At 57.1% G+C, this 56349-nt stretch carries 57 protein-coding genes (1 of these 57 only partly in view); 37 read left to right on the top strand and 20 right to left on the bottom strand.

Annotated elements, in window-relative coordinates:
* The 15 genes from HZS81_RS09850 to mgtE all read left to right on the top strand — a co-directional run.
* Positions 1-632 (top strand): amino acid ABC transporter ATP-binding protein (locus HZS81_RS09850; RefSeq protein ID WP_241697451.1); only part of this gene is annotated, 632 nt, incomplete at its 5' end.
* A gap of 551 nt (positions 633-1183) precedes the next feature.
* Positions 1184-3088 carry a tRNA uridine-5-carboxymethylaminomethyl(34) synthesis enzyme MnmG gene (gene mnmG, locus HZS81_RS09855; protein ID WP_179930392.1) on the top strand — a complete coding sequence of 635 codons (1905 nt, stop codon included), beginning with the start codon at positions 1184-1186 and terminating at the stop codon, positions 3086-3088.
* Positions 3085-3744, top strand: coding sequence for a 16S rRNA (guanine(527)-N(7))-methyltransferase RsmG (gene rsmG / locus HZS81_RS09860; protein WP_179930393.1), 660 nt, complete (start codon positions 3085-3087; stop codon positions 3742-3744). The genes mnmG and rsmG overlap by 4 nt, the downstream gene beginning before the upstream one ends.
* Positions 3745-3778: 34 nt before the next feature.
* Complete coding sequence (locus HZS81_RS09865; RefSeq protein WP_179930394.1) at positions 3779-4546, top strand: AAA family ATPase; 768 nt, start codon at positions 3779-3781, stop codon at positions 4544-4546.
* A gap of 40 nt (positions 4547-4586) precedes the next feature.
* Positions 4587-5528, top strand: coding sequence for a ParB/RepB/Spo0J family partition protein (locus HZS81_RS09870; RefSeq protein WP_179930395.1), 942 nt, complete (start codon positions 4587-4589; stop codon positions 5526-5528).
* A 207-nt stretch (positions 5529-5735) separates the two neighbouring features.
* Positions 5736-6143, top strand: a complete 408-nt coding sequence (locus HZS81_RS09875) for an ATP synthase subunit I (RefSeq protein ID WP_241697452.1) — start codon at positions 5736-5738, stop codon at positions 6141-6143.
* A 12-nt stretch (positions 6144-6155) separates the two neighbouring features.
* The gene (gene atpB / locus HZS81_RS09880) at positions 6156-6983 is read left to right on the top strand and encodes a F0F1 ATP synthase subunit A (RefSeq protein WP_179930396.1); all 828 of its coding nucleotides are present in this window, start codon (positions 6156-6158) and stop codon (positions 6981-6983) included.
* A 58-nt stretch (positions 6984-7041) separates the two neighbouring features.
* Entirely contained in the window at positions 7042-7269 is a 228-nt protein-coding gene (atpE, locus tag HZS81_RS09885) for a F0F1 ATP synthase subunit C (RefSeq protein ID WP_179930397.1), read from the top strand.
* 78 nt (positions 7270-7347) lie between these two features.
* Positions 7348-7818 carry a F0F1 ATP synthase subunit B gene (locus HZS81_RS09890; protein WP_179930398.1) on the top strand — a complete coding sequence of 157 codons (471 nt, stop codon included), beginning with the start codon at positions 7348-7350 and terminating at the stop codon, positions 7816-7818.
* 11 nt (positions 7819-7829) lie between these two features.
* Positions 7830-8366: a F0F1 ATP synthase subunit delta gene (locus HZS81_RS09895; protein WP_179930399.1), complete on the top strand. Its 537-nt coding sequence runs from the start codon at positions 7830-7832 to the stop codon at positions 8364-8366.
* 16 nt (positions 8367-8382) lie between these two features.
* Positions 8383-9927 carry a F0F1 ATP synthase subunit alpha gene (gene atpA, locus HZS81_RS09900; protein WP_179930400.1) on the top strand — a complete coding sequence of 515 codons (1545 nt, stop codon included), beginning with the start codon at positions 8383-8385 and terminating at the stop codon, positions 9925-9927.
* Positions 9928-9995: 68 nt separating this feature from the next.
* On the top strand, positions 9996-10880 hold the full coding sequence (gene atpG / locus HZS81_RS09905; RefSeq protein ID WP_179930401.1) for a F0F1 ATP synthase subunit gamma: 885 nt from the start codon (positions 9996-9998) through the stop codon (positions 10878-10880).
* A gap of 75 nt (positions 10881-10955) precedes the next feature.
* Entirely contained in the window at positions 10956-12335 is a 1380-nt protein-coding gene (atpD, locus tag HZS81_RS09910; protein WP_179930402.1) for a F0F1 ATP synthase subunit beta, read from the top strand.
* Positions 12336-12359: 24 nt separating this feature from the next.
* Positions 12360-12788: a F0F1 ATP synthase subunit epsilon gene (locus tag HZS81_RS09915; protein WP_179930403.1), complete on the top strand. Its 429-nt coding sequence runs from the start codon at positions 12360-12362 to the stop codon at positions 12786-12788.
* A 153-nt stretch (positions 12789-12941) separates the two neighbouring features.
* On the top strand, positions 12942-14324 hold the full coding sequence (mgtE, locus tag HZS81_RS09920; protein WP_179930404.1) for a magnesium transporter: 1383 nt from the start codon (positions 12942-12944) through the stop codon (positions 14322-14324).
* 4 nt (positions 14325-14328) lie between these two features.
* Here the strand turns inward: mgtE and HZS81_RS09925 are convergent, their stop codons facing one another.
* Positions 14329-15525 (bottom strand): cation diffusion facilitator family transporter, encoded by a 1197-nt coding sequence (locus tag HZS81_RS09925; RefSeq protein ID WP_179930405.1) that lies wholly within the window; start codon positions 15523-15525, stop codon positions 14329-14331.
* 186 nt (positions 15526-15711) lie between these two features.
* Here HZS81_RS09925 and HZS81_RS09930 point away from each other — a divergent pair, with 186 nt between their 5' ends.
* The 5 genes from HZS81_RS09930 to HZS81_RS09950 all read left to right on the top strand — a co-directional run bounded on the left by HZS81_RS09930 (position 15712) and on the right by HZS81_RS09950 (position 21975).
* The gene (locus HZS81_RS09930) at positions 15712-16512 is read left to right on the top strand and encodes an undecaprenyl-diphosphate phosphatase (protein WP_179930406.1); all 801 of its coding nucleotides are present in this window, start codon (positions 15712-15714) and stop codon (positions 16510-16512) included.
* A 17-nt stretch (positions 16513-16529) separates the two neighbouring features.
* Positions 16530-17648 carry an FAD:protein FMN transferase gene (locus HZS81_RS09935; protein ID WP_422141584.1) on the top strand — a complete coding sequence of 373 codons (1119 nt, stop codon included), beginning with the start codon at positions 16530-16532 and terminating at the stop codon, positions 17646-17648.
* 4 nt (positions 17649-17652) lie between these two features.
* On the top strand, positions 17653-19038 hold the full coding sequence (gene glmU / locus HZS81_RS09940; protein WP_179930556.1) for a bifunctional UDP-N-acetylglucosamine diphosphorylase/glucosamine-1-phosphate N-acetyltransferase GlmU: 1386 nt from the start codon (positions 17653-17655) through the stop codon (positions 19036-19038).
* A gap of 69 nt (positions 19039-19107) precedes the next feature.
* Positions 19108-20961 (top strand): glutamine--fructose-6-phosphate transaminase (isomerizing), encoded by a 1854-nt coding sequence (gene glmS, locus HZS81_RS09945; RefSeq protein ID WP_179930408.1) that lies wholly within the window; start codon positions 19108-19110, stop codon positions 20959-20961.
* A gap of 174 nt (positions 20962-21135) precedes the next feature.
* The gene (locus tag HZS81_RS09950; protein WP_179930409.1) at positions 21136-21975 is read left to right on the top strand and encodes a c-type cytochrome; all 840 of its coding nucleotides are present in this window, start codon (positions 21136-21138) and stop codon (positions 21973-21975) included.
* Positions 21976-22094: 119 nt separating this feature from the next.
* Here HZS81_RS09950 and rep read toward each other — a convergent pair whose 3' ends face one another.
* On the bottom strand, positions 22095-24152 hold the full coding sequence (rep, locus tag HZS81_RS09955) for a DNA helicase Rep (RefSeq protein WP_179930410.1): 2058 nt from the start codon (positions 24150-24152) through the stop codon (positions 22095-22097).
* Between the two features lie 36 nt (positions 24153-24188).
* Here rep and HZS81_RS09960 point away from each other — a divergent pair, with 36 nt between their 5' ends.
* Complete coding sequence (locus HZS81_RS09960) at positions 24189-24659, top strand: tRNA (cytidine(34)-2'-O)-methyltransferase (protein ID WP_179930411.1); 471 nt, start codon at positions 24189-24191, stop codon at positions 24657-24659.
* A gap of 9 nt (positions 24660-24668) precedes the next feature.
* Here the strand turns inward: HZS81_RS09960 and pyrE are convergent, their stop codons facing one another.
* Positions 24669-25328, bottom strand: coding sequence for an orotate phosphoribosyltransferase (gene pyrE / locus HZS81_RS09965; RefSeq protein WP_179930412.1), 660 nt, complete (start codon positions 25326-25328; stop codon positions 24669-24671).
* Positions 25329-25414: 86 nt separating this feature from the next.
* Between pyrE and HZS81_RS09970 the strand changes: the two genes are divergently transcribed.
* Entirely contained in the window at positions 25415-26182 is a 768-nt protein-coding gene (locus tag HZS81_RS09970) for an exodeoxyribonuclease III (protein WP_179930413.1), read from the top strand.
* Positions 26183-26284: 102 nt separating this feature from the next.
* On the opposite strand, the gene rph is transcribed toward HZS81_RS09970, so the two are convergent.
* Positions 26285-27022 (bottom strand): ribonuclease PH, encoded by a 738-nt coding sequence (gene rph, locus HZS81_RS09975; RefSeq protein WP_179930414.1) that lies wholly within the window; start codon positions 27020-27022, stop codon positions 26285-26287.
* A 122-nt stretch (positions 27023-27144) separates the two neighbouring features.
* Between rph and HZS81_RS09980 the strand changes: the two genes are divergently transcribed.
* Positions 27145-28023, top strand: coding sequence for a YicC/YloC family endoribonuclease (locus HZS81_RS09980; RefSeq protein WP_179930415.1), 879 nt, complete (start codon positions 27145-27147; stop codon positions 28021-28023).
* A 91-nt stretch (positions 28024-28114) separates the two neighbouring features.
* Here HZS81_RS09980 and HZS81_RS09985 read toward each other — a convergent pair whose 3' ends face one another.
* From HZS81_RS09985 to HZS81_RS09995, 3 genes are all read right to left on the bottom strand, one after another.
* A complete protein-coding gene (locus HZS81_RS09985) occupies positions 28115-28603 on the bottom strand; it encodes a PIN domain-containing protein (RefSeq protein ID WP_179930416.1) in 489 nt (162 codons plus the stop codon).
* A complete protein-coding gene (locus tag HZS81_RS09990) occupies positions 28578-29669 on the bottom strand; it encodes a helix-turn-helix domain-containing protein (protein ID WP_179928988.1) in 1092 nt (363 codons plus the stop codon). Before HZS81_RS09990 ends, HZS81_RS09985 begins: the two co-directional genes overlap by 26 nt.
* 305 nt (positions 29670-29974) lie before the next feature.
* Positions 29975-30472: an Lrp/AsnC family transcriptional regulator gene (locus HZS81_RS09995; RefSeq protein ID WP_241697453.1), complete on the bottom strand. Its 498-nt coding sequence runs from the start codon at positions 30470-30472 to the stop codon at positions 29975-29977.
* 120 nt (positions 30473-30592) lie between these two features.
* Here HZS81_RS09995 and HZS81_RS10000 point away from each other — a divergent pair, with 120 nt between their 5' ends.
* Positions 30593-31633 carry a zinc-dependent alcohol dehydrogenase family protein gene (locus HZS81_RS10000; protein ID WP_179930417.1) on the top strand — a complete coding sequence of 347 codons (1041 nt, stop codon included), beginning with the start codon at positions 30593-30595 and terminating at the stop codon, positions 31631-31633.
* 233 nt (positions 31634-31866) lie between these two features.
* Positions 31867-32742 carry a pirin family protein gene (locus HZS81_RS10005; protein WP_179930418.1) on the top strand — a complete coding sequence of 292 codons (876 nt, stop codon included), beginning with the start codon at positions 31867-31869 and terminating at the stop codon, positions 32740-32742.
* Between the two features lie 189 nt (positions 32743-32931).
* Here HZS81_RS10005 and HZS81_RS10010 read toward each other — a convergent pair whose 3' ends face one another.
* Complete coding sequence (locus HZS81_RS10010) at positions 32932-33720, bottom strand: DUF3800 domain-containing protein (RefSeq protein ID WP_179930419.1); 789 nt, start codon at positions 33718-33720, stop codon at positions 32932-32934.
* A gap of 72 nt (positions 33721-33792) precedes the next feature.
* Here HZS81_RS10010 and HZS81_RS10015 point away from each other — a divergent pair, with 72 nt between their 5' ends.
* Entirely contained in the window at positions 33793-33906 is a 114-nt protein-coding gene (locus HZS81_RS10015; protein WP_179930420.1) for a pirin-like C-terminal cupin domain-containing protein, read from the top strand.
* Positions 33907-33924: 18 nt separating this feature from the next.
* On the opposite strand, the gene HZS81_RS10020 is transcribed toward HZS81_RS10015, so the two are convergent.
* Positions 33925-34536: a DNA-3-methyladenine glycosylase family protein gene (locus tag HZS81_RS10020; RefSeq protein ID WP_179930421.1), complete on the bottom strand. Its 612-nt coding sequence runs from the start codon at positions 34534-34536 to the stop codon at positions 33925-33927.
* Positions 34537-34748: 212 nt separating this feature from the next.
* On the opposite strand from HZS81_RS10020, the gene HZS81_RS10025 reads away from it, so the two are divergent.
* Positions 34749-35954, top strand: a complete 1206-nt coding sequence (locus HZS81_RS10025) for an MFS transporter (protein WP_179930422.1) — start codon at positions 34749-34751, stop codon at positions 35952-35954.
* Between the two features lie 26 nt (positions 35955-35980).
* Here HZS81_RS10025 and HZS81_RS10030 read toward each other — a convergent pair whose 3' ends face one another.
* Positions 35981-36676 carry an extensin-like domain-containing protein gene (locus tag HZS81_RS10030; RefSeq protein ID WP_179930423.1) on the bottom strand — a complete coding sequence of 232 codons (696 nt, stop codon included), beginning with the start codon at positions 36674-36676 and terminating at the stop codon, positions 35981-35983.
* Positions 36677-36789: 113 nt separating this feature from the next.
* Here HZS81_RS10030 and gmk point away from each other — a divergent pair, with 113 nt between their 5' ends.
* From gmk to HZS81_RS10050, 4 genes are all read left to right on the top strand, one after another.
* Positions 36790-37422: a guanylate kinase gene (gmk, locus tag HZS81_RS10035; RefSeq protein ID WP_179930424.1), complete on the top strand. Its 633-nt coding sequence runs from the start codon at positions 36790-36792 to the stop codon at positions 37420-37422.
* A gap of 96 nt (positions 37423-37518) precedes the next feature.
* Positions 37519-37776 (top strand): DNA-directed RNA polymerase subunit omega, encoded by a 258-nt coding sequence (rpoZ, locus tag HZS81_RS10040; RefSeq protein ID WP_179930425.1) that lies wholly within the window; start codon positions 37519-37521, stop codon positions 37774-37776.
* A 32-nt stretch (positions 37777-37808) separates the two neighbouring features.
* Complete coding sequence (locus HZS81_RS10045; RefSeq protein WP_179930426.1) at positions 37809-39935, top strand: RelA/SpoT family protein; 2127 nt, start codon at positions 37809-37811, stop codon at positions 39933-39935.
* 51 nt (positions 39936-39986) lie between these two features.
* Positions 39987-40376, top strand: coding sequence for a RidA family protein (locus HZS81_RS10050; protein ID WP_179930427.1), 390 nt, complete (start codon positions 39987-39989; stop codon positions 40374-40376).
* Positions 40377-40423: 47 nt separating this feature from the next.
* Here the strand turns inward: HZS81_RS10050 and HZS81_RS10055 are convergent, their stop codons facing one another.
* The gene (locus HZS81_RS10055) at positions 40424-41305 is read right to left on the bottom strand and encodes an NAD-dependent epimerase/dehydratase family protein (protein ID WP_179930428.1); all 882 of its coding nucleotides are present in this window, start codon (positions 41303-41305) and stop codon (positions 40424-40426) included.
* A gap of 184 nt (positions 41306-41489) precedes the next feature.
* Here HZS81_RS10055 and HZS81_RS10060 point away from each other — a divergent pair, with 184 nt between their 5' ends.
* Together HZS81_RS10060 and recG are read left to right on the top strand one after the other, a co-directional pair.
* On the top strand, positions 41490-42434 hold the full coding sequence (locus HZS81_RS10060; RefSeq protein WP_179930429.1) for a hydrogen peroxide-inducible genes activator: 945 nt from the start codon (positions 41490-41492) through the stop codon (positions 42432-42434).
* Positions 42431-44509: an ATP-dependent DNA helicase RecG gene (gene recG, locus HZS81_RS10065; protein ID WP_179930430.1), complete on the top strand. Its 2079-nt coding sequence runs from the start codon at positions 42431-42433 to the stop codon at positions 44507-44509. The genes HZS81_RS10060 and recG overlap by 4 nt, the downstream gene beginning before the upstream one ends.
* Positions 44510-44513: 4 nt before the next feature.
* On the opposite strand, the gene yccS is transcribed toward recG, so the two are convergent.
* The 4 genes from yccS to HZS81_RS10085 all read right to left on the bottom strand — a co-directional run bounded on the left by yccS (position 44514) and on the right by HZS81_RS10085 (position 48818).
* Positions 44514-46739, bottom strand: coding sequence for a YccS family putative transporter (gene yccS, locus HZS81_RS10070; RefSeq protein WP_179930431.1), 2226 nt, complete (start codon positions 46737-46739; stop codon positions 44514-44516).
* A 146-nt stretch (positions 46740-46885) separates the two neighbouring features.
* Complete coding sequence (locus HZS81_RS10075; protein ID WP_179930432.1) at positions 46886-47242, bottom strand: hypothetical protein; 357 nt, start codon at positions 47240-47242, stop codon at positions 46886-46888.
* Positions 47242-47514 (bottom strand): HU family DNA-binding protein, encoded by a 273-nt coding sequence (locus tag HZS81_RS10080; protein ID WP_179930433.1) that lies wholly within the window; start codon positions 47512-47514, stop codon positions 47242-47244. The genes HZS81_RS10075 and HZS81_RS10080 overlap by 1 nt, the downstream gene beginning before the upstream one ends.
* Positions 47515-47648: 134 nt before the next feature.
* Complete coding sequence (locus HZS81_RS10085; RefSeq protein WP_179930434.1) at positions 47649-48818, bottom strand: NAD(P)/FAD-dependent oxidoreductase; 1170 nt, start codon at positions 48816-48818, stop codon at positions 47649-47651.
* A 176-nt stretch (positions 48819-48994) separates the two neighbouring features.
* Between HZS81_RS10085 and HZS81_RS10090 the strand changes: the two genes are divergently transcribed.
* The 4 genes from HZS81_RS10090 (at position 48995) to phoR (ending at position 52512) form a co-directional block, all read left to right on the top strand.
* Positions 48995-49510, top strand: coding sequence for a chorismate--pyruvate lyase family protein (locus HZS81_RS10090; protein ID WP_241697461.1), 516 nt, complete (start codon positions 48995-48997; stop codon positions 49508-49510).
* A 38-nt stretch (positions 49511-49548) separates the two neighbouring features.
* Complete coding sequence (ubiA, locus tag HZS81_RS10095) at positions 49549-50439, top strand: 4-hydroxybenzoate octaprenyltransferase (RefSeq protein WP_179930435.1); 891 nt, start codon at positions 49549-49551, stop codon at positions 50437-50439.
* A 97-nt stretch (positions 50440-50536) separates the two neighbouring features.
* Positions 50537-51223 (top strand): phosphate regulon transcriptional regulator PhoB, encoded by a 687-nt coding sequence (phoB, locus tag HZS81_RS10100; RefSeq protein ID WP_179930436.1) that lies wholly within the window; start codon positions 50537-50539, stop codon positions 51221-51223.
* 2 nt (positions 51224-51225) lie between these two features.
* Positions 51226-52512 carry a phosphate regulon sensor histidine kinase PhoR gene (gene phoR / locus HZS81_RS10105; protein WP_179930437.1) on the top strand — a complete coding sequence of 429 codons (1287 nt, stop codon included), beginning with the start codon at positions 51226-51228 and terminating at the stop codon, positions 52510-52512.
* A 15-nt stretch (positions 52513-52527) separates the two neighbouring features.
* Here the strand turns inward: phoR and cysZ are convergent, their stop codons facing one another.
* From cysZ to HZS81_RS10130, 5 genes are all read right to left on the bottom strand, one after another.
* Positions 52528-53268: a sulfate transporter CysZ gene (gene cysZ, locus HZS81_RS10110; RefSeq protein WP_179930438.1), complete on the bottom strand. Its 741-nt coding sequence runs from the start codon at positions 53266-53268 to the stop codon at positions 52528-52530.
* Between the two features lie 87 nt (positions 53269-53355).
* Positions 53356-54081, bottom strand: a complete 726-nt coding sequence (gene phoU / locus HZS81_RS10115) for a phosphate signaling complex protein PhoU (RefSeq protein WP_179930439.1) — start codon at positions 54079-54081, stop codon at positions 53356-53358.
* A gap of 53 nt (positions 54082-54134) precedes the next feature.
* On the bottom strand, positions 54135-54944 hold the full coding sequence (gene pstB / locus HZS81_RS10120; protein WP_179930440.1) for a phosphate ABC transporter ATP-binding protein PstB: 810 nt from the start codon (positions 54942-54944) through the stop codon (positions 54135-54137).
* Positions 54938-56311 (bottom strand): phosphate ABC transporter permease PstA, encoded by a 1374-nt coding sequence (gene pstA, locus HZS81_RS10125; protein WP_179930441.1) that lies wholly within the window; start codon positions 56309-56311, stop codon positions 54938-54940. Before pstA ends, pstB begins: the two co-directional genes overlap by 7 nt.
* Positions 56308-56349 carry the 3' end of an ABC transporter permease subunit gene (locus tag HZS81_RS10130; protein WP_179930442.1) on the bottom strand. It continues 1095 nt past the right edge of the window, so 42 of the gene's 1137 nt are visible here — the last part of the coding sequence; its start codon lies beyond the right edge, outside the window; the stop codon is at positions 56308-56310. Before HZS81_RS10130 ends, pstA begins: the two co-directional genes overlap by 4 nt.

Genomic DNA, 56349 nt, shown 5'->3' on the forward strand with positions numbered 1-56349 from the left:
TCCAAGCCCAGGCCGAGGGTCAAAATCTGTGTGCCGTCCATGCCATGCCTCCTGTCGTCGTGGAGGTCATATCCTGGCCCAGATCAGGGGGTGAATTCCACACCCAACGACGAAGAGCCCAAAAAATCCGCACTGAAGTGGGCATGGTATTTCAGCAGTTCAACCTGTTCCCCCATCTCAGCGTGATCGACAATATTTCGCTTGCACCGATGAAGGTGCGCGGTTGGAGCCGGGCTGATGCCGTCGAAACCTCCAAGCGCCTACTTGAGCGTGTCGGCATTTCCGATCAAGCGGATAAGTACCCGGCACAGCTTTCAGGCGGTCAGCAGCAGCGTGTCGCCCTTGCCCGCGCCTTAGCCATGGAACCCCGGTTAATGCTCTTTGACGAGCCTACGTCAGCGCTTGATCCGGAGATGATCGGTGAAGTGCTCGACGCCATGCGCGAGTTAGCGAAAGAGGGCATGACGATGGTGATTGTTACCCACGAAATGGGCTTTGCTCGCGAAGTCGCCGACCGGATAATCTTCATCCACCAGGGGGAAATTACCGAACAAGGCCCACCCGAGCAGCTGTTTGATAAACCCCAGCACGAACGTACACAGTCATTTTTGGCGCGTGTTTTAAAACACTAGATTCGCCACATTAGCGCTAAGAAAAGCGCCAAAAATCGCTCTATTTCATTGCCTGTCCTCGTGACAGGCTTTTTTTTGCCTGTGGATACTATTTTTTTCACGCCTTCATGTATCAGCCTCAAACGTTGGCATGCCGGTGCTTAATCGTCATTGTGGAGAAACCCCCGGGTTGTTCACAGCCACGGTAACAAGTCAGGTACGCAGCAGTGGAAAAGCCGTCAGTAATTTGTCCTGTGGGTAAATCGCGTTTCCATCCACAGGCTCAACACCGTTTGTACGCGTCTAGTACGCGCTTTCTTAACATATCTGCCCACATTGCAACCAATTGATAGTAGATAAATAAATACTCTTTTCCACAGATTTTATCCACACCAATAATTACAACAACAACAGAACTTCCTTTATTTATATATATGTTGTTATTAATAGTGAGTGAAATGATGAAATCCGGATGTGGAAAAACCTGACGGTTACCCACAGGAGGTTTATACTGCCGGGCTTACTGATGCATGCTGAATAAAGTCGCGCTAAAACGCGCAAGACGAGGTGTCATGAATTATCCCGACCGCTTTGACGTAATTGTCATCGGCGGTGGCCATGCGGGGACCGAAGCCGCGCTGGCCGCTGCTCGCATGGGCTGTCAAACTCTGCTGCTCACCCACAACATCGAAACTCTGGGCCAAATGTCGTGTAACCCCGCCATCGGCGGCATCGGCAAAAGCCATTTGGTCAAAGAAATCGATGCCCTTGGGGGTGCGATGGGGCTAGCCACGGACCTGGGTGGTATCCAGTTTCGTGTGCTTAACGCTCGCAAAGGACCGGCGGTGCGCGCTACCCGTGCTCAAGCTGACCGGGTGCGTTACAAAGCGGCTATCCGCGGCATGCTGGAAAACCAGCCGAATCTGACCATCTTCCAGCAAGCCGCGGGCGATCTGATCGTGGACAACGACACCGTTCGCGGGGTGTTAACTGAAACAGGGATTCGTTTTCACGGCGAATCCGTCGTGCTGTGTACAGGAACCTTCCTCGGTGGCGTGATTCACATCGGACTTGATCAAAATCGCGGTGGACGCGCAGGGGATCCACCCTCCAACGCCCTAGCCGAACGATTACGCGCGCTGCCGTTTCACGTTGACCGGCTAAAAACCGGCACGCCGCCGCGTCTTGATGCCAAAACCGTAGATTTCTCTCACCTTGAAGAGCAGCCGGGGGATTCGCCCACGCCGGTGATGTCGTATCTCGGCAACCGCGAAATGCATCCGCGCCAGATGAGCTGTCACATTGCCCATACCAATACGCAAACGCATGACATCATTCTAAAAAACCTGGATCGCTCGCCGATGTATTCCGGCGTGATCGAAGGCATCGGGCCGCGCTACTGCCCGTCGATTGAGGACAAGGTCCATCGCTTTGCGGATAAATCGAGCCACCAGATTTTCATTGAGCCGGAAGGTTTAGATACCAACGAGCTGTATCCCAACGGAATCTCCACCTCGCTGCCGTTTGACATTCAGCTTCAGGTAGTGCGCTCGATCAAGGGACTGGAAAACGCGCATATCACGCGGCCAGGCTATGCCATCGAGTACGATTTCTTTGATCCGCGCGATCTGAAACACTCGCTGGAAACCAAATTTATCCACAACCTGTTTTTTGCCGGGCAAATCAACGGCACTACCGGGTATGAAGAAGCTGGCGCTCAGGGGCTACTCGCCGGCTTGAACGCCGCTCGCCGCGCGAAAGCATTGGAGGCCTGGTGGCCGCGCCGCGATGAAGCGTATTTGGGCGTGCTGGTCGATGATCTGATCACCATGGGCACCAAAGAGCCCTACCGCATGTTCACCTCGCGCGCCGAGTATCGCCTACTGCTGCGCGAAGACAACGCCGATTTACGCTTGACCGAAACCGGCCGTAAGTTGGGCTTGGTCAGCGAGTCGCGCTGGGATGCTTTCAGTCAAAAGCGCGACGCCATCGAGCGGGAAAACCAGCGGCTCGCCGCCACCTGGGTGCAACCGCATACCCCAGCGGCTGAACGCCTCGCCGAGAAAACGGGTAAAGCCTTAGCGCGGGAGTATCGCTTAAGCGATCTGCTCAGGCGCCCCGAGCTTACCTACGCCGATATTGCATCGTTGCCAGGTATCGAAGGCGAGGCGGTAGACAACGACGCGGTTACCGAACAGGTACAAATTCAGGCCAAATATCAGGGCTATATCGACCGTCAGCAGGACGAAATCGACAAGCTAAAGCGCCATGAAGCGACGCCGTTACCCGCTACCCTGGATTACCAGCAGGTCGAAGGGCTTTCCAACGAAATACGCCAGAAACTCATCGAGGCGCGCCCAGCGACACTCGCCCACGCGGCGCGTATTTCCGGGGTGACCCCGGCGGCGGTATCGATCTTGCTGATTCACTTGAAAAAGCGCCGGTTGGTGGAAAAGAGCGAGGTCGCCAACGGATGAGCACGCTGGCAACCTTGACAGCATCGTTACCGAATGGAATCGCTGAACGCTTAGACCAAGGGTTTGGCGAGCTGGGTCAATCGATTTCGGATGAACAGCGGACGCGCTTACTGGGGCTTTTGGCCCTATTGCACAAGTGGAACCGGGCTTATAACCTCACCGCAGTACGTGATGTAAATGACATGGTAACGCGCCATCTTCTTGATAGCGCTGCGGTAGCGCCGTTTGTGCACGGGCCGCGCGTATTGGACGTGGGGGCCGGTCCGGGGCTTCCCGGCTTGGTGCTCGCGATTCTCAACCCGGCGCTTGACGTCACGCTGCTCGATAGCAACGGCAAAAAAGTGCGCTTTCAGCGTCAAGCCATCATGGAGCTTGAGCTTGAAAACGTCACCCCGGTACAAGCCCGTGTTGAGCAGTTTGACGCCGACAGTTTTGATCAGGTGATTTCGCGCGCCTTTGCCAATCTGGTCGACTTTGTCACGCTGACACGTCAACTGCCCGCTACTCACGGCGAGTGGTTGGCGATGAAAGGCCCCGGCGCCGATGACGAGCTGCAAGCGTTGCCCGATGACATCACGATGAAAGCGCGGCATTCGCTTAAGGTACCTTTTGAAGCCGCCACGCGGCAGCTACTGATCTTGTCCCCGCGGATTTGATACCGCCATGGTAAACCCACAAGGAGTTGCGTAAGTGAGCCAGATCATCGCCCTGACCAACCAAAAAGGCGGCGTGGGCAAAACCACCTCCGCCGTCAACCTGGCGGCGAGTCTTGCGCAGCTTGGCCGCCGCGTGCTGCTAGTGGATCTGGACCCGCAAGGCCACGCCAGTATGGGCAGCGGCATCGACAAGCACGAATTAGACGTTAGCGTACTCGATGTGCTGTTAGGCGAAGCTAAGGCAAGCGAGGTGATCGCGCGAAACCTTCCGGTGAAGTTTGATGTATTGCCCGGCAACGGCGATTTGACCGCAGCCGAAGTTGAGCTCCTTGATAGCAAAGCGCGTCAAAGCCGTTTATCGTCAGCGCTTAACGAAGTGCGCGCTAACTACGATGTGGTACTGATTGACTGCCCGCCGTCGCTCAACATGCTAACGGTGAATGCGCTGACCGCCGCCGACGGCGTGCTCATTCCGTTGCAGTGCGAATTTTACGCGCTTGAAGGACTTTCCACCCTGTTGGATACGGTTGAGCAAATCAAAGAGAACATTAATCCGGCGCTTAGTGTGTCGGGTATTTTGCGCACCATGTACGATAAGCGCACCAGCTTGACGCGTGAAGTCGATAAACAGCTGCGCGACTTTTTTGGCGATGCGCTGCTGAAAACCACCATTCCGCGTAATATCAAGGTCGCAGAAGCGCCTAGCCACGGCCTGCCGGTTACCCAATATGCGCGCTTTTCACGGGGCAGTCAGGCGTACCGCGTGCTGGCTAAAGAGTTGATTCGTCGATTAACGCTGTAAACAGACGCTGTTGGCAGACGTCGTTTCACGAGGGAAAACAATGACGCGTAAACGTGCGCTAGGACGCGGCCTCGACGCCCTAATCGGCGCCGGCGCCCGCCGCCGAGACAGTTTAGACATCACCATAGGCGATCCCGTACCGGTCGATTCCGAGTCATCGGTTCCCACGCCAGCAAGCGCGGAAGCGGGCTCAAGCGAGCCAGAACGCCTAGAACGCTTGCCGCTGGGCCAACTGGTTCGCGGGAAGTATCAGCCTCGGCGCGACATTCAGCCTGAAGCGCTGGAAGAACTCGCCGATTCGATCCGCGCGCAGGGCGTGATGCAGCCCATTGTGGTGCGCCCGGTGGCGGAAAACCGCTATGAGATTATCGCCGGTGAGCGGCGTTGGCGTGCCGCCCAACTGGCTGAGCTGGACGTTATTCCCGCGGTTATTCGCGAGGCCAGCGATGAAGTGGCTCTGGCCTTGGCGCTAATTGAAAACATTCAGCGCGAAAACCTGAACGTGGTGGAAGAGGCCATCGCGCTCAAACGCTTAGGCGAAGAATTCGAGCTAACCCAGCAACAAATTGCCGATGCGGTAGGCAAGTCGCGCACACAAGTGGCGAATTTACTCCGCTTACTCGCCCTCGACCCGGAAGTGCAAACGCTACTTGAGCGCGGCGATTTGGATATGGGCCATGCGCGCGCGCTACTTTCACTCAAAAGCGCCGAGCAGCGCCAAGTAGCCCACGACGTGGTCAATCATGACCTTACCGTACGGGCGACAGAAGCCTTGGTAAAAAAGCGCCAAACCCAAGGCGAGCCTGCACGAGCGAAAAGCCGCCAAGTGCCGTCACCGGATGTTGCCCGGTTGGAAACGCGCTTAAGCGAGCAGCTTGGCGCGCCGGTATCGATTCAACACGGTCAAAAAGGCAAAGGTAAGCTCACCATTCGCTACACCAGCCTAGAAGAGCTCGATGGCATACTCGGCCATATTCAGTAGGTAAATAACCAGACATTGTAGGTAGAATATTGATAATCCTTCCCCCTTTGGTCGCAAGACGCCGGTATCACGGGCAAAAAGCGAATGACTTTGGTTGAAGGGGCGATAGCGCTTCCCTATAATCGCGCAAGATTTGTGCAGGCTGTGAACGTAGGGTTGCTTAAGGCGCGGTTCACGACGAATCACAATCACCGTGCAAGAGTAACGATGAAAATGCGGCAACGGCGAGAAGTCACACGACGACAGGTGTATATACGCCGGCTGAGTACGATACAAGCAAGTGTTGCGTTTATCAGCGTGCTACTTGGATTTGCCGTATCGGGAAGCGCAGGTGCTTTATCGTCATTACTGGGTGTGGCACTGGCGGTAACGCCTAACGGTTTGTTTATCGCTCGCTCTGGTGTGCTCAATCATCAGATTCGCGCCTCGCAAAGCGCAAAGCGACTTTTTCGTGCTGAAATGGGTAAGTTCGGTTTGACGGTGGTGCTGTTTATTACGGTGTTTCTGGTAGTGCCCCCCTCAAACCCCGCTTTCTTTTTTTGTGCTTATGTAGCGGTTGTACTGACACATTGGCTGGCACCTTGGCTAATGCCCAAACACCGCCCAACTAATTGAGGTAATAGTTCCATGGCAGCAGGAAACGAAGTCTCGCCGGCTTACTATATCCAGCACCACTTGCAGAACTTAACGTTTGGCAAACACCCGGAAAACGGTTGGTCGCTGGCCCACTCTGCAGAAGAAGCGCGCGAAATGGGCTTCTGGGCAATTCACCTCGATACCATGGGGTGGTCGATTGCCATGGGTCTGTTGTTTATTTGGTTATTTCGTAAAGCGGGTAAAGTGGCGACTACCGGCGTTCCGGGGACACTGCAGAATATTGTCGAAATGGTTTTCGAATTCATCGAGAACACGACCCGAGCGACCTTTCACGGTAACAACTCGAAGATTGCACCTCTCGCTCTGACGCTATTTGTTTGGATTTTGTTCATGAACACGCTCAAGATCCTTCCGGTTGACTACTTCCCGGAGCTGTTCAAGCGATTGGGCGTGGACTACATGAAGATCGTTCCCACGACCGATCCGAATGCTACCTTGGGTATGGCCTTTGGTGTCTTCTGTTTGATCATTTATTACAGCATCAAGATCAAAGGGGTGGGTGGTTTTGCTAAAGAATTATCGTTTACCCCGTTTAACCATTGGGCGCTAATTCCTTTCAATCTTCTCCTTGAAATCGTTGCGCTGCTGGTAAAGCCTTTCAGTCTCGCTATGCGACTTTTTGGTAATATGTTTGCCGGGGAAGTTATCTTCATCCTGATTGCCCTATTGCCGTTCTGGGCCATCTGGCTGTTGGATGTGCCGTGGGCGATCTTCCACATCCTTATTATCGTTCTGCAGGCATTTATCTTTACCGTGCTGTCCGTTGTGTATCTAAGTGCTGCACACGAACATCACTAACTGAGCAACGCCTTAACCCCAACCTTCAACCTTAACGTGAAAAACTAGGAGTACTACCATGGAACTCATCTACATCGCCGCTTCTATCATGATCGGCCTTGGTGCCCTGGGTACTGGCATCGGCTTCGCTATCTTGGGTGGCAAGCTTATCGAATCTACCGCTCGTCAGCCGGAAATGAGCGATCAGCTGCAAACCAAAACCTTCCTCATGGCCGGTCTGCTTGACGCCGTTCCGATGATCGGTGTTGGTATTGCGATGTACCTGATCTTCGTTGTTGCCGGTTAATAACAGCTTTGCCGGGCGGCTTTCCGCTCGGTTTTGCCACACCCCGGTCGCCACGAATACAGTCAGAGGTACATCCCTGTGAATATCAACATGACGCTTATCGGGCAGACGATCGCCTTCGCGATCTTTGTCTGGTTTTGCATAAAGTACGTGTGGCCACCCATCAGCACTGCGCTCTACGAGCGCCAGAAAAAAATTGCTGACGGCTTGGACGCGGCAAGCCGCGCTTCCCGTGACCTTGAGCTCGCTCAAGAGCAGGCGTCGAAGACCCTGCAAGAGAGCAAAGAGCAGGCTTCTCAAATTCTGGAACAGGCAAATAAGCGCTCTGCCCAGATCGTTGAAGAAGCTCGGGAGCAAGCACGTGCTGAAGGCGAACGTTTGCTAGTAGGTGCACGTGCCGAGATTGATCAAGAAATGCAGCGTGCGAAAGAAGATTTGCGTGCGCAAGTTTCTCATCTAGCGGTTATCGGTGCTGAGCGAATACTGGAAGGCTCCGTTGACGAAAAAGCGCACCGCAAGTTGCTTGATGAGCTTGCTGCTGAACTGTAAGGAGGTGAACTATGGCGGAACTACTCACCGTCGCTCGTCCTTACGCTAAGGCGGCGTTCGAATATGCGCGCGATCACGATGCGCTAGATGCCTGGTCTTATGCCCTTGGCTTTTTGGGCTATGCTGTTGCAGACGACAAAGTGCGTTATCTGCTGGGTAGCCCAAAGCTTGAAAACGAAAAGAAAGTATCGATCTTGACGGGCATGTTGCCCGAAGAGCAGAACGATGCCTTTGAGCGTTTTCTGACGAATCTAGCGCACCAATATCGTCTCGTAGCGCTGAAGGCGATTGCCGAGCAGTTCGAGCAACTTCGCGCGGAACACGAACAGCGTATCGACGTAAACGTGACGTCAGCCTTTAAGCTCGACAGCAAGCAGCAGACCAAGCTGACTAACGCGCTTAAAAAACGTCTGAATCGCGAAATCTCCATTACCACTCAGGTGGATAAGACGCTAATTGGTGGTGTCATCCTGCGTGCTGGCGATACCGTTATTGACGGTTCGGTACGCGGTCGATTGAATCGCCTTTCTGAAGCGCTGACCACTTGAGTTTGAGGGACATGGCATGCAGCAACTGAATCCTTCCGAGATCAGCGACATCATCAAGCAGCGAATTGAAAAGCTTGACGTCGCATCTGAAGCCCGTAATCAGGGCACCATCGTCAGCGTTTCCGACGGTATCGTGAAAGTTCACGGCCTCGAAGACGCAATGTTTGGTGAAATGATTGAATTCCCCGGCAGTATCTTCGGCATGGTACTTAACCTGGAGCGCGACTCCGTGGGTGCCGTTGTGCTGGGTGACTATCTGCAGCTCGAAGAGGGCATGACCGCTCAGTGTACCGGTCGCATCCTCGAAGTGCCGGTAGGCCCGGAACTGATCGGCCGTGTAGTCGATGCGCTGGGTAATCCGATTGACGCCAAAGGCGATATTAACGCCAAAATGACCGACGCCGTCGAAAAAGTGGCGCCCGGTGTTATCACCCGTCAATCCGTCGATGAGCCGATCCAAACCGGTCTGAAATCGATTGACTCGATGGTGCCGATCGGCCGCGGTCAGCGTGAGCTGATTATCGGTGACCGTCAGATCGGTAAATCCGCCATTGCCATTGATGCCATCATCAACCAAAAAGGCAAAGGCGTTACTTGTGTTTACGTTGCTATTGGTCAAAAGCAATCGACCATTGCCAACGTGGTGCGCAAGCTTGAAGAACATGGCGCGATGGAACATACCATTGTCGTCGCAGCGGGCGCCGCTGACCCGGCACCGATGCAGTTCCTCGCCGCCTATTCTGGCTGCACCATGGGCGAATATTTCCGAGACCGCGGCGAAGATGCCATGATCGTGTATGACGACTTGTCTAAACAAGCCGTTGCCTACCGTCAGGTATCGCTGCTGTTGCGTCGTCCGCCGGGCCGTGAAGCGTATCCGGGTGATGTTTTCTATCTCCACTCGCGTCTGCTTGAGCGCGCTGCGCGCGTCAACGTCGACTACGTCGAGAAGTTCACCAATGGCGAAGTGAAAGGCAAAACCGGTTCATTGACCGCGCTGCCGATCATCGAAACCCAAGGCGGTGACGTTTCCGCGTTCGTTCCGACCAACGTGATCTCGATCACCGACGGTCAGATCTTCCTTGAGACGAACCTGTTTAACTCGGGTATTCGTCCGGCGATCAACGCGGGCCTTTCGGTATCGCGTGTCGGTGGTTCGGCACAAACCAAAATCATCAAGAAGCTGGGCGGTAGTGTTCGTCTAGCGCTGGCTCAGTACCGTGAACTGGCGGCGTTCTCGCAGTTTGCCTCGGATCTTGATGAAGCCACGCGTAAGCAGCTTGAGCACGGTGAGCGTGTTACTGAGTTGATGAAGCAGAGCCAGTATTCGCCAATGTCGGTTGCGGAAATGGCCTTGACGCTGTTCGCCGCTAACGAAGGCTATCTGGATGATGTTGATGTTAAAAAGGTGCTGGACTTCGAAAGTGCGTTGCACGATTACATGAAGTCTGAACACAGCGACCTGCTCGACAAGATCAACCAGACTGGCGACTACAACGACGAGATCAAAGACGGCTTGAAGTCGGGTCTCGAACAGTTCAAGGCGACTCAGACTTGGTAATGCCTATGGCCTGCTCTCGGGCGGGCCTGGATGCTTTTCTGAGAGCCACGAACGAAAGGTAGATCGCTATGGCAGCTGCAAAAGAGATACGCACCCAGATCGGGAGCATTAAAAATACGCAGAAGATTACCAGCGCCATGGAAATGGTGGCTGCATCGAAGATGCGTAAAGCGCAAGATCTGATGAAGGCCAGTCAGCCTTACGCCAAGCAGATCCGCAACGTGGTCGCCCACATTGCCGATGCCAACCCCGAGTACAAGCACGACTACATGGTCGAGCGTACCGAGGTGAAACGCGTTGGTTATATCGTGGTGTCCACTGATCGCGGCCTCTGTGGCGGCTTGAACCATAACCTGTTCAAGGCCGTGTTGAAGGACGCCGCCGCTTGGCGTGACCAGGGGGCAGAACTTGAGTTCTGTGCGCTGGGTAGCAAAGCGAGCAGCTTCTTTAACAAGTATGGCGGTAAGCTGGTGGCGGCAAAAAGTGGCCTGGGCGAGGCGCCCACGGTCGAAGATCTAATTGGTAGCGTAAAGGTCATGCTCGAAGCGTATGACGAAGGACGTTTGGACCGCTTGATCGTGGTGCATAACGAATTCGTTAACACCATGACGCAACAGCCGGTGCTGCGTCAGCTTCTTCCGCTGTCGCCCGATATGGGCGCCGACGAGCAAGACGATGAAAACGCCCGTCCCGGAAGCTGGGACTACCTGTATGAACCGGATGCAAAGGCGTTACTTGATAACTTGTTGGTTCGCTTCGTTGAGTCACAGGTTTATCAGGCAGTTGTGGAGAACGGCGCCTGTGAGCAGGCGGCACGCATGATTGCGATGAAGAGCGCCACCGACAACGCTGGCGACCTGATCGACGATCTGGAAATGGTCTACAACAAGGCCCGTCAGGCCGCCATTACCCAGGAAATTTCTGAAATCGTCGGCGGCGCCGCTGCCGTATAACGCCTAGGGAGCCTCCTCTTGCAAGGGCGCTCCCAGCAGACAGGTTTCATTTGCAGGTTTTTGAGAGGAACCAAGATGAGCGGACGTATCGTACAGATCATCGGCGCGGTGATTGACGTAGAGTTTCCGCGGGACTCAGTGCCCAAGGTCTACGACGCGCTGAATATTTCGGGAGCCGAGACGGTTCTGGAAGTCCAGCAACAGCTGGGCGATGGCGTGGTGCGCACTATCGCCATGGGCTCTACCGAGGGGCTCAAACGCGGCATGGATGTTACTAACACAGGGGCGGCGATTTCAGTCCCCGTGGGTAAAGCCACGCTGGGCCGTATCATGAACGTGCTTGGCGAGCCTATTGATGAAGCGGGCGACATCGGCGAAGACGAACGTATGCCGATTCACCGTAAACCACCCGGCTATGCTGACCAGGCAGCGTCTGAAGAGCTGCTGGAAACCGGCATCAAGGTTATCGACTTGGTTTGCCCCTTCGCGAAAGGCGGTAAAGTCGGCCTGTTCGGCGGTGCCGGGGTAGGTAAAACCGTTAACATGATGGAGCTTATCCGCAACATCGCCACCGAGCACAGCGGGTATTCCGTTTTTGCTGGTGTTGGTGAGCGTACCCGTGAGGGTAACGACTTCTATCATGAAATGACCGATTCCAACGTTATCGATAAGGTATCGCTGGTATACGGTCAGATGAACGAGCCCCCGGGTAACCGTCTGCGCGTAGCGCTAACCGGTCTGACCATCGCCGAGAAATTCCGTGATGAAGGCCGCGACGTGCTGCTGTTCGTCGATAACATCTACCGCTATACCCTAGCGGGTACCGAAGTATCGGCCCTGTTGGGTCGTATGCCATCGGCGGTAGGTTATCAGCCGACCCTCGCCGAAGAGATGGGCGTTCTTCAGGAGCGTATTACCTCGACGAAAACCGGCTCGATCACCTCCGTACAAGCGGTTTATGTACCAGCGGATGACTTGACCGATCCGTCACCGGCGACCACTTTCTCGCACCTGGACGCTACCGTGGTACTGGCGCGCTCCATTGCCGAGCTAGGTATCTACCCGGCAATTGACCCGCTGGACTCTACCTCGCGCCAGCTAGATCCGTTGGTAGTGGGTGATGAGCACTACAACGTGGCTCGCGGTGTGCAGGGTGTTCTACAGCGCTACAAAGAGCTCAAGGATATTATCGCGATTCTGGGTATGGACGAGCTGTCGGATGAAGACAAGCTGGCCGTTTCCCGGGCACGTAAAATCCAGCGCTTCTTGTCGCAGCCGTTCTTCGTCGCCGAGGTGTTTACCGGTGCGCCGGGTAAATATGTGTCGCTGAAAGATACGATCAGTAGCTTCCAGGGCATTCTCGCTGGCGAATACGACGACATGCCGGAACAGGCCTTCTACATGGTCGGCACCATCGACGAAGCCGTCGAGAAAGCCAACCAGATGAAGAAGTAATCCCGTCTACCAGGGGGATTCGCTATGGCGAATAGCTTCACTTGCAATATCGTCAGCGCAGAGGCATCCATCTTCTCAGGCTCAGTAGAGCAGGTGATTGCTTCTGGCTTGATGGGCGACCTCGGTGTACTGCCGGGGCACGCTCCATTGCTGACTGAGCTTCAGCCGGGCCCGATCCGTGTCATTTACGACGGCGGCAAAGAAGATAATTTCTTTGTCTCCGGTGGCTTCATGGAAGTGCAGCCGAACGTCGTGACCATTTTGGCCGATTCTGCCGCGCGCGCTGCCGATCTTGATGAGGCAGCGGCTCAGGAAGCGCGTCAGCAGGCACTGCGTGCCTTCAACGACAAATCGTCTGAACTGGATTACACGCGCGCCGCCGCTGAGCTGGCTGAGGCGGTTGCCCAATTGCGTACGATTCAGCAACTGCGTAAAAAGGCAGGTAAAGGCTAAATCCACGTATTTGGCGTAACTCACGCCCCTTAAGCCCCGCATTGGGTTTAAGGGGCGTTTTTTTTGTCTGGTATTATGGCGTACAAAGGCAGTAACGACGTCCATCACCACGCGTGTGGACACGTGTAACGGCGACACAAAGGGGGAACCACTATGTCGCTAAATGATGAGTCCCTACAGGCATTAAAAGCCGAACTGCTTGACGAGTTAGCCAAGGAAGCGCCGAGTAAAACGCTGCTCTCGTTGCGGCTGGCCGAAAACCGCTCAGCGGATATCGGCGAAGTACTCGAAGAGCTAATCGAAGACGATGAGGAACTGCCCGCCGCGCTTTCTCTGCTGGATATTCTCTCGGCTGAGCGGGCCGCTAATGTATTGGGCTATTTGCCCGGTGAGAGTCAGCTTGAGGTGGTAAAAGAGCTGGATGATAGTCAGCTACTCAAGCTACTGGAAGAAATGGGCTCTGATGAACGCGCCGACCTATTTAACCTGCTCAGTGAAGACCGCCGTGAAGCGCTGCTGCGTCGTATGGCCCATAAAGAGCGCGAAGACCTAAAGCGGCTTGCCAGTTACGAAGAGGGCACTGCCGGTGCCATTATGACCTCGGACTACGTGCCCATCGCCAGTGGTATGACGGTGTCCCAGGCAATGATGCGAGTACGTCAGACCGCGCCGGATGCAGAAACGGTCTACCAACTCTACATTCTTGATAGCGACGGGCAGCTAATCGGCACGATGTCGTTGCGTCAGCTGATGGTGGCGCGCCCCGGCGCCATTGTCGATAACATCATGATCAAAGATGTGATCAAAACCCAGGTCGATAAAGCGCAGGAAAAGGTCGCCCGCAAAGTCGCGCGCTACGATCTGCTGGCGTTGCCGGTGATCGATGCAGATGGCCGTATGGTGGGCATTGTGACCCACGATGACGCCATGGACGTGGCTGAATCCGAGGCCACCGAGGATTTCCACAAGGGGATGTCGATCGGCCAACTAGAGGATGGCGTTAGCCGCGTACCGCTGTGGAGCCTCTACCGTAAACGGGTGCTGTGGCTGGTGCTTCTGGTATTTGCCAATCTCTTCTCGGGGGCGGGGATCGCTTATTTTGAAGACACCATCGCCTTGGAAGTCGCGCTGGTGTTTTTCCTGCCTCTGTTGATTGGCTCAGGCGGTAACGCCGGCGCGCAGGCGGCCACCCTGATGGTGCGCGGCATGGCAACCGGTGACGTTGGGGTAAAAGACTGGGGCAAAATGCTCGGACGCGAGTTGTTAGTGGCGGGCGCCCTGGGTATCACCATGGCGGTAGCCGTGACACCGATAGGCATTATGCGTGGCGGCGAAGCAGTAGCGATGATCGTGGCGCTGAGCATGGTGACCATCGTGCTATTCGGCAGCCTTATCGGTATGTGCCTGCCGTTTGTGCTGGAACGCTTCAAAGTCGACCCGGCAACCGCCTCGGCTCCGCTGGTGACGACGCTTATCGATGCCTCTGGCGTGGTGATTTATTTCAGCATCGCCTCAGCAATTTTGGCGGGCGCCTAGCCCACTAGCGCGACGACATATTGCTGGTCGCGCGGGTGATAAACATCACTTCGACGTTGCCAAGCCATTCGATATCGCTGGCCTGCGCTTTTAGCTGGCTAGCGAGGCACTGAGGGGGCTGGTGGATGGCATCGCCAACAATTAATGAGACGGAAATTTTGCCGTCTAAGTAATGTAGCTGGAGGTCAGTGAGCGTGCGCCACACCGGGTGCTTGTACCAGCGCTCGTTCAGCACGGCTTCCACTTCCGGACGCAGCGGTAAACCGGGCAGGCGGCTGGGGTCGCCTTCTCCGGCGTCGTCTTCTGGATCAATGTGGAAAATCACATCGGTAAGCGCGGGGAAGGCGCGTCGCAGACGGCGGCTTACTTCGTTACCGATTTCATGCGCTTCGGACACGCTAACTTTCGGCCCCACGACTACGTGCAAATCCACCATCACCCACCCGGCGGATTGGCGTGTGCGCAAGTCGTGGACGCTATCCACGCCGGGCACGCTTTCCGCCACGGCGTGCATTTGCTGCTGTGCATCTTCGGGTAGGGCGGTATCCACGAGTTCGCGGGCGGAATCCCACAGAAGATCCCAGCCAACTTTGCCGACGAGCAAGCCGACAATGACAGCCGCGACCGCGTCAAGCCAGCCTAGGCCAAACTGCGCCCCGATCAAGGCCACCAACACCACGGCGGTGGAGAGCGCATCACTTCGCGAGTGCCAGGCGTTGGCTTCCAACAGTTTGGATTGCACACGTTTGGCGACGCGCATGGTATAGCGGAAAATCCACTCTTTACTCAGTAAAGCGAGCAAGGTGATCCCGATCGCCACCCCTCCTGGCGCGTTAACCTCTGTACCGCTAAACAGCCGGTCTAAACTCGACCAGGCGATACCTCCGGCCACAAAGATCAGTACGCTGCCCAAAAGTAGCGTTGTGAGGGTTTCGATACGGCCATGGCCGTACTGGTGATCATCGTCAGGCCCTTGGCGTCCGTAATGAATCGCCGCGAAGACAAACCCGTCGGTGATTAAATCAGACAGCGAGTGAATCCCATCGGCGATGAGCGCGGCCGAGCCGACCAGCAAACCCACAACAACTTTTATCGCGCTCAAAGTGCCGTCTAGCCACGCACCAACGGTGGTGACACGCTTCGCATCACGGCTGCTTTCCGCGTGAGACGGCTCTTGAGGTGTTTGGGCATTGGGTGTCATGGGTTACCTTGCGAGCACGCTGGCAATGAGGTGCTATTGTAGCGCATTGCAGCAAATTGCCCCATAGGCCAAGCCCTTAGGATGCGGACAAGCGATAAAGCGGCGTGTATCCTTGAACGCCATTGAAGGCTCGCTTTTCCATCACGATGGTTATCAAACATACGTTTTAATACGACGGATCTTTAAATGGATTGGTTACAGGTTATTGTGCTGGCGGTGGTGCAAGGGCTAACGGAGTTTTTGCCGATTTCAAGCTCGGCCCATTTGATTTTGGTGCCGGTACTCACCGATTGGCAAGATCAGGGGCTTGCCTTTGATGTCGCACTGCATATCGGGAGTTTGACCGCGGTGGTGGTCTACTTTCGCCGCGAAGTGTGGGGCATGGTGGCCAGCAGCTTAGCAGCGCTGCGCGGACGCGGAGTGGATCGTGAGGCGACGCTTGCGCTATGGGTGGTATTGGCCACGTTGCCGGTATGTGCCGTGGGCTTTGTCCTTCACGATGTAATCGAAGGTTATATGCGCTCGACGCTGATTATTGGCCTAAGCTTGATTGGGTTTGGCATGCTTCTGGGGTATGCCGATTGGAATCAGCGCGGCACGCGTAGCGAGTATCACATCCGCCTAAGCGATGTTTTGGTGATTGGCGCAGCCCAGGTGTTGGCGCTGATTCCCGGTACCTCGCGCTCGGGTATTACCATCACCGCTGCGCTTTTGGTCGGCATGAGCCGTGAAGGCGCGGCGCGATTTTCGTTTCTGCTCTCCATTCCGGTGATTGTGCTGGCAGGCGGTCTTGAAGCCGTCGGGCTAATTCAGCAGCCACAAGCGATTGATTGGCCTGTGATGGCCATGGGTTCGCTCCTTTCGGGTCTAAGCGCGTATTTGTGTATTCACGTTTTTTTGCGCTTAATAAAACGCTTGGGGATGCAGCCCTTTGTGCTTTATCGCGTGATTTTTGGGGCCTGGCTACTATGGTTTTTTCATTCGTAAACGGAAACAACGGGAACATCAAAGTGCGAACAAGTCCTCTCAACACCGTTTTTGGCCTGCTGGTTATCAGCGCCTTCGCCTTAGTAGGCTGCTCGTCTGAGAGCGAACGCCCGCTGGAATCGCCGGTAAGATTAGACGGCCCCATCTTTGGCAGTTTTTATCAAGTCACTATCGCCGATGCGCTCACCCAAGGCGAAGCGAAAACGCTGGAAGAGGGCATAAAAGCGCAGCTTGATCAGGTTGACCAGGCCATGTCGACCTACCGCGATGATTCCGAACTGATGGCGTTCAACCAAGCGCCGCTGGGGGAGTGGCAGCCGCTCTCCAATGCGCTTATCGAGGTAATGGCGATTAGCCAGTCGGTTGCTGAGGCCAGTAACGGCGCGTTTGATGTCACCATTGGCGAGTTGGTGAACTTGTGGAGCTTTGGCCCCGAGGCACGTCCCGAGGAAGTGCCGTCTGAAGCTGTGCTAAACGAGCGCCTTGAGCAGGTGGGGTTTGATGCGCTCAAGGTCGATACGCAATCCATGCAGGCGCAGCGCACGCGCGATGTGTTTGTCGATCTTTCCGCTGTGGCCAAAGGTCACGCAACGGACCGCGTGGCTGCGTATCTTGATCAGCAAGGCGTGGAACACTATTTGGTCAATCTGGGCGGCGATCTTATCGCACGGGGCTACCGTGATATTGATGAAGAAACCTTGTGGCGCGTGGGTATCGAAGTGCCCGAAGATGGCCCACAAACCGCGCAGCATGTCATCCCGCTGGAAAACTTGTCGGTGGCGACTTCGGGCGATTATCGCAACTACTTCGAGATAGAAGGGACGCGCTACTCGCACACCATCGATCCGCGCAGCGGTAAACCCATCACCCATGGGCTTGCCTCGGTGTCGATATTTCACCCCTCTAACGCTTGGGCGGATGCGTGGGCAACCGCCCTGCTCGTAGCCGGGGATGAAGCCGGTATGGCGTTGGCGCGCGAGCACGATCTTAGCGTTTTAATGCTGATTCGCGACGGTGAAACGTGGCGTAGCCTCGCGAGCCCAGCGTTTGCCCGGTTCTTCGGTCAAGCACTGTTGGAAGAGCTAGGGATTGACGTTGCCACTGCGGAGGAAACTGTGATTGATGAAAAAGGATAACGCGATGCACGCCGAACTCGATATTGTCATTCTGGCCGCTGGTAAAGGCACCCGTATGCGCTCGCCACTGCCTAAAGTGCTGCACACATTAGCGGGCAAGCCGATGGTGCGTCATGTGCTGGATACCGCCGCGACGCTCAACCCAGCGCGTACCCACGTGGTGATTGGCCATGGCGCCGATGCGCTGCGCGATGCCTTGAGTGATCGGCACGTTGATACGCCGGTACGGTTTGCCCTACAGGCAGAGCAAAAAGGCACCGGCCACGCCGTGGCGCAAACGCTTCCCCAGCTGGGTAGTGGCAAGGTACTGATTCTTTACGGCGATGTGCCGCTGATTCGCCGTGAAACGTTAGTCGCCCTGTTGGAACGCGTCGATGAAAAGCACCTGGGGCTTTTGACCGTCACGTTGGAGGACCCTTCAGGCTATGGGCGCATCGTGCGCAACGACGCCGGTGACGCGGTGGCGATTGTCGAGCAGAAAGATGCCAGTGACGACGAGCTCGCCATCCGTGAATGCAATACTGGCATCATGGCGCTCACCGGTGCACAGCTAAAGCGCTGGCTGCCGAAACTCTCGGATGACAACGCCCAGGGCGAATACTACTTAACCGACGTGATTGCGATGGCGGCTGACGAAGGCGTTAGCGTGGCCACCGCGCAACCCGCCACACCGGTTGAAGTCGAAGGGGTGAACAACCGTGCCCAAATGGCGCGGTTAGAGCGTGCGTATCAAACCCAACTGGCTGAGAAGCTGATGGCGCAAGGCGTCGCCTTGGCTGACCCGGCGCGGTTGGATGTTCGCGGCACGCTTACGTGCGGACACGATGTGTTTATTGATGTCGGCTGCGTGTTTGAGGGCGATGTCGAGCTAGGCGAGGGCGTGAAAATCGGCCCCTACTGCGTAATTAAAAACGCCACTATCGGCGCTGAAAGCGTGGTCGACTCTCACAGCGTGCTGGAGCAATGCGTGGCGGCCGGGCGCAACCAGATTGGGCCCTTTGCCCGCCTGCGCCCTGGTACGCGATTGGCGGTGAAGGCCAAAGTGGGCAATTTCGTTGAGACGAAAAACGCCGATGTGGGTGAGGGCAGTAAAATCAATCACCTAAGCTATGTCGGCGATGCGCGTTTAGGGCGAGAAGTTAACGTGGGCGCGGGTACGATCACCTGTAATTACGATGGCGTTAACAAACACCGCACCGAGATTGGCGATGGCGCTTTTATCGGCTCCAACAGCGCGCTGGTCGCGCCGGTATCGGTCGGCCTTGGCGCCACTGTGGGTGCCGGATCCACCATTGGTAAAGATGTACCCGACCACGCCTTGGCCGTCACCCGTGGCCGCCAGGTCGAAAAAGCCGATTGGCCGCGGCCACAAAAACGCAGCGATTCGTGACGGTAAAAGCAGGGATTAAGATAAAAAGTATCCAGGTAGTCAGGGCCAAGGCGAAATAGGAGAGAAGCTATGTGTGGCATTGTCGGTGCTGTAGCCCAGCGCAACGTGCAAGGGATTTTGCTCGAAGGCTTAAAGCGCCTGGAGTATCGCGGCTACGATTCCGCTGGAATGACCGTGATGCACCAAGGAGCGCTCACCCGCCACCGAGCGGTGGGTAAGGTCGCGGCGCTTGATGCCCGCGTTGCCGAAAAGTCGCTACCGGGCGTTATCGGCATTGCCCACACCCGTTGGGCTACCCACGGCAAGCCCTCTGAGGCTAACGCGCACCCTCACCACAGCACTGATCGCGTCGCTGTAGTGCATAACGGCATTATCGAAAACCACGAGCGTACCAAAGCACGCTTGCAAGCCGCCGGCCATGTTTTTACCTCGGAAACCGACACCGAAGTCATCGCCCACTTACTCAACGATGCATTGGATGATGCCAGCGATGAGCGCGGCGCCTTGTTTGCCGCTGTGCAACACATCGTGAACGATTTAGGCGGTGCTTATGCGCTGGGCGTGATGAGCGTGAGTGAACCTGATGTGGTCATCGGTGCGCGCCAAGGTAGCCCGCTGGTCGTGGGTGTGGGTATCGATGAAGCCTTTCTCGCCTCCGACCCGCTGGCGCTTTTGCCGGTCACCGACCGTTTTATTTATCTTGAAGAGGGCGATGTGGTCGAGTTACGAGACGGCGGCCATATTCGCATCGTTAACCGCGTTGGCCAGCCGGTCGAGCGCCCGATTCATGTGTTTGAGCACGGCGATGGGGCGGCGAGTAAAGGCGAATACCGCCACTTTATGCTCAAAGAAATCTATGAGCAGCCGGCGGTGATCAGCGCGGCGTTAGAAGGACGGTTAAGCGATACCGGTGTGCTGGTGGAAAGCTTTGGCCCCGAGGCGGCAACATTGTTTGCCCGTACCCGGCAAATTCATATTATCGCGTGCGGCACGAGCTACCATGCAGGCTTAGTGGCGCGCTATTGGCTAGAGCGCTACGCTGGCGTGCCGGTGCAGGTCGAAGTGGCGTCTGAGTACCGCTATCGCCACCCGGTGGTGCCGGAAGACACGCTGTTTGTCACCCTTTCTCAGTCGGGCGAAACGGCCGATACGTTGGCCGCGCTGCGCTACGCCAAAACGCTGGGCTACATCGGCGCGTTGGGTATCTGCAACGTGCCGGGAAGCTCCTTGGTGCGCGAATCCGATCTTACGTTGATGACCCGCGCCGGCCCTGAGATTGGCGTCGCCTCTACCAAAGCGTTCACCACGCAGCTTATCGCCCTGATGCTGTTTACCCTGGCGCTGGCTAAAAGCCGTAGCGATGCGCCGTTAGACGCGGGCGAGCAGGGGGAAATCGTCCAGGCGCTTAAGGCGTTGGCACCGATTTGCCAGCAAGTGCTAGCGTTAAATGACGAGATAGAAGTGCTCTCCCAGGCTTTCGCCGAAAAGCATCACGCGTTGTTTCTTGGCCGCGGCGCCCATTTCCCTATCGCGCTGGAAGGCGCGCTCAAGCTTAAAGAGATCTCCTACATCCACGCCGAAGCCTACCCTGCTGGCGAGCTCAAGCACGGGCCGCTGGCGCTGGTGGATAGCGAAATGCCAGTCATTTCGGTCGCTCCCAACGACGACTTGTTGGAGAAACTGAAATCCAACCTGCAGGAAGTGCGCGCTCGCGGCGGTCAATTGTTTGTCTTTGCCGATAAAAACGTCGGCATCCACGCCCACGATGACACGCAAGTGCTGCACCTGCCGCACATTCACGAAGCGCTTGCACCGCTACTATATACCCTGCCGCTGCAGCTTTTGAGCTACCACGTCGCGGTACTCAAAGGCACCGACGTGGATCAACCGAGGAACCTAGCCAAGAGCGTGACAGTGGAGTAGTGCAGAAAATAGCCGATAAGTGCCATACGTTGCATTTTCCAGCGCTTGGGGATGTCGGTATACTAGTTTCATCCGTAATAAGTACGTCTTGCGGCCCGGTAGCGCTTAGCCGTTTTGGCGCCGCCGCCCGCGGAAGTGACGATAACTTCGATAAAAACTCAAGAGGTGGTGAGAGTGAAATTTAAGCTGATCATGAGCGGGCTGGCGGCCTTTGGCGTCATGGCAGGCACTTCAGGTGCTTTCGCCCAGGAAGATGCGGTGCATGATGCAATGGCTGAGCGCTTAGAACCCGTTGGGCAGTTGTGTCTAGAGGGCCAGGATTGTGGCACGGCTTCCGCCGCGCCGGCGGCAGCCGATAGCAGTGGCGGTGATATCGACGGTGAAGGCATCTACGCCAATGTATGTAGTGCTTGCCACGAGTCCGGCGCTGCGGGTGCCCCTGTGCGTGGTGACGAAGCCGCCTGGACGGAGCGTACCGGACAAGGTTTCGCCACGCTGTTAGATCACGCTATTAATGGTATTGGCGCCATGCCGGCGAAAGGCGGTAACCCCAGCCTCTCCGATGAAGAAGTTGAAGCGGCGGTCGCCTATATGGTTGAACCCGTTATGGAAGTGCCTGAATTAGGTGGCGGCGACGAAGCGGCTTCTGAACAGGCAGCATCCGAAGAGGGAGCTGCTGAAGAGACCGCTGCGTCTGAAAGCGAAGCGGCAGGCGACGAAATGGCTGCTAGTGAAGGCACTGCCAGTGGAGAAGAAGCGAGTGGCGGTAGCGACTTAGACGGCGAAGCACTTTACGCAAGCGTTGGTTGTGCAGCCTGCCACGCAGCGGGCGTCGCCGGTGCGCCTAAGTTAGGCAACGCTGAAGCTTGGGGCCCGCGTATTGAGCAGGGTAACGATGCGCTTTACCAGAGCGTCTTCAACGGTAAAGGGGCGATGCCGCCGCGCGGGGGTAGCAGCGCTTCGGACGAAGAAATCATGGCCGTCGTGGACTACATGGTTTCCCAAGCGCAGTAATGCACCTCCGCCCGGTGATTCATATGACTGGGCTTAAAATGCTAAAGCAATCTATCCACAGGTGGGTTTTTAAACCCCCTGTGGATATTTTTTTGTGTATTTGTCCCAGCCGATATCGCTCAGCCCAATAGCGAGCGCAATCCGGCGATGGCGTCTTTACCCCGGGCCTGCTTTTTCTCTGGGTCTTCTTTATCGGCGCGGCCCTCCCACTCCAAATCCTCGTCGGGTAGCTCGTCGAGAAAACGGCTGGGTGTGCAGTCCAGCAGCTCGCCGTAAGCCTTGCGCTGGCGGGCGAGCGTCAAAGTGAGCGTGCGCCGGGCACGGGTAATGCCCACATAGGCTAACCGCCGCTCCTCCTCGACCGTGCCCACTTCGATGGCGTTGCGGTGGGGCAGTAAATCCTCTTCCAGACCCATCAAATAGACGTGGGGAAACTCCAACCCTTTGGAGGCGTGCATGGTGAGAAGCTGCACCCGGTCGGAGTCATCCTCTTCGGCCTGTTGTTCGAGAATATCGCGCAGCACCAAGCGCGATATCGCCGCTTCGACGCCATCGGTTTCGGTTTCAGTGGACGATGTATCGTCTTCAGGATCGCGGTTCAGTGACTTCTCTAGCTGGTCGATCAACATCCATACGTTGGCCATGCGCCGCTCGGCGACGGTCGGCGCGCTGGCGTTTTGATACAGCCATGCCTCGTAATCCATATCGCGCAGCATATCGCGGATGGCGGCAATCGCATCGCCTTGATCCATTCGCTTGCGCACACCGTCGATAAAGTGGGTAAAGCGCCCCAGGCGTTCCACGGCGCGAGTGGGTAGCTGTTGTTCCAGGCCGATCTCATGGCAGGCGGCAAATAGCGAATTCGAGCGCTCGGTGGCATAATTCGCCAATTTTTCCAGTGTGCCGGGGCCAATTTCCCGGCGCGGCACGTTCACAATGCGTAAAAAGGCGTTATCGTCGGCAGGGTTAATCAAAAGGCGCAGGTAAGCCATAGTGTCTTTGACTTCGTTGCGCGAGAAAAATGACTTACCGCCCGAGAGTTTGTAAGGAATTTGGTAGTGCTGCAGCTTGAGCTCTAAAAGTCGCGCCTGAAAGTTGCCCCGGTAAAGCACGGCAAAATCACGCCACTCGGCACGCTCCTTGATCCGCCGGGTGAACATTTCGCTGGCGACCCGCTCGGCCTCGGCTTCTTCGTGGCGGTTGACGATCACGCGAATCGGCGCGCCATCGCCCATTTCTGACCACAAGGTTTTTTCGTAGACGTGAGGATTATTGGCAATCAGCGTATTGGCCGAGCGCAATATGGTGCCGGTGGAGCGGTAGTTCTGCTCTAGTTTGATCACTTTCAAACGCGGGAAATCATCGCCCAGAGTGATGAGGTTTTCCGGCCGCGCGCCGCGCCAAGCGTAAATCGATTGGTCATCGTCGCCGACCACGGTAAAGGTCGCCCGCTCGGCCATTAATAGCTTCACCAGGAGGTATTGAGAGACGTTAGTGTCCTGGTACTCATCCACCAGCATGTAGTGAATTTTGCGTTGCCAACGGGCCAGGGCCTCGGGGTCGCGTTGCAGGAGGACCACTGGAAGCAGAATCAGGTCGTCAAAATCCACCGCGTTGTAAGCTTTTAAATGGCGCACGTAGGCTTCATACACCCGCGCGGCAAAGTGCTCGTTGTCATCGGCGGCAAACGAGAGCGCGTCACCCGGCAGTACCAGGTCGTTTTTCCACTGCGAAATTTGGCTTTGCACGGCGTTGATTTGCTCGGCGTCGACCTGGGCGTCCTTGTTCATCAAATCGCGCAGCAGTGCTTTGGCATCTTCCGGGTCGAAGAGCGAAAAGCCGGGTTTATAGCCTAGGGTTTTGAGCTCCCCGCGAATAATGTTCAGCCCTAACGTGTGAAAGGTCGAGACCGTTAGCCCGTGGCCTTCTTTGCCTCTTAGCATCAGCCCCACGCGCTCTTTCATCTCCCGGGCGGCCTTGTTGGTAAAGGTCACCGCCGCGATTTTGCGCGCGCTCATCCCGCACTCCTGCACCAAATAGGCAATCTTGGTGGTAATCACGCTGGTCTTGCCCGAACCCGCGCCGGCGAGCACCAGGCAGGGGCCGTCGATATAGCGCACGGCCTCCTGTTGACGCGGGTTCAAGCCGTTAAGACGTTGGGCGATGCTCGGGTTCATGGCAGAATGCGTCCTTTACGTGTGGAAGGCAGACCGATGTTCGAAATTGCGCTGTTCGAGCCTAAAATGGCGCCCAATACCGGCAATATCATGCGTTTGGTGGCCAATAATGGCTGTCGGCTGCATTTAATTGAACCGCTGGGCTTTGACCTGGAAGAGAAAAAACTGCGCCGTGCCGGGTTGGACTACCGCGATTTGGCCAATGTGACGCGCCACGCGAATTTTGCGGCCTTTCTTACGGCAATGCAGGGCCGCACGATCTGGGCGTTGACCACTCGCGGGACGCGCCCTTATAGCGAGGCGGTCTTCGCGCCGGGCGATGTGCTATTGTTCGGCTCGGAAACCGGCGGGCTCTCCGCCGAGGCGCATGCGCTTATCACGCCCGAGCAGAAGCTGTTAATCCCCATGCAACCTAATAATCGTAGTATAAATCTGTCCAACGCGGTGGCGCTGGTGAGCTTTGAAGCGTGGCGCCAGCAAGGCTTTGCCGGCGCCGCGAGCGACTAACGGCGACGATTAAACCCCGTAACGGGTCCGGTAAGCGCGGATTGCCTCGGCGTGGGGCTGCATCTCGGGCCCGGCGTGCGCTTCCAAATAGGCGAGTACCTGTGCCAATGTCACAATACTCACGACGGGTATGCCGTAGGTGGTTTCCACTTCTTGGATCGCGCTCTGTTCGCCCTGGCCGCGCTCTTGGCGGTCTAGCGCGATAATCACCCCGCCTGCGCGGGCGCCGCTTTGCTCGATCAGCGCCATTACTTCGCGGATGGCGGTGCCAGCGGTGATCACATCGTCGATGATCAGAATATCACCGGCAAGCGCCGCCCCGACGATGTTGCCGCCTTCGCCATGGGTCTTGGCTTCTTTGCGGTTAAACGCGTAGAGCATATCACGGTCGTGGTGATCGGCCAGTGCGGCGGCGGTAACGGCTGCCAGCGGAATGCCTTTGTACGCCGGGCCGAACAGCACGTCGGCGTTTACACCGCTATCCACAATCGCTTGGGCATAAAAGCGACCGAGCTTGGCAAGCGCACGGCCGGTTTGAAATAGCCCGGCGTTGAAGAAATAGGGGCTCACACGGCCGGATTTGAGCGTGAATTCGCCGAATTTCAACACGCCCTGTTCGATAGCGAAGGCGATGAACTCGCGTTGATACGGTTGTAAGGGGATTGTCACAGTGATCCTCGCGATTTTTCGTGGGGGATTTACCCAAACGTCGAAACGTCGGGTATCATACAGCAGCGACGCAAAAGGGACGATTTATGAAAATTGCCAGCATCAATGTCAATGGTATTCGTGACGCCGTCGATCGGGGCTTCCTGGACTGGCTGGCTCAGCAGGATGCCGACGTGGTCTGCGTGCAGAACATTAAGGCAAAAAGTTTTGAATTGGGCGACCATATTCTCTACCCGGAAGGCTATGAAGGCTATTTTCTGGATGCCGAAGAGGAGGGTTTCTCCGGGGTCGCGCTCTATTGCCGTAAGATTCCCAAAGCGATTATGTATGGCTTGGGCTTTCCGCAGTGCGACCACGAAGGGCGCTTTCTGCAGGCCGATTACGACCGCTTCAGTATCGCCTCGTTTTTGATGCCCGACGGCAGCGACCAGAAAGCCAAACATGCATTTATGGAGCAGTACCAAGAGTACCTGAGCAAGATGGCGCGTAAGCGCCGCGAGTATATTATCTGCGGTACCTGGCACGTTGCCCATAAGACCCTCGACTTGGTCAATTGGTCCGATAATCAGCTGACTTCTGGCTTTCGCCCGGAAGAACGCGCGTGGATGGACCAAGTGCTGGGTCCCATCGGTTTTATCGACACCTTCCGTGAGATCAACCGCGACGCGGGTGAATATACCTGGTGGCCAAAGCTTGACCAAGAGGTGCCGCGTGAGCGCCAAGAGGGCTGGCGCATTGATTATCAGCTCGTCGGACCCAACTTCCGCCGTCACGTGGTGGATGCGTGGATCGATTACGACGCGACTTTCTCTGAGTTCGCGCCGCTGATTGTTGAGTACGACCTCGACCTATAGCGCCCGTTTTTTTACGCTACTTTCCCGCGTCGTTGATACCCACAGGCCGGCTGAAAAGCGGACCTGTGGCGTTCTAGCTAACGGCAAGGGTGACGTCAGCGCTTAACTGCGAATTTCCAGTGACTCACGCTGGTGCTGGGTCAGCGCTTTGCCTGTCTGCTCGGCCAAGTCCAACATGGCGTTAAGCTCAGTGCGGTTAAACGTGCCCGCCTCAGCGGTGCCTTGCACTTCGATCAGCTCGCCGCTTTCGGTCATTACCACGTTCATATCGGTATCGGCTTGGCTATCTTCCGGGTAGTCCAGATCCACTACCGGCACGCCTTTGTAAATACCCACCGAAATTGAGTTCACCAGCTGTATCAGTGGGTCGCCTTTGATTTTCTTTTCCCGCTGTAGATAACGAATCGCATCCACCAGCGCCACGCATCCGCCGGTAATCGCCGCCGTACGCGTGCCGCCGTCGGCCTGAATCACATCGCAATCCACGGTGATAGTGAACTCACCAAGCTTTTTCAAATTCACCGCCGCGCGTAGGCTACGACCGATCAAGCGCTGAATTTCTAACGTGCGCCCGCCCTGCTTGCCTCGGGTGGCTTCACGGCCGCTGCGCGAGTGGGTCGCGCGGGGCAGCATCCCGTATTCAGCGGTTACCCAGCCTTGGTTTTTGCCCCGCAACCAGCGCGGCACACCCGTCTCAACGCTCGCGTTACATAGCACTTTGGTATCGCCAAACTCGACCAATACTGAGCCTTCGGCATGGCGGGTATAGCCACGGGTTAAGCGGACTTCGCGCGGCGTGTCAGCCTCACGGCCACTTGGGCGAATCACCTCAGGACGCATAGCACCTCTCTTGATCAACATTAGGGGAAAGGCGTCATTGTACACGTCTGAGCCCCCGGCTTTTGCGATATCGGGTAGACTGACTAATCCAATTAATCCCGCTAATTACTCCAGGAGCCCGCATGGCCACCGCACGCCGCGTACACAGCATGACCGCTTTCGCCCGCACCGAGCACGCCTACCCGTGGGGCACGCTGCAGGTGGAAATTCGCTCGGTGAACCAGCGCTACCTGGAGCCACATTTTCGCTTGCCCGACGCCCTGCGCGAGCTGGAACCGCTACTGCGCGATGCCCTTCGTAACCGTTTGGCGCGCGGCAAGGTCGAATGCAGTCTGCGTTTTGACGCCGCTGAGGAAAGTCAGGCACCCGCCGTCAATACTCAACGGCTGGCGGAAATCGCCGAAGCGCTGAGCGTGGTGCACCACCAGGTTCCCCACGCCGGCGTGCCCACCACCCTCGACCTTTTAAATCAGCCCGGCGTGTTGGAAGCTCAGCATCTCGACCAGGAGGCCATCAAGACCGCTGCCGCCACGCTGTTTGAGCAAGCGCTGGACGAGCTGATTGACGCCCGCGCAAGAGAGGGCGCAAAGCTCGCCGAGATGATCACCACCCGCCTGGACGCCGTGAGCGAACAGGTCGCCACCGTGCGCAGCCTGCTGCCACAAATTCTGGAGCGCCAGCGCACCTTGCTGCTGGAGCGCTTAGAAGCCGCCAAGACCGAACTTGACCCCCAACGCCTGGAAGCCGAGCTGGTAGTGGTGGCACAAAAATCTGACGTCGACGAAGAGCTCGACCGCCTCACGGCCCACGTGGAAGAAGTACGCCGCCAACTGGCCCAGAAAGGCCCCAAAGGCCGCCGCCTGGACTTCCTGATGCAGGAGCTCAACCGCGAGGCCAACACGCTCTCGTCAAAATCCGTGGTGGCAGAGACGACCCGCTGCGCGGTGGAGCTTAAGGTGCTGATAGAGCAAATGAGGGAGCAGATTCAAAATATTGAGTAGTTTTTCAGTGATGATGCTTCAGGAGAGCGTTGTGGTTGTGCCAGGAAATGTGGGTAGCGTCATTGTGAGGCTTTACCCTTATCGAAGTACCTTATCGCCATCGACTTAGCCGTTGATGGCATTCGTTTTCCGGTAGCCTGGCACCCGCTTTTAGCATCGATTCCAAAGCGTCGGCCAGTTGGCTTGGCGAAAGAAGGGCATGAGCTTCCAGCTCATCTAATATCCAAAGTACACCACGAACCTCTAATTTGCTTTGTTGCCCTGATTTCCTGAGCGCGCCGTCATTGGTCAGCAGCGTCCAGCCTCTTTCCTTTGCTAGGAAGTAGCACGACACATCCGCTAGTGAGGAATTACCCAATGTTTGGCGTAGCGTAAAAAGCGTTGCAACTTCCTCACCACTGAATGCTTCAACCACAAGGCCTAATCCCGTTAACTCTTGGCCAGGGGGCTTTTTCAGCTCCCGCCACACAAAGTCGGTGGTGACGAACTGGTGAGGTAGGGCAAACACGGTTTCAAGCAGGCCACTGCGGTGAAGATCTATCCAGATATTGGTATCAGAGACAAGAATTTTCGCTGACATGTTCACTGTCACCTGCCTGTCCGTTTGCCATGATTTCCTCAATTTCTCCAAGGCTTACACTGAGTAACTCCGCTGCTCTTGAAGGAGTAACTAGTCCTTCAGCCAGCGCCCTGTAAACCAATTGCTTCAGGCGATAGGATTTTTCAGGCTCTTGTCGACCAGGTTCACTTTTTCGAAAACCCTTCATCGACCATAGGCGAAAAGTGTTCTGATAGAAGCTCGAACTAACGATATCCAGGTCATATAACCGGCGCAAAGTGGCTTGAATAGAAATGCCCCACTCCTCCTTGGCCAAAAGAAACTCTTGGAACAGCACCCGTTTGCGGTGCTCACCAAAGGTGACGCGCACTTGATTTGCCGGGAAGAGAAACGCCCCAGCAAAGCGGTGGCACCAGTTTTCTTCATCCCGAGTGCCATGAAGCTCCTCAGGTAGTGACATAACCAAATGTCCTAGCTCATGGGCGAGATTAAAACGCTGACGTTCTCCAGGACGCTCAGTATTACTGACAATAACGGCATCCGAGCCATCGTTGACGAGAGCGCAAAGCCCATCAAATTTCTCGTGAGCCTGAAGACTGACGACTTTAATGCCGTTTTCTTCCAGGGTTTCAGTCAGATTGGCGATAGGGTTTAGCCCAAGCTGCCATTCTTCACGGAGTTTATTAGCTGCCTGTTCGACCTCATCGATACTGGATACGGAAAAACGCTGATGCCATTTGGAAAATTCATCAGGTGATTGGCCGGTTTGGAACAGCCTTTCTGCTGCTAAATAGCGCTCAAGGTGCTCACGCACTTGCTCCTTGACGGCTTCTTGCTGGCGTTTTCCGAAGGCAGAGTGCTTACGGAAGTCTACTTTTCCCAGCTCTACTGAGTCTGAACGGAAAAAATACTCAGGGTTAACCCCAAGCGCATCCGCCAGTTGGATCAAGCGAGTCGAATTGGGCGCGTCCTTGCCCTGTTCATATTTCGACAGAGCTTGCTTGGTTATGCCCCCCAGCAGATCGGCTAACTGCTGCAAGGTCATATTCTTGAGGACACGCGCACGATGTATACGATCATGCAGCATGACTTTCTACCTTGTTTTAAGGTGGTTTAAGTTGACAATATGGTGATTGGGTTGACACCTGTCAACCTGATATGTAGATTTAGATATAGGAGCACTACATGTAGTGGCTTATTTCTTAGAGAGATACTTCTCTCGTTCAACCGATGGGTGATCAGCTCGATGGTGCTGGTTTTCACACCAAGGTCTTTTGCCACAGCCGGGAAGGTGCAAATAACGTCCGTGATCTCCTGAACGTAAGGTTGAGCCTATTTCCCAATAGCTTTATGACCGTATTCACGGCTTGGCTCCCTCCTCAGTTGCCTCGCTCAAAGCCCCAGCAACTCTCCAACCGGCAAGTGGCTTGTCGTCTTCATTTCCCGTAGGGATATATTAGAGCGGATGCTCGATACTCCCGGCAGCTGGCGTAGCACTTTTTCCACGAAGCGGCTGTAGTCATCGAGGTCCTGGGCGATGATCTGCAAGAGGAAGTCTGCCTCGCCGGTGGTGTTATGGCAGCTGAGCATCCGGGAACTGGCCTGGATAATGCGTTCAAACTCCGCGGTGGCCGCCTCGCTGTGCTGAGTACAGGTGATCTGCACAAAGGCCAGCACGTTGCCGCCGAGCTTTCGGCGGTTCAGCGTGGCTTGGTAGCCTTCGATCACGCCCAATTCTTCCAGGCGTTTATGGCGTCGCCAGCAGGTGGCTTCGCTCATTCCTAGCCGCTCGGCCAGCTTGGCGATGGATAGCCGACCATCGGCTTGAAGGCTATCGATTAGTTGGGCGTCTATTTTGTCTAATTGACTCATTTGAAAAGGATATTTCATTTTTATGCACTTAGAAGCAAGAATGCTTCAAAATTAGCATGTGTGTCCATTTATCAGAAAAGTAATTTCAGGCGCGGTTGGTTATATTAAAAAACAATTGATACCGCGCAGGAGTCGTTTATGAAAGCCGTTGTTTTTGAGCAATTTTCCGCCCCTCCCCAAATACAGCAGTTACCTGATCCGACGCCTGAAACCCACGGTGTGGTGGTGAAGGTGATGGCGAATGGGGTGTGCCGTAGCGATTGGCATGCCTGGGTAGGGCATGATACCGATATCCAGCTCCCTCATGTGCCGGGCCATGAGCTGGCAGGCGTTGTTGAAGCCGTGGGTAAAGACGTCAAACAGTGGCGCATTGGCGACCGCGTCACGGTTCCGTTCGTTGGCGGTTGTGGTACCTGCCCTGAGTGCCACTCCGGCAATCATCAGGTGTGCGATAGCCAGTTTCAGCCCGGTTTCACGCACTGGGGCTCCTTTGCTGAGTATGTGAGTATTCACTACGCTGATGTGAACCTGGTTGCATTGCCGGAGACGCTCGACTTTGCCACGGCGGCAAGCCTGGGCTGTCGTTTCGTCACCTCGTTTCGGGCGGTGGTCGATCAGGGCCAAACCTCGGCCGGGCAGTGGGTGGCCGTCCACGGCTGCGGTGGGGTTGGGCTTTCTGCCGTGATGATTGCCAACGCCGTCGGCGCCAACGTGGTGGCCATCGATATTTCTGAAGGCGCTCTTGATCTGGCTCGCCAACTGGGTGCCACTGCCACCGTGAATGCTGCCAAGGTACCCAATGTGGTCGAAGCGGTGGCGGAGATAACCCGGGGAGGCGCTCACGTATCGCTGGATGCGCTAGGGCATCCGACGACCTGCTTTAACTCGATCAGCAACCTGCGTAAACGTGGCAAGCATATTCAGGTCGGGCTGATGTTGGCGGAGAACAGCACACCGGCTATTCCCATGAGCCAGGTGATTGCCAACGAGCTTGAAATATTGGGCAGTCATGGCATGCAGGCCCACCGTTACGACGCCATGCTGGCGATGATCGAGTCTGGAAAGCTGGCGCCTGAAAAACTAATCGGCAAACGAATCAATCTTGAGCAGTCGATTGATGCGCTGATGAACATGGATAAGTTCGAAGGGGCGGGGGTGACGGTGGTGACCGAGTTTTGAGGAAACCGCTGATTAACTATTGCGCTTGACCATACGGCGTTAAAAATCGCCTCGTGCGCGAGTCCGATCCGCCTTTTCGTTGATTTTTGCCTTGTCTGGTCTGCGCTCATCACGTTAATCAGAGCCTCTTTGAGACGCTTGGTAACAATTTCCTTCAACGAAACGAGGCAAATTATTCGCTCCTCATCAGCGGGTTGAGGTTTTACGCTGGTCGTATTGAAAAGGAGTAAGTTATGCCATCAGACACTATCCAATCAGTCCGCCGCGTGATCGCCCAGCACCCGGCCAGGCGCGACGATATCGGCGATCTGGTCACCCGGCGGCCATTGCCGGGACCGCAGCTTGAGCAACTCGATCCGTTCCTGTTTCTTAACCACCACGGCCCCCAGGCGTATCCGGCCAATAACCGTGGGCTGCCGTTTGGCCCGCACCCACACCGAGGCTTTGAAACGGTCACTTTTATTCTGGAAGGCTCGCTGGCCCACGCCGATAGTACTAAGCATCAAAGCGTGATCGATGCGGGCGGCGTGCAGTGGATGACCGCAGGCAGCGGCATCGTGCATGCGGAAATTTCGCCGCCAGAGTTTCTGCGCGACGGCGGTCCGCTGGAAATTCTGCAGCTGTGGGTCAACCTGCCTGCGCACTTAAAAATGACCGAACCTCGCTACGTGGGTCTGCAGCAAACATCGATACCTACCATCACGCTGCCAGGCGGTGGTGAGCTGAACCTGATAGCAGGGCAATGGCAGGATGACGTTGGCCCTATCGAGACGTTGACGGGAATATTCATGTCAACGCTACGGCTGCCTGCCGGTAGCCACGAGCAGCTGACCGTGGCACCAGGGCGGCAGGTGTTCCTCTACGTGGTGGAAGGCGATGTCACCGTGGGTGGCGAGCCCGTTAAGGCCCACCACTTGATCGAAGTGGATCGCGATGGCGCCAGCCTCGAAATCGAAGCCAGCAGCGACGCACGCCTGCTGTTTGGCCATGGCGAGGTGATCGATGAGCCGGTCTATTCCCACGGGCCCTTCGTGATGAATACCCGCGAAGAGATCGTTCAGGCGGTCGATGATTATCAGAACGGCAAATTTGGCGGGCTCGACGCCTAAAGTTTGTACAGAAAGTCGCTATAAGGGCTCGCCGCGGTAGTAGTGACGCAGAAGTACCAGTGCCACAAATAGCGAGCCCACGATAGGCGTTGACTTTAAAATCCGAAATCTTCAAACTGGATATAAATGGACTGGGAGTGCCCGGTCGGCGTCTAAACCTCGGTGAGCTTCATCGGGGTTTTTCGCTATCTAGGGGAAATGCTTTAGCCCCCACTGATCATAGCCATCCCCAACCGCCTGTCGGCCTCCCTCGCAATAAAACTTGTGCTTGAGAACTTCAAACGCTTGATTAGGCTGATTTGGAGCCAATACATGTCGACCGATAGGTCGCGCCACTAGATCCGCAAGCTGCAACCCGGCTGAATTGCTCGCTTTCGCCGCCATACGAATTTTAAATGGCAAGTCGCGCTGGTATTTATTTTCGCCATCACAAATACGGCGAAACTCTAGTTCGAGCTCGTCATCTTCCTTCGCTCCCCGCTTTTCAACGATGACATGTGTTTCCAGCGATTCTTGTCCTTTTTCTTTGACGAGATCGAACAGCGTCTCCAAGCAATGTCGCAACGCTAGGTGGTAGGGGTTCGACATCTCTTCACGGCTGGTCAGCCTGTGTTTGTCGATCACGCATGATGCAAGAATGAAGTTACTTTCGTCGATCAAATGGCTCAAACGCCCCATGAATGCCTGCTTTTCAGCTCTATCCTTAAACACCCTAAAATCGCCTTTCTCTTTGCGTATTTCATGCTCATGGAAGATAACGAGGTCGTGGCCGAAGTAATCGAATTTTAGCTGCTGAAGTGCGGGCACTACCTTTGCCATGTAATGCTGTTTATAGAATATGCAGAAAGCCAGCACAAAAACCGGATAGTTGGGGTCGATATTAAGCAATCCGTGATCGCCACTTTCATCGACATACACCACAAAGTCGCTGAATCCACGCTCTTGACCAGTATTTGCCTCTATATCGCTAGTAGCCATTATGTTATTTCCCTTCTACTTCTGTGCCATGCTCGGCTAGCCCTAGCTTGAGCGTCTCGTTATCTGGCATTGATGATCGTTAATGTTAGAAGAGGCGTTGGCCCCTTCGTGATGAATACCCGCGAAGAGATTGTCGAGGCAGTCGAGGACTATCAGAACGGCAAATTTGGCGGGCTCGACGCCTAAAGTTTGTACAGAAAGTCGCTATAAGGGCTCGCCGCGGTAGTAGTGCCACAGAAACAGCGACCCCACGCTGCGCCAGGGCGCCCAATGTTCCACTAACTGGCGGGCATACTTGGGCGTGGGTTTGTCGTCCATGCCTTTTAAGCGGCCTAAAGCGACACGCAGGGCGAGATCGTCGGCGGGAAAAATATCGGGACGTTTCAGCGAGAACATCAGATAGATCTCGGCACTCCAACGGCCAAAGCCGCGTAGCTGGGTAATGGCGGCTATGGCTTCTTCATCGCTTAGCTGTTCAAGCCCCTCGGCGCTAAAAGTGCCTGCCAACTCTGCTTCTGCCAGTCCTTTAGCGTACTCGATCTTGCGCCAAGAGAGTCCCGCATCGCGCAGCGCCTGGCCTTCAACGTCGATTACTGCGTTGGCATGCAATTCGGGCAGCAGCTCATTGACGCGGCCCATAATGGCGCTGGCCGCTTCGGTGGATAGCTGTTGGCTGACGATGGTGGAGAAGAAGGTCGCAAAGCCTTTATCGCGCTCGCGAGGCGAGGGTGCGCCCACCAGCGGGTAAGCGCGGGCGATATCGGGGTCGGCGTTGGCCAGTGCCTGCATGGCCTGTTCGATGGTGTCGGGCGTCATGGCGACCTCGCGCTGCTAAATTGAGCCGTATTGTGCGCAGACTCGTCATTAAAGCTCAAACCGTGGCCGGATTCCTCAATAAGCGTTACGCATTCTCTTTGCCCGCTAACTTTTTAAGTGTTGCGTATTTATACCTTCGTCTAATCCTGCGATCATTCACCTCATAAAAGCCGGTTTGTTAAGCAGGCGCTAAAGGTGCCTTGGGGAACATTATGCAGGAATCGTCATCTGGGTTGGCGCGTAACCCGCGTCTGGCCGAATTTGTATTGGCGCTGGGTGGCTTTGGGATCGGCACCAGCGAGTTTGTCATTATGGGGCTGATGAACCGCGTGGCGGGCGATTTAGCTGTAACGGAGCCCCAGGTGGGTTACGCGATTAGCAGCTACGCTTTGGGCGTGGTGGTCGGCGCGCCGCTGATTTCAGCGCTGGCCGCGCGGGTGCCAAGGCGGGCTTTATTAATTATATTGATGCTGGTGTTTGCGGTGGGCAATATCGCCAGTGCCATGGCACCGGGGTTCTGGTCCTTCGTGGGGCTGCGTTTCCTGGCTGGCTTGCCACACGGGGCTTATTTTGGCATCGCCGCGCTGGTGGCGGCGGGAGCCGTACCGATAGACCAACGGGCACGGGCTATTTCCCGGGTGATGATGGGCCTAACCGTGGCAATTCTGATAGGCGCACCGCTGGGCACCTGGGCAGGCAATGTGTTTGGCTGGCAAATCGCTTTTGCGGGTGTCGGAGGCATCGCGCTACTTACCGCCCTGTTAATTCGGTTCTATGTGCCGATTCAGCCCGTTGATACCCTGGCGAGCCCTGTGCGCGAGCTATCAGCGCTGCTTAAACAACGCGTATTGGTCACCCTGGCACTGGCGTGTATTGGTTGCGGCGGCATGTTCGCTATTTTTAGCTATGTGATGCCGACGTTAACCCAGCAAGCGGGCATGAGCGAAGCACTGGGGCCGCTGGTCCTGGTGATCTTTGGCCTGGGCTCGATTGCGGGTAATTTAATCGGCGGGCGCATGGCGGATAAAAACCTGATGCGTGCGATTCCAGCTATTTTGCTCTGGTGTGGAGTGATCCAGGGACTGTTTTATTTTGCCGCCAATAATGTCTGGACGGGGCTGTTATTCGTCGGTTTGGTCGGCACCAGCATGGCATTGGCACCGTCGTTGCAAACCCGTTTGATGGACGTGGCGGAAGATGCTCAAACCATGGCGGCCTCGCTCAATCACGCGGCCTTTAACGGCGCCAATGCCCTGGGCGCGTGGCTTGCTGGGCTGGCGATCAGCGCAGGCTTAAGCTGGTCGAGTACCGGGCTGGTGGGCGCTGGTTTAGCAGGCTGCGGCCTGGTGATTTTTGCCGCTGGGCGCTGGTTGGAAAAGCGCAGCCAACCGGCCGCCACACGCTGTGCTCGCCCTTAACCCTTAACCCAAACCCATGAATTGCTCTAGCGGCACAGTGCGAATCGGCGCATGCCCATATGAAAATGATCGGCATGCGCGGCGTTGTAATCGGGCCCTAGTACATTGCCGAAGGTATCGCAGGCCCCGTCGCGCGCGGCGCGTAAAAATTCTCCCGCTTCGCCTTCATCATCCCAGTGGTTGATAAGCGTAATGCGCTGGCCGTTCTCAAACTGAAATCCCACCACATCCAATGCTTCGGCGGTGGCATGTTCGCTGCGCCGCCCGCTTTCGCGGCCGTACACGTTGCGGCAGGCAAAGCTACCCACGTGGTTCACTTGGCTGACCCGGCTGCCGATAATCTCCTCGGCTGCAGGTTGCAGTGCATGGCGCTCATACATCACCCATGCCAGCGCCAGCGGGCAGGACGCCACGAAGCTCTGGTTGAACGCGACGCCGCTTGACTGCATACGCACCATATTGGAAAGCGGGCAGTTAGCGGTAGGCGAGTAATCGGCCAGCGGCGTGTAGTTAAGTTCGCCCTCGGGGACGGTATCTAACGCAGCTAAACAGCCATTGCGGTCATCCGCTAAGCGGCTTAGCTTAAGCTGAGTGACGGGCGTGACAGGGTCGTCAATGTGTAGCGGTGCCCAAGGCGCCCAGTGGCGTGGGATCTCGATAAGGCCTTTTTGTAGGGCCACGCCTAGGGCAATCAGGCCGATGATAAAAAGCGTACGGCGCATCCTGGTCTCCCGGTAAGGCGAAACGCTACAGTCGAGGCAATGGGTGTGCGATACTGCGGCCCTTCCGTACACTGCTCTCGCACGAGTTTACTTCGCCAACAAGGGAAGCGCGTATGTCCCAAGGTACACTGTTTGTTGTTTCTGCGCCGTCGGGGGCAGGTAAAACCAGCTTGGTTCGCGAGCTGATTGAGAGCCTGGATGGCATTCAGGTCTCGGTATCGCACACCACCCGTGCCCAGCGCGATGGGGAGGTCGATGGCGTCAACTACCACTTTACCGGCGTGGCGGGCTTTGAGGCGATGATCGCGCGCGGTGAGTTTTTTGAGCATGCCAAGGTGTTCGATAACTATTACGGTACCTCGCGTAAGGCCGTGCAGACGCTACTCGACGTAGGGCAGGACGTGATCCTGGAAATCGACTGGCAGGGCGCCCGCCAGGTACGCGAGCAGATGCCCGAGGCGGTGTCGGTGTTTATCCTGCCGCCCTCACGCAGTGAACTGGAACGTCGCTTGGCGAGCCGAGGCACCGATGAGCACGCGATCATTGCGCGGCGCATGCGCGACGCGATCAGTGAAATGTCGCACTATGACGAGTACGGCTATCTCGTGATTAACGATGATTTCACCACGGCCCTTGAAGAGCTTAAATCGCTGGTCATTAGCCGCCGGATTACCCTGGCTTCCATGCGTGAACACCACGCGCCGCTGCTGGATGCGCTCTTGTCACAGGCGCCTAGCGTCGAGTAATCTATCAGGTTCTGGAAATCCTCTTTTTTGCTGGGCCGGCTCCGTTAGCTAATCTTGACGGCGTCGGACCGGTGCCGTCATTACAGGAAGGCCCCCATGGCTCGAGTTACCATCGAAGATTGCTTAGATCACGTTGAAAACCGCTTCAAGCTCGTAATGATCTCCACCCATCGTTCACGCCAGCTCGCGCGTGGCTCGCGTGATGCCCTGCTGTCTTGGGAAAACGATAAACCCACCGTCATGGCGCTGCGCGAAATCGCCGCTGGCCTGGTCGATCACACCGTGCTGGATGAGCCAGTGGAAGCGCCGGTACGCGCCCGCCCGGTAGCCGCAAGCCTCCCGGTCGACGACTGATAAGCGAACCTTACAGCGATAGAGGCGCGTAAATGTTTACCATTGATGACCTAGCGGATCGACTTGGCGGCTACCTTCCTCCGGATGAGATTCAGCAGGTTAAACGCGCCTTCTATTACGCCGAGCAGGCCCACGATGGCCAGCGCCGCCGCTCCGGCGAGCCCTATGTGACCCACCCGCTGGCGGTGGCCAATATTCTGGCCAATATGCACATGGACCATCAGAGCCTGATGGCGGCCATGTTGCACGATGTCATCGAAGATACCAGCGTGGCTAAGCCCGCGCTGGAAACGCAGTTCGGCAAGCCCGTGGCCGAGCTTGTCGATGGCGTCTCTAAGCTCACCCAGATTACGTTCGAAGATAAAGCCGTCGCCCAGGCGGAAAACTTCCAGAAAATGGTGTTGGCGATGTCGCGGGATATCCGCGTGATTATCGTCAAACTGGCGGATCGCCTGCATAACATGCGCACGTTAGGCGCCCTTCGGCCGGATAAAAAACGCCGGATTGCCCGTGAAACCCTGGAAATTTACGCTCGCATTGCCGGGCGTTTGGGCATTAATACCATTCGCGTTGAGCTTGAAGATCTGTCGTTTCAGGCCATCTACCCCATGCGCGCCGAGCGCATCAAACGGGCGGTGGCCAGCGCGCGCGGTAACCGGCGTAGCGCTATGCGCGAAATTCAAGTGTCATTACAGCAGAGCCTGGATGACGAAGGGCTCAGCGGTACGGTGATGGGGCGCCAAAAGCACCTGCTGTCGATTTACCGCAAAATGCGTGATCAGCGTAAGCCATTCGCCGAGATCATGGACGTGTTTGCCTTTCGCATCGTTACCGAAGATGTCGCCAGTTGCTACCGTATTTTGGGCGTGGTGCATAACCTGTATAAACCCGTGCCGGGGCGCTTTAAGGACTATATCGCGATCCCGAAGGCCAACGGCTATCAAAGCTTGCACACCACGCTTTTTGGCTTTCGCGGGATGCCCATTGAAGTGCAGATACGCACCCGAGAGATGGAAGCGATGGCCAATAACGGCATTGCCGCTCACTGGCTGTATAAAGCGGGCCAAACCGAGCATCCTATTGCCGAGGGCAGTCGCGCCCGCGCCCGCGCTTGGGTGAAAGGCCTTTTGGAGATGCAGCGCCACGCCGGCGATTCGCTCGAATTTATCGAACACGTTAAAAACGATCTTTTCCCCGACGATATCTACGTGTTTACGCCTAAAGGCGACATCATGGAACTCCCCCAGGGCGCCACCGTGATTGATTTTGCCTATACCGTGCACACCGATATTGGCAACAACTGCATCGCCTGCCGGATTGACCGTCAGCTGGCACCGCTCTCTACTCGGCTGGAAAGCGGGCAGACGCTGGAAATTATCACCGCGCCGGCGGCTCGCCCTAACGCTGCTTGGCTGAATTTTGTCAGCACGGCGAAGGCGCGCTCGGCGATTCGTCACGCGCTTAAGCATCAACAAGAGGCCGAGGCGATTCAGCTGGGCCAGCGGTTGCTTAACAAATCACTTTCAGTGTTTGAAACCAGCCTGGAAGAGCTGGATGCTAAGGTCATCGAGCGCGCGTTAAAAGAGCTTGACGTAAGCGACCAAGATACCCTGCTGGAATCGATAGGCCTGGGTACGCGGGTCGCGCATGCGGTGGCAAGACGCTTAGTGGATTTAGCCGATGGTGGTAACGCCGTCCCTGCGCAGACAGCGAACAGCCAGCCGGTAGTGATCAGCGGCAGTGAAGGCATGGTGACAAGCTTTGCCCGCTGCTGCCATCCGCTGCCCGGTGATGCCGTGGTGGGGCATCTCTCAGTCGGAAAAGGGCTGGTGGTTCACCGCGCAGAGTGCAACAACGTGGTGGATAAAACCGACGCGGAAAAGCTTTTCGCGCTGGAATGGTCAGAAGATACCGATGCCGACTTCCCCGTCGCGCTGCGCATCGAAATTGAAAGCCGCCGCGGCCTGGTGGCAGAGCTTGCTGGCTTGGTGACCGATGCCGATGCCAATATCGAGCGTATCGGTATTGAGGAGCGCGATGCCCGCCTCTCGACGGTCAATATCACCTTGGCGGTGAAAGGCCGTGTTCACCTCGCGCGCATTATCAAGCGACTTCGCAATCTCCCCAACGTGGGCAAAATCACCCGCTTGGGTAAGTAATTTCTCTTACACCCCTCTTATCTTTTCTTTTATCCATAAGGAGTGCTCATTATGAGTAATAAGGCTGTTATTAATACCGAGAAAGCCCCAGCCGCGATTGGCCCGTATTCACAAGCGGTTAAAGCGGGCAATACCGTGTATATGTCAGGCCAGATTCCGCTTGACCCGGCCACCATGGAGCTCGTTTCGGACGACTTCGAAGCGCAAGCGCGCCAAGTGTTTACCAACCTGCAGGCCGTGTGCGAAGAAGCGGCGGGGTCGCTTGGCGATGTCGTTAAGCTTAACCTCTACCTGGTGGATCTGGAGAACTTCGCCATCGTTAACCGCGTGATGGAGGAGTTCTTTGCTTCGCCTTATCCGGCTCGCGCCGCCGTCGGCGTGAAAGCGCTGCCCAAAGGCGCTCAGGTCGAAGCCGAAGGCGTGATGGTGCTAGGCGACTAAACGCCCGGGTGAATATGGCGTGTCACCTCGGCTTAAAAAGCCTGGGGTTACGTCTTCTGCGCAGCTAAAAAACCGCCGGCTTTGAGTACCTGCATATACCCTTCGCGAAAGCTGGGGTAGCGAAAGGTGTAGCCGGTACCCAGCAAGCGTGTGTTATCGCAGCGTTTGCTGGTGCGGCGGCGCAGCGGTGACTGCATGGTCTGGGTAGCCTCAACCTTGAGCTGTGACGCAAGCCACATCATGACGTTGTGTAACGCTGCCGGTTCGCAGTCGCTGGCAAGGTAAAGCGAATCCAGTGGCTGGTTTCGCTCTTGGCAGTCGATAAAGTAGGTCAAAATGCCCACGCAGTCGTCGCGGTGAATGCGGTTGGAGTAAACCGTCGGCGTTATGGCGGCTACCCGACCTTCCACCACTTGGTGAATCAACCGGTCGCGGCCCGGCCCGTAAATCCCCGAAAAGCGCACCACCGTACCGGGAATGGGGTGGTCAATCAGCGCTTGTTCCGCCTCGCGCATCAATACCCCGGAAAAGCTAGTGGATTCCGTCGGGCTCTCTTCGTTGACGAGTTCGCCCTCTTGCTGGCCGTAAACGCTGGTAGACGAAACAAACAGCACGCGCTTAGGCGCGGTTTTATGCTGTTCAAGCACCTTGAGGACGTTTTTAAGCCCGGCGGGGTAGGCACTGCGGTAGGCGCTCTCTTCAAAGTGGTCGGCGCTAACGGTGTAAATCACGTAGTCCGCCTGGGGCAGTGCGTTGGCGTCAGCGTCATCAAGCGTATCGAGATCTAACGCCAACGGTTCAATCCCGGTACCTTCTAGCACTTCAACGTGGCGGCGCACGCCAATCACGCGGTGGCCTTTGTCTAACAGCTCGCGCCCTAAGGTGATGCCGATATCGCCACAGCCAATAATCAGTACGGTTAATGCCATGTTGCTCTCCTCGCAATAAATAATCCCTATTAGCGGCCGCTTCCCTCCTTTAAAATGCACAAAGGGCTGGGGCGTTGGCAGGCGTTGGGCCAGCCAGTCGAGATCGGCCCCCGTCGAAAACGAACCCCGTCGCACGGGTGACGACGACACACCGGTGACTAACAGAGGATGCCACGGCGCCGCTATGACTCTAACAGAACTGCGCTATATCGTAACCCTTGCCCAAGAACACCACTTTGGCCGCGCCGCAGAGCGCTGCCATGTCTCTCAGCCCACGCTTTCGGTGGCGGTGAAAAAACTCGAAGAAGAGCTAGACGCCGCGCTGTTTGAGCGTTCGAAATCGACCGTCCAGGTCACCCCGCTGGGGGAGAAAATCGTCGCCCAGGCGCAGCGTGTGCTAGAGCAAAGCAGCCAGATTTATGCCATGGCAAGCGAAGGCAAAGACCAGCTCGCGAACCCCCTGCGCATCGGTGCGATCTACACCATCGGGCCGTATCTGTTTCCGCATTTGATCCCGGCGCTTGCCAACGCGGCGCCGCAAATGCCGCTTTATATTGAAGAAGGGATGACCGCAAACCTGCGCGGCAAGCTCCGTAGCGGCGAGTTGGATGTGATTATCGTGGCGCTGCCGTTTACCGAAACCGACGTGGTGACCAAGCCGATCTACGAGGAGCATTTTGAGGTGTTAATGCCCGCCAGCCACCGGTGGGTTGAGCGTGAGACCATCCATAAAGAGGATTTGCTCGAAGAGCGCTTGCTGTTACTCGGAGAAGGACACTGTTTCCGTGACCAGATTCTTGAAGCCTGCCCGGCGATCACGCAGAAGCTCAATAGCCCGCACAACACGCTGATTGCCGAAGGCGGCTCGCTAGAGACGATTCGCCACATGGTGGCCTCCAAACTGGGGATTACCGTGCTGCCCCAATCGGCGCTGGGTACCGATGCCTATGAAAACGCCATGCTGGTCAGCCGCCCCTTTGCGGCGCCCTCGCCGTCGCGCACTGTGGCGATTGCCTGGCGGGCGAGTTTCCCACGGCCCAAAGCCATCGATGCGCTGATTCAGGCGATTTCCCAATGCCGTCAACCGGTGCATGGCCAGCCCATCGATGAAGAAAGCGTCGTCTCATGAGCACGCTTAACGCCCCGATCACGGCGCTAAAAGGCGTCGGTGAAGCGCTGGCGTTAAAGCTTGCGCGCCTGGGGATTGAGCGGGTCAGCGATGTTCTCTTTCACTTGCCGCTGCGCTACCAAGACCGCACGCACCTCACTCCCATGGGCACGCTGCGCGCCGGGCACGAGGCGGTAGTCGAGGGCGAGGTTACCGCCTCTGACGTGGTCAAAGGGCGCCGCCGTAGCCTGCTGGTGCGTCTGCGCGACGCCAGCGGCATTATCAGCCTGCGCTTTTTTCACTTTTCGCCCGCCCAGCAACAACAGCTTCGCCCAGGCGTTACCGTGCGCGCCTTTGGTGAGGCCCGCGCGGGGGCGACGGGCTTAGAGCTTTACCACCCTGAATACCGCGTGACGACCCTAGGTGCGGCGCCGGTGGAGGAATACTTCACGCCGGTGTACCCGACCACCGAGGGCTTGAATCAAACCCGCCTGCGCGCGCTGGCCGAACAAGCGCTCGGCCTTCTTGATAGCGACTCCCACGCGCTGCCGGATGTGATACCCGAGGCGCTATTGGCGCGCTTTCGCCTACCCGGTTTGCACGCCAGCTTGCACCTACTGCACCAGCCGCCCCCCGATGTGAATATTGAGCAGCTGACCGACGGTCAGCACCCGGCCACGCGGCGGCTGGCGCTGGAAGAGCTGTTGGCGCATCAGCTCAGCCTGCGCGAGGTGCGGTTGCGCATTCAATCCGATGGCGCACCGGCGTTGCCTTCCGGGCGTAGCCTGCAGGCGCGCTTTCTCGCCCAGTTGCCGTTTGCGCTGACCGGCGCCCAGCGCCGCGTATTCGAGGAAATCGGTCTCGACCTGGCCCGAGCTGCCCCCATGCTGCGCCTGGTGCAGGGCGATGTGGGCTCGGGCAAAACCGTGGTTGCCGCCATGGCGGCGCTTTCGGCGCTAGCGGGCAACTGCCAAGCGGCGATCATGGCGCCCACCGAAATCCTCGCTGAGCAGCACTACCGCGCCTTCAAAACGTGGTTTGAACCGCTTGGGATCGAGGTCGCGTGGTTGGCGGGTAAACTCAAAGGCAAAGCGCGATTGGACGCCAAAGCGGCGATCGCCGATGGCCGCGCGCGCATGGTGGTGGGCACTCACGCGCTGTTTCAGGACGATGTACATTTCCAGTGCTTGGGCTTGGCGATCATCGACGAGCAGCATCGCTTCGGTGTGCACCAGCGCCTGGCGCTGCGCGAAAAAGGTGAAGCGGGTGGGCTGACGCCGCATCAGCTGATCATGACCGCAACGCCCATCCCGCGCACCTTGGCCATGAGCGCTTACGCCGACCTGGATGTGTCGGTGATCGACGAGCTGCCGCCGGGACGCACGCCAGTGAAAACCGTGGTGGTGTCTGATGAACGCCGCCCCGAGGTCGTCGAGCGTATTCGCCGCGCCTGCGGTGACGGCCGCCAAGCCTACTGGGTGTGCACGCTGATCGAAGAGTCTGAGGTGCTGCAGTGTCAGGCGGCGGAAGTGACCCGCGACGAGCTGACCGAGGCACTGCCCGAGGTAGCGATTGGCCTGGTTCACGGGCGCATGAAAGCCGCCGAGAAAGCCGAGGTGATGGACGCCTTCAAAGCCGGGGAGCTGGATTTGCTGGTGGCCACCACGGTGATAGAGGTGGGGGTAGATGTACCCAACGCCAGCCTGATGATTATCGAAAACCCTGAGCGTCTGGGGCTTTCCCAACTGCACCAGCTGCGCGGGCGGGTAGGGCGCGGTAGCACCGAGAGTTTTTGCGTACTGCTCTACCACCCGCCGCTGTCGAAAAGCTCCCGCGAGCGGCTCGGCGTCATGCGCGAAACCACCGACGGTTTTCGCATCGCCGAAAAAGACTTGGAACTGCGCGGCCCAGGTGAAGTGCTTGGCACTCGCCAGACGGGCCTGGCGCAGATGAAAATCGCCGATCTTGAGCGCGATGCCGATCTTTTAGAGCGCGTCACCGCGCTGGCACAAGCGCTACAGGGTGACAACCACGCCACCGCTGTGCTGGTGCGCCGCTGGCTCGGTGACGCCGCCGGGCGTTACGGCCAGGTGTAGAGTGTCACCCAGTTGGTGAAGAGGGTGGTGAAGACGGTGGCGCTGGAGATGCCGATGGCGTCTTGATCGCAATCAGCCGGTTGGCTGCATCGGCCAGCGGCGTTAGCTGCTCGGCGATTAAGCGCAGCTGGCTTTGCATGGGGCGGTATAGCGTCACCGCCTGTTCTTCCCGTGCTGTTGGCGTTTCCAGCTGGCGCAGAAACGTCGCAACCTGCTCGGTAAGGTCATCCGTAGGCTGGCGGTTTCGCAGCCGCTCGGCAAGCTCACCGAGAAGGGCGCTGACGTGCTTGCCCACTGGCACCAGCGTGACGTCGTCTTCGTCGTCAGTCAGGCGGTGGCGGTGGGCGCCAAGGGCCGAAAGGTGGCTGAGCAGGGTGTTCGAGAGCACCAGAAAGCGCAGGCCGTGTTCCGTTTCCTGTTGGCGGTAGTACGCCGGCTCGTGGAGCATGTTATTCATCTGGGTCGAGAAAGCCGCGTCGCTGTTGTGGGCATTGCGCCGCGCCAGCCGATAGGCGAGATCGTCCTTCTTGCCGGTTTCGTACTGGTGAATCACCTCGTCGAGATAGCGCCGCTGGCTATCGAGCACCTTCGCCGCTTCGCGGTAAAGCTTGCGGCCTTGCCAGTCGGGCAGAATAAAAAACACCGCGAGCCCGGCAATTAGCGCGCCGATCAAGGTGTCAAACAGCCGCGGCCAGATCAGATCAAAGCCATCGCCTACCTGGTTGAAACTGCACAGCACCAGCAGCGTGATCGAGGCGGTGGCTATCATGTAGTGCTTCTCGCGGGTGGCGAAAAACGTCACCCCGGCCGCGATAGCGATCAAACTCTGCACGCTGGGCTGCGGGAAAAGGCTAATCGACGCCCAGCCCACGAAAAGCCCCAGCACGGTGCCAAGGATACGCTTGACCAGAAAGCGGCGCGTGGTGGCGTAGTTGGGGCGACAGACGAACAGCGTGGTGAGCAAAATCCAAAAGCCCTGCTTAGGGTCGAGCCATTGCAGCAGCAAATACCCCGCCAGCAGCGCCACCGAAAGGCGTACCGCATGGCGAAAGGTGGGCGAGCCTAGGGTTAAATTGATCCGCACGCGCCTCCACGCCTCGATAAGACTCCCCGGCGAGCGGTCAAGCAGGGCGGTATCGCGGCGCGGTTCGCTGGCATCGGGTGTGTGGGCGCTGGCAATCTGCGCTTCCAAGGTGGTGAGGTTATCGGCGAGCGCATTGAGCGGCTGAATCAGCGGGCGCCACTCAGGCTTATCACGGTCGCGCAGGTTAGCGATGGAGGCGCGCAAATCCGCCAGCGCTTCTTCGCTTTGGCGGTGGTCGAAGGCACGGTCGAGCAGCAGCGATTTCGCCAGCCGGCGGCAGGCCAGCCCCTGTTGATCCAACAACCGCTGGCAGCGAAACAGCACGTCATGGTGAAAAAACGCCTCGGTCAGCGCGCTATAGGGATAGTGGGTGGAGCTGGCGCGTTCGTGGATGTCCTGGGCGATGAAGTAGATCTGCAGGTAGCGATTGAGCTTGCGGTTGCCGCGCTGTCCTTCCATGCGGCGCAGGAGTATCTCTTTGGCGTGATTCAGCGCCGCCACGACTTGGCCGTTTTGGCGCGCCAGCGCCACGCGCCGGGCGTGAATATCGACGCCCCGTACGGGCTCAAACAGCGCCGATTTCAACACCAGGTAGCGGCCGAGCGCTTTATACAGCCGTGCCATGCTCTGCTTGACCGGTTGGCGCGAAAACAGCGCGCACCACACCACCGAAATAAGCCCGTACCAAGCCGCACCAATCAGCAGCAATAGTTGGCGAAAGGCGACATCCTCGTCCACGCCGCCGTGCTGCGCGATATTGATCATGACGTAAAGGGAGAGGATCAAGGTGCCGGAGGCGATGGTGGCGTAGCGCTGGCCGATGGCGCCGAGCATAATCAGGCCAAAGGCGGCACTCGGCAACCACAGCGCCAGCAACCACGGCCAGGGAAAGAGCTGCTGCACTATCAGCGAGACAAGTGTAAAGCAAACAAGCGTTACGATTAGGGCCTGTAACCGCCCCTGCCAGCTATCGTCGGTCTCGGAGAGGGCGCTGGCGATAATGCCAAGAAACAGCGGAATGACAAAGCTAATGTTCCCCCACAGCGTGGCAAAAGCCAACGCACCGCTAAAGGCGAGAAAAACGCGCAGGCTGTAGGCGAATTTATCCAGGGTCCAGAGACGCCGCAGGGGCAAGGCGATAGGCATAGACGCTCTTATCAGTGAATTGTTTTAGACTTTAGTATAAATACTGACGAGGCAAGTGGCTATGGCGGTGGCCGATAAAAGAAACGCCCCGCCGCGGTCAGGCGGCGGGGCGAGCGATAGGCTAGCAGCGGCTGGGTGAATAAGAATTACAAATACTTCAGCAGTTTTTGCAGCTTATCCATATCGGCTGAGTCGCCGACAATGCGGACATCACCCGCGACCATGCCATCGAGAAACGCCTGCTGGGTGGGCTTTTTGAGTATGCGTAGCGCGCTATCCTGATCGCGAAAGCGTAGCTCAAGGTCTAAGTCCACCGGTAACCCTTTACCCGTCGTGACACTTTTGGGTGTCATTCGGTAGTAGCGGGCGACCTTCAAGTCTTCGGTGGCAATCCCCCAATCCAAGCCGCGCATGCGCTCAAGCTGCTCGCGAAAGCGCGGCTTGCGCCGCAGAGCACGCTTAAGCAAAAAGCCGAGTAACCACAGCGTCAGCTTAAGCTTCATTAGGAAACCGCATCCTTCAGCGCTTTACCTGGCTTGAAGGCCACGTTCTTGCTCGCCGGGATTTGTAGCGGCTCGCCCGTTTGCGGGTTTTTGCCGGTGCGGGCGGCACGTTCACGCACGGTGAAGGTACCAAAACCGATCAGGGAAACATCGTCACCTTTGGCGACGCTGTTGGTGATTTCATCGAGGATCACGTTCAGTACTTGGCCGGCTTTGTCTTTGGATAGATCGGCGCTTTCGGCAATGGCGGCGGCGAGTTCAGGTTTGCGCATTAGGTATCTCCGGTATTTTTAGCTCGGGTGTTAAGGCGTTATCAAACGCTATTTTTATACACTGCTCAATACAACATCGTTCAAAAATCGGCTGCAAGCCAGCGTCATAAGCGTAGCGCGTAAGGTAGTGGAAATCAGCCTAGCAGCGCAGGGGCGGCTCTGGAAAGCTCCACTTTCCTTCTCACGCAGCCGCCTGTCAACGCAAAACCGATCAAACGTCCGTCTATATCTTCGGCCAGCGCGGTCATATCCGCGCCGTCTGCCTCGATGCGCCAGCGCTCTGGCGTGGCCAGGGGCGGGTAGGCCACCACCGGCAACAGCGGCGTTTTCACTATCACCGGCCAGGCCCCGAAGTGGACCGGCGTGGGCGTGCCGGCAAGCGTCTTGGCCAGGGCTTTGGCGCTGGCTTGGAGCGGCTGCACGTACATGGCGTTCACGCCAGCTACGCAAGCCGCGTCACCGAGGGCGAAAATACCCGGGTGCGAGGTTTGCAGGGTGCGGTCAACCGCAATACCGCTGGCGGAGACCTCAAGCCCGGCCGCGGCGGCAAGTGCTGTGCGTGGCGCAAGGCCGGTGGCCAGCAGCACAAGATCCGCTTCGACGGTGTCATGGTTATCCAGTGTGAGCACTACGCTCGAAGCGTCACCAGGGGCGATACGCTCAAGGGTGCGCCCCAGCGCTAGCTGTATGCCGGCGTCGGCAAATGCATTCCCCAGCGCGTGGCCGAGTGGCTCAGGCAATAGGCGCGGTAGCGGGGCGCTCTCGGGGGCAATGAGGCTGACGCGATGGCCGCCGGCGTGCAGGTCGTTGGCAAACTCGCAGCCGACTAACCCGGCGCCGACCATCGCCACGCGAGCGGGGCCATGGCCGAGGGCTCGGTGAAAGCGGCGGTAGTCATCAAGGTCGTTAATGCTAAAGCAGTGCGCTTCGCACTCGCTGGGAATGGCAAAGGGCGTGCGTGGGGCAGCCCCTGTGGCCAGCACGAGTTGGGTGTAGGCGTATTCGCTGTCGCCTACCAGCGTTAGCCGCTGCGCCTCTGGGTCGATGGCAGTCACCGGCGTGTGGGTGAGCAGCGTGGCGTTAAGCGCTTCGGCGAGGGAACCGGCGTCGCGCTGGGCAAGCCTATCCGGGGCCAGCCGTTTGGCAAACCCGGTGGAGAGCAGCGGTTTGCTGTAATCGTAGCCGCTGTCGGCGCTAATCAGGGTGATGCGGCGCGTATCGCCTTCACGACGCAGCGCGCGTGCCAGCCCAACGCCGGCCATGCCGGTGCCAATAATGACTAAATCGGCGTGGGGTATCGACATAAGTTACCTATCCAGCTAAAAAAAGGCGGAAAAAGCCAATCATACCGGCATGGTACACTAGCGGGCTTTCGCGTGGTGGGAGCAATCGTCGTGATTGGCCGCATTTGTGGTTTTCTAGGGAGAAGCGGGTTTTGCAGCATACTGGCTTAACGCATACTCACGGGCTCAGTTGCTCCATGGCGCGCTGGATGCCGGTTGCGGCGGCGCGCCCGGCCATGTCGCTCCCTTGGTGGCGCTGGCTAGCGTCTACCGACTCGCTGACCGCTCGGCTGATAGCGGCCGGTGAAGGGCGTAAATTTCAGGTGTGCTTGCTACGCCAGAGCGTGGGCGATGTGTTTGCCGATGAAGCCATGGCGCTCGGGATTGGGCGCCGCCGCTATGCGTGGCGCCGCGAGGTGGCGCTGTGCCTGGATGGCACTCCCTGGGTGGTGGCGCGCTCGGTGGCGCCGCTGACCCAGCTACGGGGCCAGCGCTTGGAAGCGTTGGGCGAACGCTCCCTGGGTAGCTGGCTGTTTCAGCAGCCAAGCCTAGTGCGTGGCCCGCTGGAAGTGAGTACTCAGCCACCGCGCTTTACCCACGTTGAGACTCTCTGGGGGCGGCGGTCGCGGTTTCAGCACGCTGGCATGTTGCTGCTGGTGCAGGAGTATTTTTTACCTGCCATGGCGGATGCGTTGGCGCTACCTTCGCGCTAGGCTAGCCGGATTAGCGTTTGTCTTTATATGAGGTAAGCATGGATCGTTCTTTACTGCGGCCGATAGGCTGGGCCCGCGTGCCCGATTTTCTTCACCTGACCCGGTTAGACCGACCGATTGGCACCTGGCTTTTGATGTGGCCAGCGTTGTGGGCGCTGTGGATCGCGGCCCAAGGCTTGCCCGGGCGGGATGTGCTGCTGATTATCGTATCGGGGGTTTACGTTATGCGGGCGGCGGGCTGTGTGGTCAATGACTACGCTGATCGTCATTTCGACGGACACGTCAAACGCACCCAAGACCGCCCGCTGGCCAACGGGCGCATTAGCGAGCGTGAAGCTCAGCTTTTGTTTGTGGGGCTGGTGGCTATCGCATTTGTGCTGGTGCTGTTTACCAACCTGTTCACCATTTTGCTCTCGCTGGGCGGGCTGGTATTGGCGTTTATCTACCCGTTTATGAAGCGCTATACCCATTTTCCGCAGGTGTTTTTGGGGGCGGCGTTCTCCTGGGCGATCCCCATGGCGTGCGGTGCGGTGCTGGGGTACGTGCCGCTGGAAGGCTGGATGCTGTTTTTCGCCAACGTGCTGTGGACGGTCGCTTACGACACCGAATACGCCATGGTGGATCGTGATGACGATCTTAAAATCGGGATCAAATCCACCGCCGTGCTGTTTGGCCGCGCGGATCGTTTGATCATCGCTTTGCTGCAGCTCGCCACCCTCTTGCTGCTCGCCGCAGTAGGCTGGCGCTTGGCGTTGGGAGGCTTCTTCTGGCTAGGGCTCGCCGCTATGTTGGCAACCTTCATTCACCAGCAAGCGCTGATTCGCCACCGCGAGCGGCAGCGCTGTTTCCAGGCCTTTTTGAATAATCACTGGTCAGGGCTGGTCGTTTTCGCCGGGATTGCCTTGAGTTTATGGCCCAATGCGGGGTAAAACCCCGGGTGTCACGTAATTGTCATCAAGTCATGGTGTGATCGTCATAGAAATGTCTTGTTGAACTTTTTCGTCTTAAGCACCGTGAGGCTCTGGAATGACCGCCAAGACCGTTTTGATCGTCGATGATGAGGCGCCGATTCGTGAAATGATCGCGGTAGCACTGGAAATGGCTGACTATCACGTACTCGAAGCGGATAACGCCCAGGATGCTCACTCGATGGTGGTAGATCACCAGCCCGATCTTTTGCTGCTTGACTGGATGATGCCGGGCACTAGCGGCATTGAGCTAGCCAGGCGCCTAAAACGTGAAGAAACCACCGCTGAGTTGCCGATTATTATGCTCACCGCCAAAGGCGAAGAGGACAATAAAATCCAGGGCTTGGAAGCCGGCGCCGATGATTATATTACCAAGCCGTTTTCCCCTCGTGAGCTGGTCGCACGGCTCAAGGCCGTACTGCGCCGAACCACACCGCGCGGCGTGGAAGATCCCATTGAAATTGAAGGGCTACTGCTTGATCCTGCTAGCCACCGTGTGAGTTCCTACGGTAAATCGGTCGATATGGGGCCTACCGAGTACCGGTTATTGCAGTTTTTCATGACCCACCAAGAACGCGCCTACACGCGTGGCCAGTTACTTGACCAAGTCTGGGGCGGCAATGTCTATGTCGAAGAGCGTACCGTGGACGTGCATATTCGCCGGCTGCGTAAAGCGCTGGGTGAGCATAACCGGCTCATTCAAACGGTACGCGGCACAGGCTACCGCTTCTCCGCGCGAGGGTAACCGTGCGCCTGTGGAGCCGTGAAATTTGGCGTCTAGTGTGGCTCTCGGTCGTGGGCGCGGCGCTGGGGGCGATTTTAGGTGTGCCGGGTTTGGGGTGGGCCGTTGGCCTTGGCGTTTGCCTCGGGTATCACCTTTATCACCTGCGCGCGCTTTACCGCTGGCTGACGCGCTCCCCCCACGATGAGCCGCCAGCCGCCCCTGGGCTTTGGGGCGAACTTTTTGACCGCCTTTACCGCTACCAAAAAAGCCAACGCCTCACACAAAATCGACTGCGTGCGACGCTCGCCAGGATTCAAGAATCCTCAGAAGCCATGCGCGATAGCGTGGTGATGCTCGACCGGCATGGGGATTTGGAGTGGTGGAACAGCGCCGCCGCTAAGATGTTAGGGCTAAAAATCGAACTTGACCGCGGTCAGCACATCACCAACTTTCTACGCGACCCGCGCTTTATCAGCTACTTCAATTCCCGCGATTACAGTGAGCCGCTAACACTCTCCTCACCCATCGACGAACGGCGCATTCTGCAGTATCAAATTACCTTATACGGCGACGATGAGCGATTGGTGATGGCCCGCGACATTACCCGTTTGCATCGCTTAGAGCAGATGCGCCGCGACTTCGTGGCCAATGTCTCGCATGAGCTGCGCACACCGCTGACGGTAATTTCCGGCTACTTAGAAACCTATAGCGACTTAGCGGAACAGCTGCCGCCGCGGTTGGGCCGTGGTATTGAGCAGATGCAGGCGCAGACCACGCGGATGCAGAACTTGGTCAACGACCTGTTGCTGCTCTCGCGCCTGGAGATCGATCAGGGCGGTGAAGATCACCAACCAATCGACGTAGCGGCGTTATTGGAAGGCGTGCGCGAAGACGCACTGGCGTTGTCAAAAGGCCAGCAAACCATTGATGTCGACATAGCGAGCGATGCCAAGCTTAGCGGTAGCGAGCAAGAGTTACGCAGCGCGATCTCTAACCTTGTGTTCAATGCCGTGCGTTACACGCCACCCGATAGCCACATTACGCTGCGCTGGCAAATGGGTGAGCGTGACGCTTACATCGAAGTAGAAGATGATGGTGAAGGGATTGATCCGGTGCATCTTCCACGCCTCACCGAGCGCTTTTATCGCGTGGATAAAGGGCGTAGTACTGCGACCGGCGGCACCGGGCTCGGGCTTGCGATCGTCAAGCACGTGCTGCTGCGCCACGACGCGCAGCTCGCGATTGACTCCCACCCCGGGGAAGGCGCCCGGTTTCGCTGCGTGTTCCCAAAAGAGCGACTTGCCTGCTAATCCCTAACCGGCGCTTTAACGCACGATAGCGCCGCTTGGCGTGGGTTCTGTGCGGTAGTGGGCATCCCACATCAATACCGCGCCAGCCACTGCACCAGGGAGTAAGAACAGGTTCGCCAGCGGTATCCAGGTAATCAACGTCACCAGCCCGCCGTAGCTTACGCTATGCCACCAGCGGCTAGAGAGGCGTCGGCGCATATCGGCAAAAGTGACCTTGTTGTTATCCATGGGGTAGTCCAAGTAGGTAATGGCGGCCACCCAGGCGGAAAAAAGCGCCCACAAAAGCGGGGCAAAAAGGTTCAAGCCCGGAATCCAGCTGATGACAAACAGCAACATAGCGCGCGGCAAAATATAGCCGAGCTTAACCAGTTCACGCCCTAAGGCATCAATCGCGGTTTTCGCTAGACCACGGTCGTCGAGTGGCTCACGCCCGGTGGCGTTGACCTCCACCTTAGCAGCAAGAAAGCCGTAAAACGGTGCGGCAATCAAGTTCGTCACCACGGTGAAGGTAAAAAACACCACGGCAACCAAGCATAAGAAAAATAGCGGCCAAATCAGCCAGGCAAGCCAATCTAACCAGCTGGGTACCAAGCTCATCCAGTAGCCAAGCCACCCTTCAAAGCGTTGCCACACCACGCTTAGGAGCGTCGCGTAGACGAGAAAATTGACCACAATGGGTAAAAATATATAGCGCCGCATGCCGGGGCGGTAGACCCAGCGGGTGCCCTGGGCGATGGCGGTAAAGGCGTTCAGCATAGAGGGCGTATTCCTGGCAACAAAATGGGCCGCAAAGCGGCCCATAAGATACGCGACATGACATTAATGGCAATAGTGTCATGCGGGTTATCTGCTCTGCTCCATTTGCTGGTCGAGCGTTTCATGGTTTTGGTGACGAATATCGAGCCCTTTGACCAAATACACCACGTGCTCGGCGAGGTTGTCAGCGTGGTCACCGACCCTCTCTAGTGCACGCAGAACCCACATCACGCTAAGTACCGGTGAAATGGAGCGGGCATCTTCGGCCATAAAGGTAACCAGCGAGCGCATGGCGCTGCTGTACTCGTCGTCGACCAGTTCATCTTCGCGCACGACTTCAATGGCCAGGTTGGTGTCAAAACGGGCAAAGGAGGTCAGCGCGTCGCGCAGCATTTTACGCACGTGCTCGCTGATGTGGCGCACTTCCACCAAGCCGCGCACGGCCGCGCCACTCTCGCTTAAGGTAATGGCGTTGCGCGCGATCTTGCTCGCTTCATCCCCAATACGCTCAAGATCCGACGAGGCGCGGATGACGGCGACGACCAGACGGAGGTCAGAGGCGGCGGGTTGGCGGCGGGCCAGCACGCGGGTACATTCGTCGTCGATCTGAAGCTGCAGATCATTAACCTCGCGGTCGCTGTCGCGCACCTTGATGGCAAGCTTGGTGTCGCCTTCAAGCAGCGAGATAACGGCGTCGTTCACCTGCTTTTCCACCAGGCCGCCCATGGCCATAAGGTGGGTTTTTAGCTCTTCCAGTTCTTGGTTGAACTGGCGAGAGATATGTTGGCTATGGCTGTCGCTGGTGATATCCATGGAATGCTCCTTATCGTGGTGCTCGGGGGTATAGGGGGTTGTCTGCCGTGGTGTCATATCATTCGGCCGGTAATGTAATCTTCTGTCCGCTGTAAGTGCGGGTTGGTGAAGACTTGGTCCGTCGGGCCGTATTCAATGAGTTTGCCGTCGTGTAAGAACGCGGTGTAATCCGACACGCGCGCGGCCTGCTGCATATTGTGGGTAACCAGTATTAAGGTTAGCTGAGATTTTAAGTTACGAATCAGCTCCTCGATTTTTAGCGTTGAAATAGGGTCAAGTGCTGATGCGGGTTCATCAAGCAGTAAAATGTCGGGTTGAACGGCGAGCGTGCGAGCAATCACGAGGCGCTGCTGTTGCCCGCCGGAAAGCTGCCACGCGGATTTGTGTAAGCGATCCTTGACCTCATCCCAGAGTGCCGCCGAAGTGAGCGCCCACTCAATGATGTCGTCGCGTTTACGCTTAGACATGCGTTTTTGCAAACGCAGCCCGAAGGCGACGTTTTCATAAATCGACATCGGAAACGGATTCGGCGTTTGAAACACCATGCCTATACGCCGGCGCAGTTCAGACACATGCATGTCATCGGCATAAATATCCTCACCTTCAAAGGCGATACGGCCGCTGTGAGTGGCGCTTTCGTTTAAATCGTGCAACCGGTTGATAGCGCGTAAAAGTGTCGACTTGCCACACCCTGAGGGGCCGATAAACGCCGTTACCCGGTGGCGCGGCACGCTAAGCGTTAACTCACGCAACGCGGTTTTCCCCGCGTAAGCGAGGCTAAAGTGCTCAATATTGAGGCAGCTTTGCTCTGCGCTAAAGTGCGTCAGGTAAGCGGCATTTAAAGCGTGTGGCGGCGCTAACATGACTGTCCCCGTTGATGACGTAAATGATGACGCAGAAATATGGCAGTTAGATTAAGCACCAGCACAATAACGACTAACAGCAAGGCGGTAGCGTAGACCAACGGGATAGCGGTCTGCATATCTTCGCCGTGAAAGGCTGTATCAAAGAGATGATAGCCCAGGTGCATAAATTTGCGTTCGACGTGTAAATAGGGGAACTCGTCATCCACCGGCATTTGCGGTGCCAGTTTTGCCACGCCCACGAGCATCAGCGGTGCGACTTCACCCGCCGCGCGGGCGACCGCTAGAATCACCGCGGTGAGCATCGCCGGGGCGGCCATGGGCAGCACTACGCGCGTCAGCATTTCAAGGCGTGTTGCACCGAGGGCGACGGCACCTTCGCGCTGGGCGTCGGGGATGCGCGCTAGCCCCTCTTCGGTGGCGACAATCACGACCGGCAGGGTTAACAACGCCAGCGTCAGCGACGCCCATAAAAGCCCGCCGGTGCCAAAGGTGGGCGAAGGCAGCGAATCGCTAAAAAACCAGGCGTCCAGCGAGCTACCGATGCCGTACACAAATACGCCCAAACCGAATACACCATAAACAATCGACGGCACGCCCGCCAGGTTGCGCACACCAATGCGCACAAGCCGAGTAAGGCGGCCCTGATGAGCGATTTCGTTTAAGTAAATCGCGGCTAGCACGCCAAATGGCATGACGATCACCGACATCACCATCACCATCAGCACGGTGCCAAAAATAGCCGGCCAGACGCCACCGCCGGTATTCGCAGCACGTGGCCCCTCGCTCAAGAACTGCCATACGCCTTGAGACCAGTAGCGTGTTTTTTCCCACCACGACATGGCGTTAGGGCGATGGGCGCGGTAAATCTCATTGAGTGGCTGGCGTAGCATCTCCCCGGCAGCGCTTTGCAGCACGAGCGTGGCACTCGGGCGCTCGCGGGTCGGGTGGGCAAGCGCTGCCGTCAAGGCGTGCCAGGCGGCATCGCCTTCTAGGCGTTCGCTCGCTGACTCAAAGGCAGAGAGGTAGCCGATAAAATCCCCCCAGGGGCTACGCTCCAAACGCACGAGCGTGCGTGGCGCGCCGCGCTCGGCGATGTGGTCAATCGCCACCCAGCGCCAACGGTTACCATCCAGGTCGCGGTTGCCGGTGAAGTAAAGCTGCTCTTCGCCGTCGCGATGCGGCAGCGGCGTTTCACGCACCGCCTCGCCGGCGATGATCTCGCCCGAGTCCAGCGTGACGCTTTCCAACGTCGCCGGCCAAAAGTGGCCCAGGCCACGTGTTAGCAGCAGTGTCAGCAGCGCGGCAAGCATCAAAAGTGAGAGGGCAACACTTGCAGCGCATAGCCAGGGCCACAGGCGGCTCATCCTCTATCTCCCATGCGGCTTAGGCGAGTACGCAGCCG

The sequence above is a fragment of the Vreelandella salicampi genome (genome assembly GCF_013415105.1).
Lineage (GTDB): Bacteria > Pseudomonadota > Gammaproteobacteria > Pseudomonadales > Halomonadaceae > Vreelandella > Vreelandella salicampi.

What these genes read in the sequence shown, in the direction of transcription:
- ubiA (WP_179930435.1), top strand. Translation starts at nt 49,549, where the DNA reads ATGGATCGTTCTTTACTGCGGCCGATAGGCTGGGCCCGCGTGCCCGAT.
- gmk (WP_179930424.1), top strand. Translation starts at nt 36,790, where the DNA reads ATGTCCCAAGGTACACTGTTTGTTGTTTCTGCGCCGTCGGGGGCAGGT.
- HZS81_RS10020 (WP_179930421.1), bottom strand. Translation starts at nt 34,536, where the DNA reads ATGACGCCCGACACCATCGAACAGGCCATGCAGGCACTGGCCAACGCC.
- HZS81_RS09960 (WP_179930411.1), top strand. Translation starts at nt 24,189, where the DNA reads ATGTTCGAAATTGCGCTGTTCGAGCCTAAAATGGCGCCCAATACCGGC.
- rep (WP_179930410.1), bottom strand. Translation starts at nt 24,152, where the DNA reads ATGAACCCGAGCATCGCCCAACGTCTTAACGGCTTGAACCCGCGTCAA.
- HZS81_RS10010 (WP_179930419.1), bottom strand. Translation starts at nt 33,720, where the DNA reads ATGGCTACTAGCGATATAGAGGCAAATACTGGTCAAGAGCGTGGATTC.
- HZS81_RS09995 (WP_241697453.1), bottom strand. Translation starts at nt 30,472, where the DNA reads ATGAAATATCCTTTTCAAATGAGTCAATTAGACAAAATAGACGCCCAA.
- HZS81_RS10055 (WP_179930428.1), bottom strand. Translation starts at nt 41,305, where the DNA reads ATGGCATTAACCGTACTGATTATTGGCTGTGGCGATATCGGCATCACC.
- mnmG (WP_179930392.1), top strand. Translation starts at nt 1,184, where the DNA reads ATGAATTATCCCGACCGCTTTGACGTAATTGTCATCGGCGGTGGCCAT.
- HZS81_RS10000 (WP_179930417.1), top strand. Translation starts at nt 30,593, where the DNA reads ATGAAAGCCGTTGTTTTTGAGCAATTTTCCGCCCCTCCCCAAATACAG.
- atpB (WP_179930396.1), top strand. Translation starts at nt 6,156, where the DNA reads ATGGCAGCAGGAAACGAAGTCTCGCCGGCTTACTATATCCAGCACCAC.
- glmU (WP_179930556.1), top strand. Translation starts at nt 17,653, where the DNA reads ATGCACGCCGAACTCGATATTGTCATTCTGGCCGCTGGTAAAGGCACC.
- HZS81_RS09985 (WP_179930416.1), bottom strand. Translation starts at nt 28,603, where the DNA reads ATGTCAGCGAAAATTCTTGTCTCTGATACCAATATCTGGATAGATCTT.
- atpG (WP_179930401.1), top strand. Translation starts at nt 9,996, where the DNA reads ATGGCAGCTGCAAAAGAGATACGCACCCAGATCGGGAGCATTAAAAAT.
- atpE (WP_179930397.1), top strand. Translation starts at nt 7,042, where the DNA reads ATGGAACTCATCTACATCGCCGCTTCTATCATGATCGGCCTTGGTGCC.
- rph (WP_179930414.1), bottom strand. Translation starts at nt 27,022, where the DNA reads ATGCGTCCTGAGGTGATTCGCCCAAGTGGCCGTGAGGCTGACACGCCG.
- HZS81_RS09870 (WP_179930395.1), top strand. Translation starts at nt 4,587, where the DNA reads ATGACGCGTAAACGTGCGCTAGGACGCGGCCTCGACGCCCTAATCGGC.
- HZS81_RS10085 (WP_179930434.1), bottom strand. Translation starts at nt 48,818, where the DNA reads ATGTCGATACCCCACGCCGATTTAGTCATTATTGGCACCGGCATGGCC.
- HZS81_RS10080 (WP_179930433.1), bottom strand. Translation starts at nt 47,514, where the DNA reads ATGCGCAAACCTGAACTCGCCGCCGCCATTGCCGAAAGCGCCGATCTA.
- HZS81_RS09925 (WP_179930405.1), bottom strand. Translation starts at nt 15,525, where the DNA reads ATGACACCCAATGCCCAAACACCTCAAGAGCCGTCTCACGCGGAAAGC.
- HZS81_RS09990 (WP_179928988.1), bottom strand. Translation starts at nt 29,669, where the DNA reads ATGCTGCATGATCGTATACATCGTGCGCGTGTCCTCAAGAATATGACC.
- HZS81_RS09895 (WP_179930399.1), top strand. Translation starts at nt 7,830, where the DNA reads ATGGCGGAACTACTCACCGTCGCTCGTCCTTACGCTAAGGCGGCGTTC.
- HZS81_RS10090 (WP_241697461.1), top strand. Translation starts at nt 48,995, where the DNA reads ATGGCGCGCTGGATGCCGGTTGCGGCGGCGCGCCCGGCCATGTCGCTC.
- HZS81_RS09915 (WP_179930403.1), top strand. Translation starts at nt 12,360, where the DNA reads ATGGCGAATAGCTTCACTTGCAATATCGTCAGCGCAGAGGCATCCATC.
- HZS81_RS10075 (WP_179930432.1), bottom strand. Translation starts at nt 47,242, where the DNA reads ATGAAGCTTAAGCTGACGCTGTGGTTACTCGGCTTTTTGCTTAAGCGT.
- rpoZ (WP_179930425.1), top strand. Translation starts at nt 37,519, where the DNA reads ATGGCTCGAGTTACCATCGAAGATTGCTTAGATCACGTTGAAAACCGC.
- phoB (WP_179930436.1), top strand. Translation starts at nt 50,537, where the DNA reads ATGACCGCCAAGACCGTTTTGATCGTCGATGATGAGGCGCCGATTCGT.
- pstB (WP_179930440.1), bottom strand. Translation starts at nt 54,944, where the DNA reads ATGTTAGCGCCGCCACACGCTTTAAATGCCGCTTACCTGACGCACTTT.
- HZS81_RS10045 (WP_179930426.1), top strand. Translation starts at nt 37,809, where the DNA reads ATGTTTACCATTGATGACCTAGCGGATCGACTTGGCGGCTACCTTCCT.
- phoU (WP_179930439.1), bottom strand. Translation starts at nt 54,081, where the DNA reads ATGGATATCACCAGCGACAGCCATAGCCAACATATCTCTCGCCAGTTC.
- HZS81_RS09930 (WP_179930406.1), top strand. Translation starts at nt 15,712, where the DNA reads ATGGATTGGTTACAGGTTATTGTGCTGGCGGTGGTGCAAGGGCTAACG.
- pstA (WP_179930441.1), bottom strand. Translation starts at nt 56,311, where the DNA reads ATGAGCCGCCTGTGGCCCTGGCTATGCGCTGCAAGTGTTGCCCTCTCA.
- cysZ (WP_179930438.1), bottom strand. Translation starts at nt 53,268, where the DNA reads ATGCTGAACGCCTTTACCGCCATCGCCCAGGGCACCCGCTGGGTCTAC.
- glmS (WP_179930408.1), top strand. Translation starts at nt 19,108, where the DNA reads ATGTGTGGCATTGTCGGTGCTGTAGCCCAGCGCAACGTGCAAGGGATT.
- rsmG (WP_179930393.1), top strand. Translation starts at nt 3,085, where the DNA reads ATGAGCACGCTGGCAACCTTGACAGCATCGTTACCGAATGGAATCGCT.
- HZS81_RS10015 (WP_179930420.1), top strand. Translation starts at nt 33,793, where the DNA reads ATGATCGTTAATGTTAGAAGAGGCGTTGGCCCCTTCGTGATGAATACC.
- HZS81_RS10025 (WP_179930422.1), top strand. Translation starts at nt 34,749, where the DNA reads ATGCAGGAATCGTCATCTGGGTTGGCGCGTAACCCGCGTCTGGCCGAA.
- yccS (WP_179930431.1), bottom strand. Translation starts at nt 46,739, where the DNA reads ATGCCTATCGCCTTGCCCCTGCGGCGTCTCTGGACCCTGGATAAATTC.
- HZS81_RS09980 (WP_179930415.1), top strand. Translation starts at nt 27,145, where the DNA reads ATGGCCACCGCACGCCGCGTACACAGCATGACCGCTTTCGCCCGCACC.
- atpA (WP_179930400.1), top strand. Translation starts at nt 8,383, where the DNA reads ATGCAGCAACTGAATCCTTCCGAGATCAGCGACATCATCAAGCAGCGA.
- atpD (WP_179930402.1), top strand. Translation starts at nt 10,956, where the DNA reads ATGAGCGGACGTATCGTACAGATCATCGGCGCGGTGATTGACGTAGAG.
- HZS81_RS10060 (WP_179930429.1), top strand. Translation starts at nt 41,490, where the DNA reads ATGACTCTAACAGAACTGCGCTATATCGTAACCCTTGCCCAAGAACAC.
- HZS81_RS10050 (WP_179930427.1), top strand. Translation starts at nt 39,987, where the DNA reads ATGAGTAATAAGGCTGTTATTAATACCGAGAAAGCCCCAGCCGCGATT.
- HZS81_RS10005 (WP_179930418.1), top strand. Translation starts at nt 31,867, where the DNA reads ATGCCATCAGACACTATCCAATCAGTCCGCCGCGTGATCGCCCAGCAC.
- recG (WP_179930430.1), top strand. Translation starts at nt 42,431, where the DNA reads ATGAGCACGCTTAACGCCCCGATCACGGCGCTAAAAGGCGTCGGTGAA.
- HZS81_RS09970 (WP_179930413.1), top strand. Translation starts at nt 25,415, where the DNA reads ATGAAAATTGCCAGCATCAATGTCAATGGTATTCGTGACGCCGTCGAT.
- HZS81_RS09875 (WP_241697452.1), top strand. Translation starts at nt 5,736, where the DNA reads ATGAAAATGCGGCAACGGCGAGAAGTCACACGACGACAGGTGTATATA.
- mgtE (WP_179930404.1), top strand. Translation starts at nt 12,942, where the DNA reads ATGTCGCTAAATGATGAGTCCCTACAGGCATTAAAAGCCGAACTGCTT.
- HZS81_RS10030 (WP_179930423.1), bottom strand. Translation starts at nt 36,676, where the DNA reads ATGCGCCGTACGCTTTTTATCATCGGCCTGATTGCCCTAGGCGTGGCC.